Source organism: Hyphomicrobium sp. NDB2Meth4 (genome assembly GCF_900117445.1).
GTDB lineage: Bacteria > Pseudomonadota > Alphaproteobacteria > Rhizobiales > Hyphomicrobiaceae > Hyphomicrobium_A.
In genome coordinates, this window is the sequence record NZ_FPEJ01000005.1 from 507,168 (window position 1) to 557,021 (window position 49,854).

Consider the following 49,854-nt stretch of genomic DNA (forward strand, 5'->3'; position numbering starts at 1 on the left):
CCCTCGCACCCGGTCAGGAAACGCTGGGCATCCATCTCGACGTCCAGCACATCGCCGCCACACCGGAAGGCCTGAAGGTCACCGCCACCGCAGAGCTGATCGAACGCGACGGTCGCAAACTCGTGTTCAACGTCGAAGCTCGTGACGAACGCGAACTGGTCGGCCGCGGACGCCACACCCGCATCATCGTCGACAGCTCCCGCTTTCGCAGCAAGGTCGCCTCCAAGCGCCCGGCCTGAGTACAGGCGCCACAACACCCGACAAAAATTCGCATGTCACACGCCCTGCGCGTGCGGCAAATTCCTTGCGCCTGTCGCGCAAATCTCCGCACAATGTAGGGGAATCAAGCAATAAGCCTGTGAGGCAACCTCCGGGAGGTTCGGATGCGCGCTATTCTCACGAAGTCGTTGATCGCTGCTGCCCTCGTAAGCCCGTTTGCATTCCACATCGCCAGCGCGCAAGCGCAGCAGATGGGCCCGACGATTCCACCCCCGCCCTCCCAGCAGGCGGCCCAAGAGCCGGCACCGGCACCAGCGCCCGCTCAGTCCGCAGCGCAAGCCAGCGAATGCCCCGGCAACCCCAATCCGCTCGGCGTCTCTCGCGTAGTTGAGATCGACACCACCGGCGGCCCTGGTTTCGGCTTCCAGCACTACAAGATGTACGACTTCCTCAACCCGAAAGAGGTCGTGCTGACGTTCGATGACGGCCCGCTGCCCAACCGCACCACCGCCATTTTGAAAGCGCTCAACGCCGAGTGCACGCGCGCCATCTTCTTCTCGGTCGGTAAGGTCGCTGCCGGCTACCCCGACATCCTTCACGACGTTGCCAAATCCGGCAACACGATCGGCGCCCACACGATGGATCACAAGGATCTGTCGAAGATGACGATCGATCAGGCCAAGGACGAGATCGAGAAAACCTTCAGCGTTCTCCATCGCGCTGTCGGCGGACCCACGGCTCCGTTCTTCCGCTTCCCGTTCCTGCGCCATTCTCCCGAGACGCTGAAATACCTCGCCGACCGCAACGTGGCCGTGTTCTCGACCGACATCGACAGCTTCGACTTCAAAGGCACCAAGCCAGCCGCACTGGTTAAGCGGATCATGACCAACCTCGACAAGCGCGGCAAAGGCATCATCCTGATGCACGACATCCAGCCGCACACGGCGGCGGCCATGCCCGAGCTTCTGAAGCAGCTTAAGGCTGGCGGATACAAGGTCGTGCAAATGGTCCCGAAGGCTCCTATCCAGACCTTGCCCGAGTACGATGAGATGATTGCCAAGGACATGAAGGGCATGCCCACGGCACTCAGCGATCGCCCGATGACCTCGGTCGTAAAGACGATTGGCGGCCAATAATCGGCCACATACGTCTGATCGACCTGCGCGGGTCAACCTTCAATCGGGCGCATTTTGCAACCGGATAGAAGTGCCTCAATGCGTCGATCGATCTCGTCCGTTCTCCTTGCCGTGGCGATATTCGCCCTCGTTCAGCAGTCCGCCCACGCGGACTGCAAGCCCGAGGATTTTGCCGCTGCGGTCGACAAGTCCGGTGCCCAGCTGCGCGCCTTCAATGCCGAAGCCCTGCCGAAGCTGCAGGACAAGCTGAAGCAGCTGAAGGACAAGAAGGGCTGGAGCGACTCCGACTACGAAGACAAGGCCATGGCCACCGTGCGCGACGATCGCACGACCAAGCTCGACGCCGATGCCGAAGACCTGATCATCAAGATCGATCAACTCGGACGTCCTCCCGAGAATGGCCCGATCGACTGTGCCAAGCTCACTGAACTGGAGGCGGCCGGCCTCGAGCTGCTGGCCGTTATGAAGGCGAAGTCGACCTACACACTTTCCAAGCTCGACGCCGCCATCGGAGGCAAGCAGGTCGCCGCACGCTCTGCGAAGGAGCCGGCCCCCGTCGCTCCGGCACCAACGCCGGCGTCAAAGCCAGATGCGGTTCCGCCCAAGCCAGTTTCCAAGTCCGCCACCCAGAAATGGGCCACCGAGACCACGCCCCAACGCGCGGCGCCAGTCGAACCAGGCGTCACGACGCTGGAGCCGGGACCTTCCGTCGCCATTCTCGAGCCCCTGCCGCCCGATGAGCCGGGCTACACCATCGACGAGATCCGCGAGATTTCGCGCGGCTTCTTCGGCACTATTTCGACTGAGCTCGGCAGCGTTATTGAGTATGCCTTCTCCAGTGCCGGCCGTCCTGATGGCTACGTGCTCGGCACCGAAGGCGGAGGCGCCTTCCTCGCCGGCGTCCGTTACGGCAGTGGCACGTTGTATTTGCGCTCGGGCGGCAGCGGTAAGGTCTACTGGCACGGCCCATCCATCGGCACCGACCTTGGCGCCTCTGGCTCACGCACCATGTTTCTCATCTATCGGCTGCGCGAACCCGAAGGCATCTACCGCCAGTTCACCGGCATCGACGGCTCGGCCTATTTCATCGGCGGCGTCGGCATCACCTTCTTGAAGGGCGGCCCAGTGATCATGGCGCCGATACGCACCGGCCTCGGCTTCCGCATCGGCGCCAACATCGGCTACATCCGCTTCACGCCCAAGCAGACCTGGAACCCCTTCTAAAGCAACCGGGCGCCACTCGGGCGCCCGGCAAGTGCTTCGCTGGGATCGGCGATCACCAGGTGTTGTAGCTTCCGCCGTACTGCTTCTTCTTCGCCTTCTTCGGTGGCTGGCTGTAGCCGAACAACCCACCGAATGGCTGGAACGTCGGCTGCGGCTTGGCAACCCGGCGACGCGGACGCTCGGCCACGGCCGGCGAATACGGCGGCGTCCCGACGACAGTCACGCGCGTCATCTGAGCCCCGTGCTTCTGCACCAGATCATAGAAGACCTTGGCGTTCTTCGGGTGTGAGCGCACGCAGCCATGCGAAGCCGGCCGGCCGAGATTGCGCAGGTCGTTGGTGCCGTGCACAGCGACGCCCCGGTTGAAGAACACCGAATAGGGCATCGGCGAATTGTGATACTGTTTGGAGTAGTGCATGCGCGCCGTGTAGTGCGGCGTATAGGTTCCCGTCGGCGTTTTGTAGCCGCCACGCGCCGATGAAATCTTCCAGCGTGCGATCTCGCCGTTTTTGTCCGAGACCGTCATCGTCTGGGTTGTAAGGTCGATACGGGCGAACAGCGTCGGCTCAGGTGGCTCGAGCGCCGCTCCTTCTTCAGGCTCGCTGACCGCCGCTTCTTCAGCAGCAGGTAGAGCCACATCGATCACCTGAGAGCTCGAGTGCGCCGGGGCTGCTACCCCGGGGTTTGCTGCTGCCACGACCATCGGCGTTTCAGCCTTCGCAGACGCAAAGCCAAAAGCGGAAATCGCCATAAACAACGCAACAAACCAACGCATCGCTCTTTACTCTCTCCTCAAACGCTGCCCGAACACCGCACCAAGGTAATTGGTGAACGATGCAGAAAGCTTAATATCGACGCCAGTTTAGCTATGTAAGCCGCAACAGCTTGGCAACGCCCGAGCTTCCCATTGAGGCGGGTAAGGAGCAACCCGCCAAAGCCATGCCTCGTACAGCGCCGGCATTTCTCGCCGCGCGTGTAGCCGAACGGCAGCACTGTCGGTTCAATTGAAAAGGAACTGGAAAAGCGTCTTGGGCTTCGAACGGCGCCGCTCGCGACGCTCCCCCTGCGCCGAGGAATCGAGCTGGCCCCACGGCGCCCAGAAGCCCGATTCCGAGCTGGAATAACGACGGTTGTCCGTCCCGCGCGCGACGTTGGCCCTGAGGATGAATTCATCGGTTGCGCCATCGACGCTCGCAACGACGACCCGGTCGTCCTGCCAGGTCCAGCTCGCCACCTTTTTACCTTCACGATGCGGCTCGATGCCGACCACCGTGTTGTTGGAAAGATCGAGGATGGCGACTTGCTCGACCTCTTGAGGTCCCGTCGGCCCAGGTACCGCTCCAGCCGCGAAACGCAGCGTCGCTATCCCGCGCAGCGGCGGTTGCTTCAGCTCCCACTCCAGAAGCTGCGGTTGCCCGTCACCGGCCATTTCCAATGGAATGCGCAACCGGCGAAACTTATCGCTGACCGCGTAATAGCGCGTCCCCTGCTGCACCACCTTCCAGCTGTCGACGCCCGCACCGGCGACCTCGCGATCCTCGGTGCTACCCGTATCCGCGCCGAGCCGCTGCAGACCATCGGCGGCCATCTTCAGGCGAGGCTTTAGCGCCACCGCCCGCTTGTAGTCCGCGACGGCCTGATCGGTCCGCCCCTGCGCTTCCTCGATTTCGGCGCGTGCCCATAGAACCTCCGGCCCATCCGGATCGAGCTTCTCCGCCGTCTCGGCATCTTTGATACCGACGTCCGTCTGCCCGCTCTTCTTGTAGGCTACAGCGCGGTAGGCGAACGCAATGCCCGACCGCGGGTCGAGCTCGATTGCGCGGTTGAGGTCCGTGAAGGCTTCCTCGTAGTTCTGTGCGATGGCGTTCGCCAGTCCGCGCGCCGCCAATGCGCGCGCCGAGCGCGGATCGAGCGTCGTCGCTTGCGTGAAGTCTTTCAGTGCGGCGCCCGCATTGTCCGATGCGAGGTAAGCCTGCCCCCTGATCACGTAGAGCTCAGCATTATTGGCATCGAAGGCAATCGCCCGCGACAGGTCCTCGACCGCATCCTGCAACCGCATGGTGTCGAACTTGGCTTCACCGCGACTGCGATAGGCCGCCGCAAAGCGCGGATCCGCCGTCACCGCACGCGAAAAATCTCGGATGGCTGCATGCGGCCGGCCAACGGCGAGATGCACTCTCCCCCGCCCCGCCAGCGGCGCAGCCGATTGCGGCATCAGCCGCACGGCCGCAGTGTAGTCGCGGATCGCCAGATCGCTCTGCCCCAGCTTCGCGTAGGCGCCAGCACGGTTCGACAGCGCCGCCGCATACCCCGGTGCCAGCACGATTGCGCGATTGAAATCCTTGATGGCTTCTTCCGGATAGCCAAGCGCCAGCAGCAGGTTGCCGCGATTGTTGTAGATCGCCGCGTATTCCGGGAACAGTTGGGCCGCGCGGTTGAAATCGTCGATCGCCAGTTTCGTCTGTCCGAGCCGGGCATAGGCGACAGCACGGTCGGTGAGAATCGTGGCGCGCCGGTCATTCGGCAGAGAGGTGTCTTTTAGTGCCTCGGTGTAGCCGGCGACTGCCTGTCCAGCGTCGCCCCGCACCAGAGCGGTCGCGGCATCCTGGGCTTTGACAGCCGCGTCCCCCGCGGCCGCCAGCAGGCCGCCACTGAAAAGCGGCATCACGGCAATGGCGAGGACTGCCCGTCTAAGCATTCGCAACCCGTCGGCTTCGATCGAAGCGGCGTCCCTTTCCGCCGCGAATCCAGCATAGGCCATTAGATGCCGATTGTGGCACCCAATAGTTATACGACTGCCGGTCCCACAAGCGCCCGCAGAACCAATGGGATCATCTCCGGGATGTCCTCGGCAATGAGCCCAGGCCCGAACGCCCCGGCCGCTGCCCCGTGCAGCCACACCCCGGCACACGCCGCCTCGAACCCCGGCATGCCCTGGGCCAGCAACCCGGTGATGACGCCGCCGAGCACGTCCCCCGCCCCCGCCGTCGCCAGCCATGGCGGCGCATTCTCGTTGATCGCCGCGCGGCCGTCGGGGCTCGCGATGACCGTATCAGCCCCCTTCAGCACCAAGATAGCCCCCGAGCGAAGCGCCGCGGCGCGCGCCCGGTCTAGCTTTCCCTCGCCGCTTATATCGCCGAAAAGCCGATGAAACTCGCCCTCGTGCGGGGTCAGCACCACCGAGCGATCGGCAGACGCACCGATCACCTCGAACAGCGCCGATGCATCCTCGGCAAACGAGGTCAGCGCATCGGCATCGAGCACCGTCGCAGCGCCTGACGCCAGTACAGCATCGACCAACTGACGCGTTCCCGCGCAGACGCCCAGCGCCGGCCCCAGCAGGACTGCGTTCTTGCGCTTGTCGGCGAGGATGGCGGAAAGGCCAGCAGCACCCTCGAACTCCAGCAGCATGATCGCCGTGAGGTGCGCAGCATTGATGGCTACGGCATCCGGCGGGCTCGCCACCGTCACCAGTCCGGCGCCAGCGCGCAGCGCCCCACGAGCGCCCATACGCGCCGCACCCGTATGCGCGGCAGGGCCTGACACCACCAACGCATGGCCTCGGCTGTACTTATGGCCCTCGAGCTTCGGCCACGGATAGCTCGCGCACCACAGCCCTGGTGCATTTGCCCACGTCTTGGCATCGATCTCGGCAAGCACTGCGTCAGGCGTCCCGATGTCGCCGACGGCGACAGGGCCACACAGCGCGCGCCCCGGCATCAAAAGGTGGCCGGGCTTACGCCTGAAGAACGTAACCGTTCGGGTTGCCTCAACCACCGGCCCAAGCGCCTCGCCCGTGCTGCCGTTGAGACCGCTCGGGACATCGACCGCAACAACTGGGACGGCGCTATCGTTCAGCGCCACGATGATCTCCGCCGCGATGCCAGTGATCGGCCGTGCAAGCCCGGCACCGAACAGTGCATCGATCACCAGGTCGGCGCCCTTGATGAGGTCCGGCGAGAGCCGCTCAATCTCACCGCTCCAGCGCTGCGCCATGGTGGCCGCATCGCCCTTCAGAGCGCCAACCTCGCACAGCAGACCAAGCCGCACATCGGCACCCCCCTCCTGCAGGTAGCGCGCAGCGACGAACCCGTCTCCGCCGTTGTTACCCGGCCCGCACAGAACAACCACCCGGCGCCCTGAGCCGAGTGCCGCCCGGGCTTCCCGCGCCACGAAGCGCCCGGCGTTGTCCATCAGCGTGAGGCTGGGCACGCCGGCTGCAACCGCAAGCTGATCCGCTCGCCCCATTTGCGCGTTTGTAAGCAGGACCAGGTCGTCGGAAGTGCCAATTAATTTAGCGAATTGCTTGTCCATCAGACGCCTGCCGATTGCGTGTGCTATCTTTATATGCAATCTGCCCAACTTCTAGGCAGACACTTTGCGGCTTAAACAGCCATGCCGCTCTCAGCGACAAATAAGATGCTGTATTTGCAGGACCTTATTTGCGCCCAAGAACTGGCATGCGCCATGCTAGCTACTCGCCGTTCGCGCAAGCCGCCCTTGCAGGAACCACATAAATTCGGAAGGCCAAGGGGTCATGAAGAAGATCGAAGCCATCATCAAGCCATTCAAACTGGACGAAGTGAAAGAAGCCCTTCAGGAAATAGGCTTGCAAGGCATCACCGTGCTCGAGGCAAAAGGCTTCGGTCGCCAGAAAGGACACACCGAACTCTATCGCGGCGCCGAGTACGTCGTCGATTTCCTCCCCAAAGTTAAGATCGAAGTCGTTCTCCCTGATGAGATGCTGGACAAGGCAGTCGAAGCCATCCAGAAGGCGGCCAAGACTGGTCGCATCGGCGATGGCAAGATATTCATATCCGCGATCGATAACGCCATCCGGATCCGCACCGGCGAAACCGGTTCCGACGCGATCTGAAGCATCTGAGGGGGCCGCGATCCGGCCCCTTTTTCCCGCAAGAAGAATGCCGCTCAGGCTTACACAATGGGGAGTCTCATGAAGAGCGCCAGCGATGTCCTCAAGCTTTTGAAGGACAAGGACGTCAAGTTCGTCGATTTCCGCTTCACCGATACCAAGGGCAAGATGCAGCACGTGACCGCGCATTCGAGCACGGTCACCGAAGACGTGTTCACCGATGGCTACGCCTTCGACGGCTCATCCATCGCCGGTTGGAAGGGCATCGAAGCCTCCGACATGCTGCTGATGCCGGACCCTTCCTCGGTCCACTTTGATCCCTTCTTCGCTCAGTCGACCGTCGCCATTTTCTGCGACGTCCTCGAGCCTTCCACCGGCCAGTTCTACGAGCGCGACCCGCGCGGCATCGCCAAGAAGGCCGAGGCCTACCTGAAGTCCACCGGCATCGGCGACACCATCTTCGTCGGCCCCGAAGCCGAGTTCTTCATCTTCGACGACGTCCGCTTCTCGACCGAGCCTTACAACACCGGCTTCCGCGTCGACTCCACCGAGCTGCCGACGAACTCGAACACCGAATACGAGATGGGCAACCTCGCCCACCGTCCGCGCGTCAAGGGCGGCTACTTCCCCGTTCCTCCGATCGACAGCTGCCAGGACATTCGCTCGGAGATGATCTCCGTGATGGCCGAGATGGGCGTCGTCGTCGAAAAGCACCACCACGAGGTGGCCGCCGCTCAGCATGAGCTCGGCATCAAGTTCGGCCCGATGGTTTCGATGGCCGACCACATGCAGATCTACAAGTACGTCACGCACATGGTCTCTCAGGCCTATGGCAAGACGGCTACGTTCATGCCCAAGCCAGTCTTCGGCGACAACGGCTCTGGCATGCACGTGCATCAGTCGATCTGGAAGGACGGCAACCCGACCTTCGCCGGCAACAAGTACGCCGACCTGTCGGAGACCGCGCTGAGCTACATCGCCGGCATCCTGAAGCATGCCAAGGCGCTCAACGCCTTCACCAACCCGACGACGAACTCCTATAAGCGTCTCGTCCCGGGCTATGAAGCTCCGGTGCTGCTCGCCTACTCAGCGCGCAACCGCTCTGCCTCGTGCCGCATCCCGCACGTGTCGAGCCCCAAGGCCAAGCGCTTCGAGGTTCGCTTCCCCGATCCGGCGGCAAATCCTTATCTCGCCTTCACCGCCATGCTCATGGCCGGCATCGACGGCATCGTGAACAAGCTCCATCCGGGCGACCCGATGGATAAGAACCTCTATGACCTGCCGCCTGCCGAACTCGCCAGCATCCCCACCGTTTCGGGCTCGCTGCGCGAGGCTCTCGACAGCCTCGACAAGGACCGCGCGTTCCTCAAGGCCGGCGGCGTCATGACCGACGACATGATCGATGCCTACATCGAGCTGAAGATGGCCGAGAACATGCGCTACGAGATGACCCCGCATCCGGTCGAGTACGACATGTACTACTCTGTCTAACCGGCGCACGACGGTTGACGAGAAAAGGCCCGGGCATCGCTCGGGCCTTTTTGATTCTGCGATACGGCATGATGCGGCGCGCTAGATGCCCCGCAGCGCGGGACGTCAGAAATAGAACAGAATGGCGAGGAACACGCCGGCCCAGCTGATCAGCCAAAGGCGCTTGGCTTGGCTCGCTGTCCAGGTCCCAGCTTTGCGCGCCGTTTCGACCCACGAGATCCGCGCGAACAGCGCGATGCACAGCCCGATGCCGAGCCCCGCGATCACGGAGCGATAGTCGAGCGCCGGGGCCGCTATATCGAAGCCCTCTAGAACTGCCGAGCCCGCACCATTACCCGACGGCGCCACCAGAACGACGGCGGCGATCATCAAGCCGAGAGCGAGCATCGAGAAGAAATTGAGGACGGTGCGCATGGCCGCATCGAGAATGGACGACGACGAACGGAAGCTAAGGGGTCTGCTTTCAATATTGTGTTAACCCTGGTCACATCGATCGCGCCGCGCGGGCATAGATGTCGCGCACACCGCGCCCTCCGTTGACAGAAACATCTTCCGGGCGCACGGTTGTATGACCTCTTCCGCAACCAGGGAGGTCTATGAAAATGTTTCCGCCGGACTACGCAGGGCCGCTGGGTTGACGATTTCGCGAGATCGCCTCCGCAACGGCTAGCCGACAATCCGTATATCAGCGGGTGCTGGTTCCGCGCCCCGAAGCGCTTCGGGCAACGTCAGATCGGCTACCCGCAGAACCAAATCGATTGGCATCAGATCGCTTCCGAGGACGCATAGCGCCAGAGCTTCGCCTCGAACAACGCGATCCCAAAGAAGCCCGAGCGGTCGCCCGTTCGGGCTTTATGCTTATGTGGCGCATATACAGCCCGCCAAGAACAGCCGTTCAGAACCTGAGAATATTTGTAGAAAATTCACTATGTGCGTGTCAGTTTTTGATCAGTCTTTCAATGAGCTGCACACCCTGGCTCAAGCAGCGTTCAAAGCTTGGTCCGTGTGCGGCAAGCGGCAAGCCTGCCGCAGCATTTGCGCCCTGAATTTGGAGTAAGCGCCATGCGCGCTGCGTCTTCACATTTCGAGAGCTTCGACCCGACGGAAAGCTTCCTCGGGGTGCTCGATCAGTTCGCCGCCGTGCGCAGCTATTCGAGCGCGCCAGCGGTCGGCGGATTTCGACTGCTCTCTCCCAAATCGACAATCGCTCACAGAGCAAAGCGCGCGCTGGCACCGACCCCCGCGGCCATTGCCGCCCTCGCACGCGCCCGCATGCGCCTCACGGGCTTTTTGTCCGTCCTTTTCGTCGGCGGACTTGGCCTCGCCGTTCTCGCTGGTCCCGCTACGTGCTCATGCACGATCGGCGCGATGACAGCACAAGCCACCTCACTCACCCGGCTCGGCTACATCGAGAACGCACACTTCATTGCCGCGCGCGAGCAACTCGCGCCGGAGACGGCAGTCCCCACCCTGTCGCTCGCCAAAGCTATCGACAGCCCCGAGACAACAAAGGGTGTTTCCCCGATCACCACTTCGGCGCTGCTGCCCGCCGCGGAGGTGACCAGCACCCGCAGCGACAGCCAGACGCCGCCGTCTAGCAACGCCGCGCTACCTGCACATATTGAATCTCTCGCCGACGCCGGCCCCACCGTCAAGCTGGCCGCCCTCTCTGAGAGCGACCTACCCGAGATCTCACCCAACGCTCCCAAGACCAGCGTTGCCGCGCGCGAGCAAGACGCAGACGCCTCCGATGAAGACCGACCGCGCAAGCACCATAAGCGCGCCATCCGCGCCTACCGAACGCCCGTAGCTGCGCGCCCGGCCACGCGTTCGAAGTCATCGGGCGACGCCATGACCGTGAAGCGTGCGCCGAAGTGGGCTCAGCAGATGTACGTCACGCCCTGGCAAATGCAGGCGTTCTCTTACACGCGCTGAGCAATGCTCGGCATGCCTCGGTCACGGGGTGGCCATCGCCGCGTCACACGCAGCGCGCACGATCGCAGCATGCGATATGCGTTTATCATCGTTCTTGCGTCAGCCTGCGTCCTGGCCAGCGCTTCGTCCGCGCAGGTAGCCCCCGACCGCAGTTACAGCTGGCCCTCCGCAACGGCCGCGGTGCAAGCGCAGACTCTCGAACAGCGTATCCCGCCGCCACAAGGTTTCACACGCGTCCCCGTAGCCCCCGGAAGCTGGGGCGCCTGGCTGCGCGGTCTGCCAATGAAGCCGCAAGGTGCGCCCGTGCTCACTTTCACCGGCACGCCGAAATGGCGCCAGGACGTGCACGTCGCTGTGGTCGACATCGATGTCGGCAAGCGCGATCTGCAGCAGTGCGCCGACGCGATCATGCGCCTGCGCGGCGAATGGCTGTTTGCGGCCGGCCTACTACGCGACATCGCCTTCAACGACACTGACGGCAAGCGGCTGCGCTTCTCGGCACGGCGTGACCAGAGCTATGCGTCGTTTCGCAAGTACATGGACTACGTGTTTGCCTATGCCGGCACTTATTCGCTCGAACGCGAGCTGAAGCCAGTCGCGCTCGCCGACATCTCGATTGGCGACGTGTTCATCAAAGGCGGCTTTCCCGGCCACGCAGTGCTCGTTGCCGACATAGTCGAGAACGCGGCAACCGGCGAGAAGCGCTTTCTGCTCCTGCAAAGCTACATGCCCGCGCAGGACATGCACGTTTTGCGCAATCCTACCTCGGCCGAACGCTCCCCCTGGTACGCGGCGAGCTTCGACGGCGATCTCGTCACCCCAGAATGGACTTTCCCGTCGCGCGCCCTGCGGCGTTGGCCCGACTGAGAGCTGCCTCAGCGAATTACGGCCAGCGATACGAATGTAGCCACGACGAATGTTGCGAGGCCCGCTACCGCCTTGAGAGCGGCGTCAGGATCTGCGTGCGTCATCATCAGAGACAACGCATACCCGAGCCCCGCAAGTCCCACGGTCATCACCAAAAGTCCGACAAGCATTCCGACAGTCCCGCGCATGACGTGATCTCCCTATTGCTCTTGTTGGTCGGCTCAGATGTCGTCCCGCTCTACTGCGCGGGAGCCGGCGGCGGCGCCTCCTCGGGCTTCGAAGTCCGGTACTGCTCCCAGTCGTGGTTCTTGATGTAGCCCTCGACCGCGTGCGGACCATCCGGTTGCATGTGCGTATAGACGATCACGCCGACCGCAAGTCCGATCGCCAGCAGCACACCGAGAATCGAACGCAGCACCACAGTGCCGCGCCCGCTGGCTGCCGCCCACGCAGGACTGATCAGCCCCACCAGCAGATAGATGATCGCCAGGCCGAAAATGATGGTCGCGATGAGGTGCGTGTTCTGAATGAGACTGTCGTACATCGCGCCCGTCCCCGTTGCCCGAGGCTTTATCTGCAGCGTGCACTGATGACACCTGCCCGTGCGCGCATGATGACGCCGGATCCGGCCCGGTCAACGGCTATCGAGCAAGTGCTTGGAACGTCAAGGTTGTGTTGGAGCCGTCTGCTGAATATCGGCATCGATTTGCGCCGGCGTGTCCGTCCCGCCCGGCAGCTTGCTGGCGACGAAATAGAAAGCCGTCGAGGCCGCAATCAGGACGATGGCTGCGACGATTGCCACTGTGCTGCGCCGGGTCGCCTTCACCAGCGACGGCTTAGTCAGGCCCAGCGCCAGATAGATGATGGCAAGCACGCACACGGCCTGGAACAGCCAGGAGGAATAATCGAGAGTGGTGCTCGTCATCTTCGCCTCAGTTCAAAAGCATCGCGCGCGATCTTTGCACTGAGGAGCTTAATGGAATGCGACCACGGAGTAAGTTGCACCAGCAGTCAGCCTGCGGACACGAGCGCCTGCGGCAGCGTCTCGGCAAAAATCGCGAGGTCTTCATCGCTGCCACAGCTGACGCGGATGCAGCGATCTAGCGGCGCGACGCCCGGCATACGCGCAAAGACGCCACGCTCGAGTAGACCATCGAGCACGCGCCGCGCATAGGCACCATCCCGCCCGCAATCCATAGTGACGAAATTCGCCCCCGAGGGCAGCGGCACCAAGCCATTGCTTCGACCAATCGCACCAATCATCTCGCGTGCACGCGAAATCTTCGCCACGACCTCATTGAGATAGGGCTGATCCTCCACAGCGGCTAAGGCACCGATCTGGCCGACGCGATTGATGCCGTAGTGATTGCGGATCTTCTCGAACTGGCGAATGAGGCCGCTCTCACCCAGGCAATAGCCAATGCGCGCGCCTGCGAGCCCATAGGCCTTCGAGAAGGTACGGAAGCGCAGCACCTGCGGATTGGAGACGTCGATCGCCAGCATCTGGCTCTGATCGGCAGTATCGCAATAGGCTTCATCGAGACAGAGCAGCACGCCATCCGGCAGCGCGCCGATCAATTCGCGCAGGCCATCAGCGCCCCAGAACGCCCCCATCGGGTTATCCGGATTGCACACGTAGAGAATGCGCGCGTCCTCGCGATTGGCCGCATCCACAAGGGCACCCAGATCCTGCCGGTCATTGCGGTAAGCAACGTTGACTAACCGGCCGCCGCCACCTGCAACGTGAAAGTTGAAAGTCGGATACGTTCCATTCGACGTGACGACCGCTGAACCCGGCTCCACCACCAGTTTCACCGACAGGCCCAACAGCCCATCGATACCTTCGCCGATCACGACATTATCGATCCCGACGCCGTGCAAGCGCGCGATCGCGGTGCGCAGCTCGTAGCTCTCGGGGTCCGAATACATCCAGTTGCCGGCCGCCGCTTCGCGCATGGCGGCAACCGCCTTGGGCGAGGGTCCGAACACGCTTTCGTTTGCGCCGAGCCGCGCACGGAAGGCATGGCCACGTGCACGCTCCTGCGCCTCCGGACCGACGAACGGAACGAACGCGGGCAGGCCTTCGACGAGGTTGGTGAGACGAGGACGAGACATTGAGACGGCATGGCACCCCGAGGGCTCGCCCGTCAACTGGCAGCGTCGCGCCCACAAGACCAGCGATCGCTAAATGAGACAAAGCTCTGCCAGCTCGCGCCGCAACTTGGCCGGAAGCTCGGACAGGGCGGGATCGCCTCCGCCGATATCAGCCGGCGCATCATCGGCGCTGAGATAGCGCCACCCCTGAAACGCCCGCCGCGGCACCGGCCGCACCGGCACCAGCACCGGATCGAGCAGGATGCGGCAGCCCTTGCTGCCGTCGGATCTTTCACCCTGTTCAAAGCCGATGAGGCGCTGGCGGGCCTGCACCGCGCCTTTGATCACCCAGTAGATCGAGCCGCCGTCGAGCAACTCAGCTTCACGCTTCGGCGTCTGGAATGTCATGTGCCAAAGGCGTGGCTCTTTCTTCGCCTTGCGCTGCTCGGCAATGCGCGCACTCTGCCAGCTGGCGAGATCCTCGATGCTCTCGACCCCCACGCACAGCTTGATGAGATGAAGCGGCATTATCCTCCCTCACTCACGCGCGAAGATGGACCTTCCGCGGGCCCGCCGCCAGCGCTTGCGGACGGCATCCACAGCGCCGGATTATTTCTCCGTGCATGACCCCACATACTGCGCCACCACCGGCTGCCCCAACACTCCGAAGTGGCGCGAGTGCACGGCCGGATACGTGCCGCTCGAAGCATCCTTGTCGTAGACGGTCGTAAGGTTGAGGAAGCCCTCGTTGACCACCTCGAGGAAATGGTTCGCGTTGATCGCGCGCACCACCTTCAGCGGCGTCGGCGGCGCAGTCTTGTCGAGGATGAGGTTCGCCTTCTGCCCTTCCAGATCGATGTCCGCGATCGTGAACGCAATCGGCTTTGGCTGCTCGCTCTTGAACGCACCGTTATCGAAGGTCCAAGTCGTGCCACTGGTGAAGTTGCACTGAAAACCTTTCGGTTCTTCCTGTGCTCGCGCGGGTGAAACGCACGCGACAGCCAGAACCGCACTCAAAACAACATTCGCCTTGATTTGCATATACTCTCTACCAGGACACTGAGCAGCAGGCCTATACCTACCGGACCTGAAGCGAGACCCGCAAGCAACAGCTGCGAAAAGGCTTCTTGTCGCCCCCCACCGGCACTCCTCATGCCTTCAATCCGCCCCGTTTCGAAGCTCGATAGCTGTAAAGGCGGGGAGATTCGATGTACGCACTGCGAACCCACATGGTCGTTGCGCTGGCGTGCGCCCTCGCAGGTGGCTGCTCTACCGCGCCCGCCGATATGCGCCCGAACCTCGTCGGCGACATGAAGGCCCCGAGCAGTGAAGTCACCACCGGTTCACTCCCCGCATCCGGCTACCAGCTCAGCGATAACGAGCTGAAATACGACTGCCGCAAGCTCACCGGCATGATGCAGATCCGCATTCTTCAGGTGCGCGGCTACGACTCGAACAAACAGGCTTCTGCTGCCGCCCGTGGTCTCCAATCCTTCGCCACCCCGATCTGGGGCGGCACCAAGGAAGGGCTCGACCCCGAGGCCCAGCATCGCAAGGACCTTGCGATGCTCGAGGCCTACAACCGCCGCCTCGCCGGGAAGAACTGCAAGACATTCGACCTGAATGCGGAACTGGCGGCCTCGAAGGACACCACACCCACCCCGCGCTAGGGTGGGTTAACGGAGGGGCGCGTTTCTGGTGTAAACGTCAATTTCCGGACGAGCATCAGGAAGCGGAAATGGCCTCCGACGACAGGAATAGCGATATCGCCGAGCGGCCGAGCACCGTTCCATGGCCGCCGATCATCCTGGCCGGCGTGGTCATCGCCGCTATCGCGTTGCGCTACATCGCTCCGCTGCCCTGGCCTGGCATCGACGATCAGCCAGCACATCTCGTCGGTCTCGGCATCGGCGCCGCCGGCATCGTGCTCCTGATCTGGGCGCTGCTCACCCTGCGCGGCCATGGGACGACGTTCCTGCCGGACGCAGGCGCCACGACGCTGGTGACCACCGGCCCCTATCGCCGCTTCCGTAATCCCATCTATCTCGCGGACACGATGATCCTCCTCGGTGCCGCCGAGGTCACGAAAAACATCTGGCTGGTCATCGCCGCCGCCGGCTTCGCAGCTCTCGTCACCTGGCTTGCGATCCTCCCCGAGGAGCGCCACCTCGAGCACCGCTTCGGTGACGCCTATCGCGCTTACAAGTCGAAGTCGCGCCGCTGGATCTGAGCTAGGGAACGGGCATGGCCATCGACTTCGGCGAAAAGGAGCGCGAGTTCATCGAAGGCCTCAAGGAGAACACCGGCCGCGACCTCGCCGAGTGGATGCAGGCCATCACCGATGCGCAGCTCCCCCATCGCAACGACATCATCGACTGGCTGCGCCATAAAGGACTGATGTTCTCCAAGGCCTCGTGGCTGGAACGCATCCACCACAACGGCGGCCGCCCGATTTATGCCGGTGTACCGAGCGGCGCAGCGCCACGGCGTCCAGCGCGCCGTCGCAACGAGCCGCGCTTGGCGCCAACGACGCTATTACGACCAGTGCAGGCGATCCAACCTGCAGCAATCGCCGCATCACCGGCGCCGCCACCCGCCGCGCCGGCGAAACCTGCGCCGATGCCCGCCCCAAGCTCGGTTCCCGCCGACATCGAAGCCCTGCTCGGCAAGGCAAAGGCCTACCGGCCGCTAGCGCAGCTCATCCTCGCCAAAGTTCGGCAGGCAGCCCCCGCCGCGGCACTTTCCCTGCGTGAAAGCGCAGTAGCGATCGGGCAACCCTCGCCTTTCGCCCTCCTCGGCGTCTCACCCAAGGAGGTTCGCCTCCACCTGGCGCTCGGAGATCATCCCTTTGATGAAACCTTGAAGAAAGGACAAGCAGGCGGCGGACTTGGCAAAGGCGAGGTGCTGTCCCACATGCTGGTGCTGAACGATGCGCGCCAGGTCGATGCACGCCTGACGGAACTCATCGCACAGGCGGCGTCGCGCACAGGCAACTGAAGCCGAACCATCGAATAGCCCGAATTTTGCGCCCCAGTCCGCCGTGAAAGTTTGCGTATATTGAAGTGCGGCACATGTTTGGAGGCTTTGTAATGTCCGCCGACGCCCGTTGGGCCCGTACCGCACTTATCATTGCGACGCTCAGCGCTTCGACTGCCGGACTGCATGCGCAGTCAGCACAGCGCGACGGCATCGCCGACTTGCTCTCCCGCTCAACGCCCCAAGCGAAACCCGAGCGCGTCGCCGAAACGACAGTCGCGCCACCCGCAATTGCCACTGCTCCGGCCGCACCCGCCGTCCCGAAGGACCCGCGCGAAGGGGATGAAGCCTTCGAGCAGGCACGCCAGTTGATGCGTGCCGTCGATGCTATCTTGCGCGATGCAGCCGACCAGCGCTCCGAAGCCCAGAAGCTTCCCGGTCGTGACGAGTTCATCCTGACGCCCTTGTGGACCGAGACACGCGAGGACCGCGAAGCCCGCATTCGCGGCATGCTCGATTCCGCGCTCGGCATCGTCACCGACGTGCCCATCGTCGACATGCAGAAGAAGGTGGAAGGGCTTCGCCAGAACATCCGCGATATCGAAGCCCAGATATCGACGCTGAAGGAAAAGCAGATCACCGCGCCCAAGGACGCGCTCCTTCCCGGCGTGCTCACCGACACCGTCTCCAGCCTCGATTCAAACATCAAGGATGCCTACGCGCGCATCGACAAGAACAAGGACGAGATCGCCAAGACAAAGGCGGAGATCGCCGGAGCACTTTCGAAGACCGGCGTGGAGCTGACGCCCGATCAGGTCGATCTGCTGCTCGACAGCGTTCTCTCCGGCGACCTCGTACGCCTCGTCGCCGTATTCAACGCCGCAAAGATCATCGACAGCCAGCTCGGCAAGCTGCTCAACGCTGCCGGCGACAACATGAACTCGGCGCGCAAGTATTTCGCCATGCACGCTGCGTTGTTCGCCATGCTGGTGCACGCGCAGGGTACCGCGATCGAGAAGATCGACACCAACTACATGCCGAAGCTGAACGCCATCCTGAAGGACATCCAGTCGGCACAGGCAAAGACGACGAAGCTGTTGCAGGCCGAGAACCGGCCCGACCAGAAGCGCGCGCTCGAAGCCAACCGCGACGCCCAGAAGGTCGCCGCCGAAGCCGCCAAGGGCTATCGCCGCTATCTGCAGCAGCAGCGCGAGCAGATCGCCAGCGCGCGCACCCGTGCGGTCCACGACCTGCGCATCGCCGACAACACCTATGAGACAGTCGAAGCAAGCTTCCAGCTCAAGAACCTGATGCGCGATAGCGCCGCTTCGTTCGAGGCGATCCAGAAGCTCGAGGCCCCAACGTTCGACCAGATCTTCAAGAACGAGGAACTGCGCCAGGAGTTCGAGAACCTGACCCGCCGCCTCGACGCGCCTTCGAGCTGACGCGGCGCCAACTTCCGGAACAGACAACGCCGCCCGACAGGGCGGCGTTTTGCCATTTCGATGTCAATCGTCGTTGAGGCTTACCCCCAGGAGGTCACGATGGCCGTCGTCCGCGAGCCGACGCTAAAGCCGGTGAAGATCGAAGACCTGCGCCCCACTCAAATAACTGTCGGCATGCGCGAGGTCGAAGCCAAGCGCAAGCGATGGCGCGAGAAGGGCGAAAAGGAAGAGCTCAAGTTTCTGGCCGAGCACATGATGCCGACGATCCTCGGTCCGAAGCGACGCCACTACATCATCGACCATCATCATCTGGCCCGCGCGCTGCACGACGAAGGGCGCAAGGACGTTCTCGTCACCGTCGTCGCCGACCTGAGCAGGATCGAGATGGACGCGTTCTGGGTCTTTCTCGACAACCGCAACTGGCTTCACCCGTTCGATGCCCAGGGCCGTCGCCGCGAGTACCACTCAATCCCAAAGTCCGTCACCGGCCTCGAAGACGACCCCTACCGCAGCCTTGCCGGGGAGTTGCGGCGTATCGGCGGCTTCGCGAAGGATACAACCCCGTTCAGCGAGTTTTTGTGGGCTGATTTCCTGCGCCGGCGCATCAAGCGCAAGCTGGTCGAAGAAAACTTCGCCGATGCGTTGGAAAAAGCACTGCGGCTGGCCAAGAGCTCCGACGCCGATTTCCTGCCCGGCTGGTGCGGCCCCCTCGACCCGAGATGATTGGCTTTTCGCTTCCGGTTTGGCGTCCCATGCGCTAGCACCCCCGCAGCCAATCTTCAGGGAATGCCAATGACCACGCTACCGCCGTGCCCGAAATGCAACTGCGAATACACCTACGAGGATCGCGGTCTCTACATCTGCCCCGAGTGCGCTCACGAGTGGGACCCGCAAGCCGCTACTGCCCCCGCTGAGGCAGAAGGCAAGGTCTACCGCGACGCCGCCGGCAACACGCTCCAGGATGGCGACAGCGTGGTCCTCATCAAGGACCTGAAGCTCAAAGGCTCCTCGAAGGTTCTCAAGATGGGCACCAAGGTGAAGAACATCCGCCTTGTCGACAGCGACCACGACATCGATTGCAAGATCGACGGTATCGGCGCCATGAGCCTCAAATCGGAATTCGTCAAAAAGGCCTGACACGCATCGGGAAGGGATGACACACCGCCGCGTCGCTCGAATGCAACGCGAAATTTGGCTTAGATCATTGAACGCATCCTGCGCTGCAACAAAACTGTCATGACCGCGCGTTCGCAACGAGCATCGCGGCCATGAGCCTTGCACACATGAGCCTTGCAGACAGGAGAGCCACGATGTCCGCCGTTGCCGAGCTTGCCGTAGCCGAGAAGACCGAAACCAAGGTGACGCCACAGATCAAGGCAGAGCCCGAAGCGAAGTCGCAGGACGTCCTCCTGCACGTGCGCTATTCGCCCGACTCTTCGATCTTCTTTATCGACTCTTGCCCCTCTTGCCTCAGCTCCGATGCTTGGCTGAAGCTGCTGCTCACCGAGGCATCCGATTGCTATCGCGCGCTCGCCGGCGGCCGCGGCTTCTTCCGCATCCCTTCGGAACGCTTCTCCGCCATCCTCGTCAAAGCCGCGAAATAGCGGTGGCGCCAGTACCGCCGCGGTGATCTCGATCAGCGGCGGTACTGCACGAACGGACTGAGCGTCGCCACGCGATCGTACAGCCGCCGCGCCTGGCTGTTGTCCAGCTTCGTTGCCCAATAGGTGCGGCTCGCCCCGCGCCTATCGGCTTCCTCGTACACCGCTTTGATGAGCGCGCGCCCCACGCCGTGCCGGCGCGCGTCGCGGTCTACGTAGAGATCTTCCAGATAGCAGTAGCTCGTCGACGACCACGTCGAGGGGTGAAACACGACGTGCGCGAGCCCGATGGGACGGTCATGCTCGTCCACCGCGACGGCACCCCAGAAGCCATCCTTCTCGCCGATGAGGCGCTCCCAGGTCAGGTCGATCACGTCGGCCGGAACCTTCGCCTCGTAGAAATTGATGTAGCCGTGGAACAGCCGATCCCACGCCTCGCGATCTGAAGCGCGCAGCGGCCGAATGCTGACGTCACTCTCAACGCTCATCTTTGCCTCATCCAAGCCAAAGCGTCGCTAGCCCCAGGAACGAGAAAAACCCTATGACGTCTGTCACTGTTGTGACGAACACCGTGGACGCCACGGCGGGGTCAAACCCTAGCCTGTCGAGTGCTAGCGGAATGAAGATGCCTGCCAGCGCTGCCGCGATCATGTTGATGATGATGGCGACGGCAATCACAACGCCGAGCTGATCGGCACCGAACCAATACACAGCAAGAAGTGACAGGAACACCGCGAACGTCAAGCCGTTGATTAGTCCAACAGCGGCCTCGCGTGCCACAACGCGTGGGATATTCGCCGGGTTGAGCTGACGCGTCGCCAGTGCACGCACACTGACAGTCATGGTCTGAGTTCCCGCGTTGCCACCCATCGAAGCAACCATCGGCATCAGCACCGCGAGCGCCACCATCTGCTGGATGCTGGCGCCGAACATCTTGATCACCGACGCCGAGACGACCGCGGTGCCCAGATTGACGAACAGCCACGCGAGACGCGGCGGCGCGATCTGGCGCACGCTGTCCGTCAGCCGTTCGTCGCCGACGCCGGCCAGCAGCTTTGCGTCCTCGTCCGCCTCCTGCTCGATGACCTCGACGACGTCGTCTACGGTGACGACACCGACGAGTCGGTCGTTACTGTCGACGACGGGCGCCGCCATCAGGCCATAGCGCTCGAACTGCCGCGCCACCTCTTCCTGGTCGGCGGTCGCGAACACGATGTGGCGATCGGTGTCCATGATCTTCGCGATCGGCAGGTCGCGCTTCGAGCGCAGCAGGCGCGAGATGTCGACGCTGCCGAGAAGGTGGTATCCGGGATCGACGACGAAGATCTCCGAAAAGGTATCCGGCAGATCCTCGGTCTCCCGCGCGAAATCTATGACCTGCCCCACGGTCCAGAACGGCGGCACCGCGACGAAGTCTGCCTGCATGAGGCGGCCGGCGGTTTCCTCCGGATAGAGCAGGTTACGCTGCAAGGCAGCGCGGTCGCCCTGCGGCAGCTGATCCAGGATCTCCTTCTGGTCGTCCTCTTCGAGGCCTTCGAGGAGATAGGCGGCATCGTCGGTATCGAGGTCGCTGACGGCCTTGGCCAGCACGTCGTTCGGCAGCGCCTCGGACAGCTGATCGCGCACCTTCTCGTCGACGCCGACAAGCGCTTCGAAGTCGAAGTCCGGTCCCAGCGCCTCGATCAGTGCGACGCGCTGTTCGGGCCCGAGCCATTGGATAAGGTCAGTAAGGTCGGGCCCCTTGACGTCTGCAACCAGTGACCGCAGCGCCGCAGTGTCCTGGGCTTCCAGCGCCTCGTCGACCGCATGGAACAGATCGGCACTCGGCTTCACTTCCTGCTCACGGCCGGCGCTGGTGCCGTTCTGCGTATTTTCCAAGCGCACACTCCGTCTGCGTCGGGTCGCGCCGCGGCGCCCAGCAAGTGACTCTCAATCGACCGAATGATGCCCGGCTTAGCACGTTGCTGCGCGCTGCGCAGTCTGGTGCGCAGATGCAACAACACACTCAAAGATGAACGCAATTGCAAAACTTTTACAGAAAATCTTAGTGGTTGCGGACTAGTTAAGCCCCTTGAGCAGCGCGCGGTGACCATCCTCACCGCATGATCGACAACGGGCGAAATGTACCGATGCGGTGGTTGAGTACATTGTGCTTGGGGAGCGTTTGCCTTCTGTCGTGCGGCGATATCTCGAAGCCCAGCGCCCAGGAAGCTCCGCCTCATCCAGCTGCCCAGGTCGCCAACTGCGCCACCCGCGCCGACGTGCTCGGCCTCTCCCGCATCGTCGAAGTCGACACGTCTGAAGGTCCGCTGTTCGGGCGCGGCCAGAAAGGCGGATTTGATTTCCTCAAGGACGGCGAAATCGTCCTCACCTTCGACGACGGCCCCTCTCGCTCACACACGCGCAACATCTTGAAGGCGCTGGCCCAGCACTGCACCAAAGCGACGTTCTTCATGGTCGGACGCATGGCAGCATCCGATCCGGCCATGGTGCGCGAGGTCGCAACCGCCGGGCACACGATCGGCAGCCACACCTGGTCGCACGCCAAGCTCTCCAGCCTCACCGCCGACAAGGCCGAGGAAGAGGTCGAACTCGGCCTCAGCGCCGTCGCCACAGCGCTTGGAGCGCCGGTCGCCCCATTTTTCCGCTTCCCGTATCTGCGGCCCAATGCAGCGGCGGTCGAGTATCTGAAGGCGCGCCACATCGCCAGTTTCATGATCGACGTGGATTCGCGCGATTTCCGCACCCGCGATCCAGCAGAGGTGCAGAAGAACGTCCTCACGCAGCTTGCCGGACGTCACAGAGGAATCCTCCTCTTCCACGATATCCAGCCATCGACCGCGAACGCCCTGCCGGCGCTGCTCACTGAGCTCAAAAAGCGCGGCTTCAAGGTCGTTCACATGGTGCCGAAGCAGACTGCCGAGACGCTGCCCGAATATGATGCGCGCGCCGCCAAGCTGATCGCCCACAAGATGCAGGCGGCCAGCAAGGAGCCTCTGGCGCCCCGCTCGCTCACTTGGCAGCAATCGCAGCAGAGCGCGGGCGATGATGGCACCGAGGTGCTCCCTTGGGCGCATCAGCGCAACACATCGTCCCAACTGTCCACCGGCTCGACCGCCTCGCCTACCAACGAACCGGCAACCGTGCCATGGTATAAAAAGTGGTTCACGCCATGAGCGCGTGTCGAAACGAGTACGAGTTGCGTATCCCTCTGCCCACGCGGGCGCCTAACCGATTGAGGTGTACTTTGAACCGTCGTTTCTCCCTTGCGTGCGCCATGGCCACTTTTGCATCGGCACTCGCACTACCTGCACTGGCCGATGAAGCCTGCAAGGACCCCAAGAACGCTCTTGGCGTCTCGAGCATCGTCGAGATCGACGCAAAGTCGGGCCCCCTCTACGGCGCCTTCACCAAATACGAGAAGGAGCCGCGCTTTCTCGGACCCAAGGAGGTCGTGCTGACCTTCGACGATGGCCCGATGCCCAAGTACACCAAACCGATCCTCGCAGCCCTCGACAAGTTCTGCACCAAGGCGACGTTCTTCTACGTCGGCCAGATGGCCCAGGCTTATCCTGACATGGTCAGAGAGGTGATGGGCCGCGGCCACACGATGGGCACGCACACCTGGTCGCATCCTCTCAACCTCCGCTCCCTTTCCCTCGAGCGCGCAACCGACCAGATCGAGCGCGGCTTCGCCGCCGTGGCGCTCGCTGCCGATCAGCCCATCGCGCCGTTTTTCCGGTTCCCGGGCCTGAGTGACTCCGGCCCGCTCCTCGCACACCTGCAGGAGCGCGGCATCGCCGCTTTCACCGTCGATGTAGTCTCCAACGATAGCTACATCGGCAGCCCTTCCCGCCTGGCCGCGCGCACCATCCAGCAGGTCGAGCGTCAGAACGGCGGCATCATCCTGTTCCACGACATCAAGGCATCGACCGCCGCCGCATTGCCGACCATCCTCGCCGAGCTGAAGAAGCGCGGCTACAAGGTCGTGCATATGCGCGCAAAGGCCAACTTCGAGCCGCTCCCCGCGCTCACCGCCGAGCTTGAGACCAAGCGCGCCGCGGCCGAGGCCAAGAAGTCGGGCGGCGAGACGGCGGAAGCCGCCGCCACCGAAAAGAAGCTCGTGCCCTTCTATGCACCGATCATGGTCTCGACACTTGAAGAGAAGAACGAGCCGGAAGTCACCGTGCTGGAGCCTGAAGCGAAGGAGCGCGTCCACGCCGGCGGCACCCACGCCACTGCCAGCGCCCCTGTCGCCTCCGCCGAAGCCAGCACCGGAGACGTCACGCAGCCCGTAACGCAAACGCGTAGCAAGAAGCACGCACGCAAGCGGCACAAGCCGGACGCAGATCCGTTGAGCCTCAGCAATGCGATCAGCGGCCGCTGGTAGCCCTCTCTCATTGATGAACTAGGTCGAGGTGCGCTAGGCGGACGAAGCGCCGCTCGCCACCTCGACAACCCGCCGCGCTTCTTCAAGCCCCTGCTCCGGCGTGCCCGAAGCATCGACCTCGTACCAGGTGATCTCACCGAGATCATAACCGAGCTGCTCGCGCACGACGCGCTTGTCGGCGTCCGAGGCGTCCCCTTGCCGCCGCTCGACTCTCGCGATCAGAGTCTCGGCCGGCGCCTGCAGCCACAGCCCGATGAACGGACAACCCGCATCGCGCGCAATCGTCTCGATATTCGCCCGCTCCTCTTCGTTGGCGAATACCGCATCGACGATCACTGCATGGCCAGCAGACAGCGCCCGCCGCGCCTTGTCCTCGACGATGCTGTAGACGCGCTGCGCCGTACCGACGCGATAGTGCTGCCGGTCGAGCCGCTGCGTCTCCGGAATGCCGAACAGACGCTTGCGCTCGACATCGCTGCGCAGATGCAGCGCACCCGGCGCACATCCGACAAAGGGGGCGAGCTGAGCCGCTAGCGTCGACTTCCCCGTTCCCGACAATCCCCCTACCGCAATCAACACCGGCGGAGGCGGAGCCAGATAGCTGCGCGCCAGCAGCGCGTTGCGATGGATCTCCGCCCGCAACGCCGTCTGCGCTTCGGGTTCGAGCTGCTCCGTGCGCGCCATCGCCACCACCGCACGCACACCCGCACGGCACGCGAGGAACAGCGGCAGGCAAGCCAATCCCTCGATCTCGCCACCAATGGGCTCGAACGCAACGTAAGCGTTCAGCACCGCGTTCGCCGCGTGGCGGTCTCCGCGCGCATCGAGATCCATCAGCAGAAAGGCGAGATCGTACAGCACATCGATCGTTGCCAGCGCCTCACTGAATTCAAGCGCGTCGAATGGCACCGGCTTGTTGTCGATCAGCACGATGTTGCCAAGGTGCAGATCGCCATGGCAGCGGCGTACGCAACCCGCGTTGCCGCGCTCCGTCAGCAGCGGCTTCACGCTGTCGAACATCTCGATCAGCCGCTGCGCCACGTCTGGATAGCCAAACTCGAGGGCACTGGAGAGCTGATCGACCACGGGCGCCAGAATGCGCTCGCCGTTGCAAGCGCTCGCAATCGGGCTGTCCTGATGGTAGCGCGCAACCATGTCGGCAAGAGACTTCGCCAGGTCTTCCGCGATCGGGCCCTGCTCCTCCCGATGGCTCAGCACCGCATCCTGCGAAAAGCGGCGCATGCGCACCGCCCATTCGATGATGTCGCCGCGTTCGTCGAGCCCCAAGCTGCCGTCGTCCCTGCGTACGATCGGCACCAGCCCGAGATAGATGTTCGGCGCATGCGGGCGGTTGATCTCCATCTCGCGCACGGCAGCGGCATGCCGCGCATGTAGCGTGGAGAAATCGACAAAGCGCAAGTGCACGCGCTTGCGCAGCTTGTAGGCGTGCTCGCCGACCAGATAGACGCGCGCGATGTGCGTCTCCACCACCTCGACCGGACCGCTATCGCCGTAGCTTGCCGCATCGCGCAGGAACGCATCGATCTGGCGCTCCTCGTCATCGGCGAACGTAAACATCGATTGTCCTCATCGGCTGGAGCGCGCACGCGTCGATAGCAGACCACGCAACGGTGTTGCCGCCCGTGATCTTACGCAAGCGTTTTGCCGATGCGAACGCTACCTTGCAAGACCACGATAGCTTCGGACCCAAAAGGTCCGAAGCATCGGTCATTCAGGCACGCCCAGAAGCCGCTAGACGTCGCTCCGACGTGAGAATTCGGTCTGGCCGCCGGTCGCGAGGATGCGCGCCTGCTCAACCCAGTTCTCGCGCTCGATCCGCCCCTTGAAGTCGAGGATCTGGCTAATGCGCTCGATGTCCGCACCAGTCCAGTTCGCTACCTGCTCGAAGTGCACGATGCCCAGCGAGTTGAGCTTCTTCTCAATCAGCACGCCGATGCCGCGAATGCGCTTCAGGTCGTCACCGTCACGCGATGGGTGGACACCCCAGGCGCCATCAGATCCGACGAGCGCTTCAGAACGTACCGAGCGCAGCGGCGCAACGCTTCCGCCGGTCGGTTCCGCCGCCGGCGTCTCGGCAGCACTGGAAGCGGCGACTGGCTCCGAAGCAATCGCAGGCGGCTCTACGGCGGCAGCAATCTCGGACACCGCGACAGGTGCCACCGCAGCGACAGCCGGGGCAACCACGGGCCCCGCTTCGGGTGCCGGTTCTGGAGCTGGAGCTGGCGCGGCAGCGGCCGGTTGCGCCTCATCGAGCCGCAGCGCGTAGTAAGTCTTGCCACCCTCGGCCAGAACCCGCGCCTGTCCAACCCAGTTCTCTTTGTCGACACGGCCCGGCGAGCCCAGGGCGTCGTCGATGAGTTTGATATCCGCAGCGTTGAGCAACGCAAAATCGGCATAGCGCTGCACGCCGAGTTCCTTGAGCTTGCGCTCATTCAGGATGCCGACACCGCGAATGCGCTTAAGGTCATCGCCCGGGCCGGACGCAGCCAGTGGCAGCTGCGGTACCACGGCGGCCGCAGCCACGGCGGGAGCTGCAGCCACCACTGCGGCCGCGGGCTCTGTAAACTGAGGCACCGGCATACCGCGGTCGACGCGCCGCGAGTAATACGTCTCGCCACCCGTCGCCAGAATGTGAGCCTGCCCGACCCAATTCTCCTGCTCGATGCGACCCGAGGCTCCAATGCGCTCGCCGAGACCTTTGACGTCGGCCGACGTCAGTCCGGCAATATCGGCAAAGCGGCGAATGCCGGCGTCCTTGAGCTGCTTCTGCACCACGCTATCGATGCCGCGGATGCGAGTGAGGTCATCGCTTGGCGCAGCGCCGCCGTCCTGCGGCTGCACCGGCGCGCCAGAACCCGACGTCACCGAAATCGACGAAATAGGCTTTGCCTCCGGGGGCGGGGCTGACGCAGCGGGTTCGGGCGCTTGAGGCGCCACCGCCGGAGCGGTCGTTACCGGTGCCGGCGCCGCAGCGGCAGGAGCAGGTGCTGCTGCAGCAGGAGCGGGGGCCGGGGTCGGCGCGGCGGCCGGCTCAGGAGGCGGCGCCGGCTTTGCGGCGACCGTGGCTGCAGCAGCGGCTGTCGCAACTGCCGCCGCACCCGTCGCGGCCTGCCCGCTGATGGCGCGATCGAAGCGGCCTTCCTCAGCGCTAGCGCGCGGGGTCACCTCAATCTTCGGCTCCCCGGGAGCCGGTTGGTGCGGAATGCTGCTGACCGCCACGTCCGGGCTCTTGGCCGCCCGGCTGTAATAGAAGCGCCGCTTCAGGCTGCACGCCAGCAGGCCACCGAAAAAGAACGCGGCCGCGAGCAGCAGCCACGCCTGCCAAAGCAGCTCCGACATAACTTCACTCCCCAAATTTCATTAGCGCGCGTTTCCCCGCGCGTCAGTCTTCCACCCTGGCACACGCAATCCACGCCACAATGAATCCGGCAGCGAACGCCGCCGCGGCGTACCAAACAAGATTAGCGAGCAGATAGTCCATTGCGCGTCCCCTGCTTTCGTACGGGCATCGGCGGCAGTGGCGCAGCGCGCGCCGCGACCGTCAACTCGATGCGCCGGTTCCTCGCCCGGTTCGCCTTGCTGTCATTCGGCGCCACCGGCTTCTGGTCCCCGTATCCGACGGCAACCAGACGCCCATCGTCAATGCCCTTATGGATCATATAGCTCGCAACCCCCCGTGCCCGGTGTCGCGATAGCACCTTATTATGTCGGGACTTCCCCGAAGAATCGGCGTGGCCGGCGATGTGCAGCGTCGCCTCCGGACAAACGTTCAGAGCGCCGACAAGCCCGTCCAGAACGGCTTTTCCTGACGTGTCGATCCGGGCATCGCCCCGGGCGAAATGCACTTCTGCAAGCCGAGCCGCCTCCTTCACACGCTCGATGCATGAGCCCGGTTCTGCAATGTTGCCCGGCGGCAACGCAGCAGTATCAAAGCGCGGAGGCTTCGCCGGCGCGGGCGCTATCACCCCCGACAGCCAGCTGGATACCGCGGAAGCCCCCTGATCGCGCGTCGAAGCGCCATCGGCCTTTGCCGACGCCACAACAGGCTTTCGCTCTGGAGCGATGGGCGCAGGATCACCCCCAGGGTGCGCATCGCCCGCCCCGTTCGCTGGCGAGGTTGAAACGGGCTCCGGCGCGGCGGCCGCCACCTCGGCAGGCTTTCGCTCGGGCGGAGTGACACTCTCCTGCGGCGCCTGCTCCGCCTTCTGCTCAAGCGCGGCCACATCGCCCGGTTTGCGCAATGGCAGCTCCGTTGGGGCCGCGTCAGTGGCCGTTGCCTCGCCGTGCGCCTGATCTACAGCAGGCACAGGTTCGGCGTGAGCAGCGGCACCAGCTGCAACGTTCTCTCCGGTTGGTAGCGCCGCGACCTTCTGATCAGGAAGCACGTCGGCCGCCGTGACCGCATCGGCCTTGGCTTCTGCCGCCTCACTCACAGTAGAGGCAGCCGGTGCGTTGTCAGCAGCAGCCGGGGTTGCATCCGGCCCGAGCGAAGCGGGCGACACCTCATGCGTTGCGACGGTTACCTCGGGCGTGCCATCGGCTTCCCGAATATGCCCCAACACCGCCTCGGACTGATGCGCCTCTGACCACACGCCACCCTCAGGGGACGCATCCGCGACCATCTTGTCGTGCTCGCCGACGGCATCGGCGCTGGCAACGGGCACGGCGTCACCTAGCGGTAAGGGCTCGCTGTCACGCAGCACTCGCCCCGGCGCCCCTCCGTCGGTCGCCGGCGTGATCGGCACGTCCCTGATCGCCGGAGCAATCGAGCGCGTACGCACGATCCGCACACCCCAGACGTTGCGCACGACATTCGCGGCCTCCGCCAGCTGCATGCGGTCGGCTGGCTGCCCGGCAAGAAGGCCGTCGCGGCCATCGAATGCCACCACGGCCCAGTCGTGCCCCGCCGCGCGCAGGGCGTCGGTGCTGCGCCGCTCCAGATCCTGTTCTATGTGAGAATGTTGGGCCTGCACCGCCAGCCAAGCCAGCATAGCGATGGGGATAAGTCCCCACAGCCAGCGCATTGGATGGCATCTCATGCGCGCCGGAGTCTCCGCATTCGGTGCAACTGACACAATGCTACCGAGACCCCGCGTCCCGCCTTCGATGCAATAATACCCCGGCGCCGGACCAGCCGGCTTATTGCCTCATGGCGCATGCCATCCGGCAAGGAGGACTATAGACAAGCCCAATCGGCTTTCCAAGCCGAGCCGACGCACCCCGCACCCGGTCCCTTAGAAAAAAGTCAATTAATGGCGTTGCTTGCGCAAGGGCACCGGCTCGGACGCAGGAGTCTGAGCGGGCCTCTCTGGAGCCATTTCTCGGATTGCGTCGGCCTCGCGCATCGCCTCCCGCATCCTCAGGTCCTCGTAGCGCTCCGCGATATACGAACGGGTCAGCGGCACGGCATAGGCGCTGCGCGCACACTGGACCTGGAACACCGCCACGTTCTGGAACCGGAACGCCGCCTCGCAGCAGGCGAGATAATATTCCCACATGCGGCAGAAGCGTTCGTCGTAGAGAGCCATCGCCTCGTCCCTGCGCGCCATGAAGCGGCGGCGCCAGGCCAGAAGCGTTTCGGCGTAGTGCATCCGAAGGCACTCGACATCGGTAACGATCATGCCCGCGCGCTCGATTGCCGGAATGATCTCCGACAGCGCCGGAAGCTGCCCGCCGGGAAAAATATACTTGTCGATCCACGGATTGGGATACCACGGGCCATCCATCAGCCCGATCGTGTGCATCACCATCACGCCATCGGGCTTGAGCAATTCGCGGCACTTGTTGAAATAGGTGCCGTAAAAGCGCGGCCCCACGTGCTCGAACATCCCGACCGATACGATGCGATCGAAGCTGCCCTCAACCTCGCGATAATCCTGCAGCACGAAGCGCACGCTATCGGCAACGCCGGCCTTCTCGGCACGCCCGCGCGCAATCTCCAGCTGCTCGGTCGACAAGGTGATGCCCTGCACCTGCCGCGCGCCACCCATCTGCTTGATATACAGCCCGAGCCCGCCCCAGCCGCTGCCGATATCGAGAACGCGGCTGTCAGGCTCGACCAGCAGCTTCGCGGTCACGAGCCGCTTTTTCGCCAGCTGCGCCTCTTCCAGTGTGCAATCGGGGCGCTCGAAATATGCGCAGCTGTATTGCCGGTCCGGATCGAGGAACAGCTCATACAGCCGATGGTCGAGATCGTAGTGATGCGCAACGTTGCGACGGGAGCGCCAACGATTGTTGCGGCTGACGAAATTGCGCGTCAGGAAGCGCATCCGGCCGAGCAGGCGCGCCGGCAGCGAACGGTCTTCGACCGTCGCATCGCGCAGCACCAGCGCAAGAAAATCGTAGATCGTGCCGCGTTCGACGACCACTCGGCCGTCCATGAACATCTCGCCCAGCCGCAATTCCGGATTGAGGACCACGCCGCGCTCTGCGCCCTTGTCGAGGAAGCGTATTTTCACTTCCTCGCCGGTGCCATCGCCGAAGGTGAACTCTCGGCCACTCGCAGTCACCAGCGTCAGGGAGCCGCGCTTCACATACTGCGAGAGGATTGTCGTCAGAATTTTTTCCATGACGCGACAACCGGGCAATTGAGCGACCAGCCTAACGCCGAGCCGAGGCCCGACGCAAGTTGAAGCAACAGCTCAAGGCTACTCGCATAATCTTATGAGGAGCTAAATGCTGCGGCAATAATGCCGTGATCAAACTATAGGCAAAAGAAATGCGCGGCTCTCTCGGTGCGCGCGCAATTCGTCCAGGTCCAAGCGCATCGTCGCGCTGACACTTCTCACGCGATCATCGCGCGGCCGGCCCTGATCCTGGCCTCTGCTTCGGCCACCATGCGCCCGATGATCTCGCCGGCGGGCTCCACCGAGTAAATGAGCCCGGCACCTTCGCCGACGAACGTATTGGAGTTCTCTGCATCGCCCGCGCTCCATGCGGCGCGATATTTCGCGGCCTCCTCGTCAGCGACGGTGGCCAGCGCTTCTTCTCGCCCATGCCAGCGCGAAATGAACGAATTGCGCAGCACCCGCGCCGTATAGCGCGACGGCCAGTCCAGCTTGCGCGCCAGATCCATCACCTGCGACCTGATCGTATCATCGCCCGTTGCCGCCAGCGCCGCAGCGTGCATGGCCGGCGCCACATTGGCTTCCCGCGACGCCCACAGCCGCGATCCGACGAGAACGCCGTCGGCGCCGAGCATCAATGCGGCGGCAAGCGCGCGCCCATCGGCTATGCCGCCCGCGGCGCAAAGCAGCGTTTCGGGCGATCGCGCAGCGATGAGATCCGCCACCTCAGGCACCAGCGTCATCGTCGCGCGCTTCTCACCGTGTCCGCCGGCCTCCGTCCCCTGTGCCGCAATAATGTCTGCGCCGCACGCGATCGCATGCTCAGCGTCCCGGCGCGTCTGCACTTGGCAGATCAGTTTGGCCCCGCTCTCCTTTATACGTGCCGCAAACGGCTCCGGATTGCCGAACGAGAGGCAGATGGCTTTCGGCCTGTGCGCCAGAACAAGCGCGAGCAGATGCGGCTGCTTCTTCAATGACCAGGTGATGAACCCGCAGCCGACGGCAGCATTGCCGGCGTTGCGCCACTCCGCCTCCAACCAGTCGGCATCGCCATACCCGCCGCCGATGAGACCGAGCCCGCCGGCCTCCGACACCGCCGCAGCGAGCTTGCCGCCGGCTGCGAAAGCCATGGGTGCAGAGATGATCGGATGGCGAATACCGAGCGCTTCAGTCAGGCGGGTGGTGAGAGTCACGTCGAAGCTCCTTTTTGTTATTGTTGCTCTTCCAACGACGCGTGGAGCTGGCTACGGCGCGTTCACCGCTGCCAGCCGTCCGCGACCGAGGTGCAGATCGATTCCGTGCTTCAGCGACTCGGCAATCCGCTGCGCGCGATCGACGAACAGCGCCGCCGCATCGGGCGGACAAACAGCGTGGGCCGTCTCCGCGAACAGCGCCAGCCAGCGTGCAAAGTGCTCGCCTTCGATTGCCGGCAGCGCCGCATGCACCGCCATCGGCCGCCCCTCGTACGTGCCCGTCATCAGTGTCACCGAAGACCAGAAGCGGCACAGCTTCGCCAGATGCGCGTCCCAGTCATCTATCTGTGCATCGAAGATCGGCCCGAGCATCTCATCGCGCCGCACGCTGGCGTAGAAGGCGTGGACGAGCGCTTCGATCATCGGCTCGGTAATGCCAACCGCAACTCCGGGTGCCTTGGTGTGTCGATCGTGCATGACTCGTCTCCATCGAGACCGATGCCATAGCATGCCCCGATGCCGCCGCACCGCTGGCAGGCCATTCAAACCGACGTGAAGTTCAAACGATCAATCGACTGATTGATCAGCCCTATCGTGCGGACGCCTCCATCGCCGACATCGGCGGAGGACGGCGAGGTCGTCAAACCACGCACAAAAGTGAACGCCGCCGAGAGCGCGGCAAATAAAAAAAGGGGCCAGAGGTCTTCACCTCCGGCCCAGCGCACAGGGAACAGCCAAGGGAGTGTGCGCTCAGTTCTTCGCCAAATCCCGCTGGGTCGCTCTCACGCGCGGGGGAGGGTCGCGGGTGAGAGGCCGATCGCAGCGGTCCGAAGGCTTCAGTCCTTCGGATGTGTACGCAGACGCAACGGGTCGTAGAACGGCATCTGCACGACGACAGCGCGCAACTCGCCCTTGTCGTGCACCACCACTTCCGTGCCGAGCGCCGTAAACGCCGGTTCGATCTGCGCCATCGCCAGAGACTTCATCAGATGCTGGCTGTAGACGGTGCTGGTGACGACGCCGACTTCCTTGCCGCCGACGGTAATCTTCGCACCCGGCTCGACGACGCGGTCGCTCGCCACCTCGAGTCCGGAGATGAACGAGCGCTCCTTGCCCTTGCGCTCGATCAGCGCCTGCTTGCCGACGAAGTCCGGCTTGGACAGATCAACCGTCCAATCGGCGCGGACTTCCCACGGCGTCGTATCGCCATGCGGCATGTCGAATGGGAAGAACAACAGGCTGCTTTCCACGCGAACGGTATCGAGGCACGCCCACGAGACAGGGATGATGCCCTTCGACTTGCCGATCTCGAGGATCGTGTCCCACAGATAGGGCGCATTCGCCGCCGAGCAGAACACTTCATATCCGCGCTCGCCGGAATAGCCGCCGCGCGCCAGGCGCACCTTCTTGCCGAACAGCGTGGTCGGCTCGTGGCGGAAATAGCCGAGGCCCGCAAGGTTCATCGGCGTGTGCGGTGCCAGCGTCTCGAGCGCCAGCGGACCCTGCAGCGACAGAATATGCACGTCGTTGTCGCGCTCGATCTTGACGTCGTACTTCGAGGCAACCGCGATCATTGCGTCTTCGAACGCGCCGCCGCCGTGCGAGATGCGGAACTCTTCGGGACCATCGACATAGACGATCACGTCGTCGACCAGCGCGCCCATCTCGTTGACGATGTTGCTGATGTGGGAATCGCCCGGCTTCGCCTTCGACACATCGGACGTCAGCAGATGATTGAGGAACGCCAGCGAACCGCTGCCCGTGACATTCAACATCTTCAGCATGGAAACGTCGAACAGGCCCGCGCGATAGCGCACCGCCGCTGTCTCTTCGTACGGGTCCGTGTTGTAGTTCTGCGGGATCGGCATGTCGTTCCAGGCCGTCGACAGATCCGCGCCCAGCGCTCTGTGCCGGTCATTCAAGACCGACTGTCGGGGAAATTTTGCTACCGTCATTGGCATCTCACTCCGGTTGTTTTCTTGAGGTTTGATTTGCGGGGCGCCAGGAAAATCATCGGGCCAACCGCCCGGGCTCGTCGCTGCACCGTCGTCGAACTGCGACAGCCACTCGACAGTCGTTGCCTGATACCGGGTGATGCCCTTGTAATCGACCAGCTCCGGCGGCAGCGACTTCAGCACGCGATGGAACCGCCGCGCCCACTTCGGCACGGTCACCAGCTCCTTCATCTTGATCAGGTAGCAGCGGATCGAGAACATGATCGCGTTCGAACGCGGCAGCCGCCATAGACCCTGCAGCTCGACGCGCAAGTGCACCTTGTCGCCGACGTTCTCAGGCGTCACCGTCGTGCGATCGACGCCCCATTTGTGGTAGTTCTCCGGGCTCGTATCGAGCCGCGGGTTGATCGTCATCGTCCAGTTGAGCCGCCGCACCGGATGCCCGTTCTGAAGGTTCAGCAGGAACTTCAGCGCCCGGTCGAACACACGCGCCTTGTGCGCCAGCGGTACCGGCCCGTGCCATTCGGTGAAGTTCATGCCGACGTCGAAATCGAGCGACCAATCCGCCTGCGTGGTGATGATCCCGGCATCCATCCACAACTGGCCGTCACGCTGATCCTGCAGCGAGAAGTCGCCCTGGCACTGGCGGCCGATGTATTCCATCGGCCCGTACGGCAGCGTCGTTTCATCGCCGAACGTGAACCGCTGCTCAATGCCGAGCGGACGATTGATCCAGTGCCACTTGTCTCCGTCCTTGTTGAGCGTGAAGTGCTCCGGATACTTGTCCGCCATTGACGTCATCAACAGCTCGAGCATGTCCCACTGCGCCGGCATCATGTGCGGCAGCGCCTGGCAGCGCTTGGGATCCTTGTCGAGCACCAGCGCCCGGTCGCGCATCTCCGAGACATAATGCTCGTCGATGTCGATCGGGAACTCGAAGACAGATCCCTTGGGACCGGGCACATGCGGCTCGATGTTGACCGAGTACATGTACTGATCCTCGACGAACGGAAACGGGAACCGCTTGATCGCCGTGGGACTGTTGGAAAACGTGAAATCGTCGCGGAACGTCTCGTCCTTGAAGACTAGGCCCATGCTCTTCCTCCGAGCTTTGATTAAAGATCCAGCGTCAGCGTGCCCGAGGCGCGCGAGACGCAGATCATGATTTTGCCGCCGGAAGCCTTTTCTTCCGCGGTGAGGTAGTGGTCCTGGTGCTGCAGGGAACCGCTGCACGCTTCAACGCGCGTTTCACACTGCCCGCAAGCGCCACCGCGACACAGCGACGGAGCGTCGACGCCATTCGCCTCCAACGCTTCGAGGATGCTCTGCTGCGGCCCCACGATGATGTCACGGCCCGACCGCGCCAGTTTCACGGTGAACGACGAACCGACCGGCGGTGCAGCAAACTTCTCCGAGTGCAGGTTTTCGCGAGGCCAGCCCGCGGTGCGTCCGGTCTCCAATGCCCACTCGATCATCGCCGCAGGTCCGCAAACGTACATGTGCGTCCCGAGCGGTTGCCCCGACAGCACGTGAGCCAGAGGCATTCTCTCCCCCAGGTCATCCCGGTAAAGATGTGCCCGCTTCCCATATGTCGTCTGCAAGTAGTCGCAGAATGCGCCGCTCGAAGCTGATCGCATTGCATAGTGCAGCTCGAAATCGGCTCCAGCTGCGCTGAGCTCCCGCATCATGGCGATGAACGGCGTGATGCCGATGCCTCCGGCTACGAGAATGTGCCGGCGCGCCATGCGTGCGACCGGGAAGAGATTTACCGGATCGCTAATGTCGAGTTCGCTTCCGCGCTCGACTTGCTCATGCATAAACTGTGAGCCACCACGAGATTCAGGCGCTCGCAGCACGCTAATCTCATATCCGCTCGTGTCGCCAGGCGCACTGATCAGCGAATAGGGATTGCGCCACGTGTGTCCGTTGCCGTGCATTGACACGATGACGTGCGAGCCCGCTGAGAACGCCGGCAGGGGACGTCCGCTGATTTCTTCGAACCGGAACCGCTTGATTCCTTCGGCGACGCGCTCGACCTGCGAGACGCGCACGCGATGCGATGCAGTTTTTGTCATTGGAATGGCACCTGCTCAGGAACCTCGCCCGCGACTTCCGCATCGACGCACACGCCGATGAACGCGGCGTGCCTGCGCGAATAGTGATCGCGCACGACCAGCGTCAGACCGCAATTGGTGCATGTAACGGGGCTAGCCATCACGTTCTCGATCAGTCCCTTGCAATGCACGCATTGCACGCGGCGCTTAAGCGAACCGCGATGCTCGGCGCGAACCGAAAGATGATCGACACCAAACCGCATGGCCCGCTGCACGGCTGAACCGATCAGCGGCTCCGAACCCGCAGCGTATATGCGCGTACCCATCTTCGCGCGGAAAAGACGCTCTCCGAGCGCCGCCGCGGCCGCGTTGATGTTCGGCAGCACTGTTGTGCGAGCCGGTTGCAGCCGCGCGACGTCGAGATCGATGCTGCCTGCATCCGGATAGTCGTCCGCGCACAGCAACACGGTTGTCTTGTTCGCGAACTCGGCACCGCCCTTGCCGAGCATATCGATGACGGCAACCGCTCCAGCGCGGTCACAAACGACGATATTGCTTGCGGCGTGGAGGTCTGGCTCCAAAACCGCATATACGGGTCGGCTTTTGACTTCGCTTGCTAGCAAAGCTCTGTCTCCTGTTATCTCTAGCAGCGCATACCGCGCCAATTGAAATGGCCGGAGTGGCGCCGACCGCCGCTCCGGCCGGAGGATCAACCCGGCAGCTGGAAGAACCAGTTGGCCGCGAGCACGATCGCAATACCGACGATCAGCGCGACGTAGGGAAGGATGCCGGCGCGCTTCTTAGCCAGATCTCCCTGCGTGAGCCCAAGGTCGGCGAGCATGTGATCAGGGAACTTGCCCTTGTCCTGCACGTAGTGACGGAACCAGAACACCGGCACGATGAGAGCGGCGGCGATGAAGCCCGCCCACAGCGCCCACGGGTTCCACACCTTGGCGCCTGCGCCGAGGAACACGGCGTTGACGTAGGCAAACACCACGCCGATGCCGAGCAGGAACGTCGGTGCCTTCCACGGCCGCACCACATCGCCGTTGTCAACGCGATGGATCCAGCCGGCATTGAGATTGAGGAAGTTGAAGATGATGTAGCCGACGTTCGACACCGCCAAGATGAAGAAGAAGCTGGTGGCATCGGCACAAGCGATCGCAAGTACGACCAGGTTGAAGCCGAGGTCAGTCCACATAGCGCGCGTCGGCGCACCATGCTCGTTGACGTGGCTGAGGTAGCGCGGCAGCCAGCCATCGACGGACCCCTGGTATAGAGTGCGCGACGAGCCTGCCATAGCCGTCATGATCGACAGCAGCAGCGCCATGATCATCAGCATCACCAGGATATTGGTGACGAAGCCCGATCCCCCGACCATCGACGCCATGGCTTCGGCAACGCCCGAGCCATCGACGATGGGCGTCGCCAGCATGCCTTCGAGACCGAGCACACCCTGGAACGTGAATGGCACCAGCGTGTACAACAGCAGGCACAGAAGACCCGAGTAGAAGATGGCCTTGAACGTGTCGGTCTTCGGGTTGCGGAACTCGCTCGTGTAGCAGATCGCCGTCTCGAACGCGTACGTCGACCACGCCGCGATGAACATGCCGCCCAGCACCAGCGTCCATCCACCGATGTTCCAAGAACCCGGCTCCGGCGCATAGGCCGCAGCGAGCGGAGTGATCGGAGAGTAGTTCGACCAGTTGATCTGCCCGGTGATGATCGGAACGATGCCGACGATCAGCATCGGAATGATCACCACGAGAGCGATATATTTCTGCACGTTCGCGGTGCCCATGATGCCGCGATGCTGGATCGAGAACACCAGCAGCATCAGGATCGCGCCGATGAAGAACGCTGCGTTGAGCGAGAACGAGACGGGGCCCAGCGCATGCGAGAACAGCGTCCATTCACGGATCGCCGGCGTCAGCGCGGCAACCGCATCCTGGCTCAGCAGCGCACTGATGGCGTCCTGCGCCGTTTTGCCGGCGTTTGCGCCGAGCCATTCGACGACACGCGGTGAATCCGCGGTGATCGAACCGGCGTGCGCCTTGATCCACGCAAGAGCCGGCGCGGAATCCGCAGCAGGAATCGGTGCCAAGGCGTTCAGGATGTAGGCGGCGGCGATTGAACAGCCCAGCGACAGCACCGGCGTCCAGGCGAGCCAGTTACACCACACCGACAGCGGCGCGATGAGCTTCGAATATCGAACCCAGGCCGCAGCACCGTAAACCGACGCGCCGCCCGACTTGTTGGGGAAGAGACCCGCGATCTCTGCGTAAGTGAAGGACTGAATGAACCCCATGAGCATGGAGCAGATCCAGACCAGGAACGCGACCTTGCCGGCCGTGCCTGCGATGCCGCCGATTGAGAACAGCACCAGCGCAGGAACGCCGCTTGCCACCCAAAACGCACCTCTCCAGTCGATGGCCCTGATCAACTCTCTGGAAGAGGTCGATGAGCCCGCGACGGGTGTCTGAAGGACCCCCGTAGTCATCTGCGTCACTCCTTGTTGCTGATACTTCTATGAGCATCCGAGCGCTTGGTGATCTGGCAGCCACGCACCCGCGCCCGCCCGCAACCGGAGGGGCGACGGCGAAGTCCCGAGCCTAAACCAAAACCAACCATTTTGAACCAATTAGCACCATAAAGCGCTTGACGGGGTGAGCTTAGATCATCGAAAATTGCGAGCAAGAGAAAAAGTTGCCTGCAGGGAAAGTAATTCGGGCACGCGCTGCGCAGCGTTTGGGCAGCGTTTTTTCGACGGAGTGATCACAAGTATTCGATTGAAAAGGACAAAAATACTGTTTGGTTGATTTTGGTTTGATATGGCACAGTGCCTAGCAAACGAGCGTCAGATTTCGTTGTGTCAAGGGCGGCAAGACGCCTCAACAATGGCCCGCATATCGCAAATGCGAACACAGCCGACGCTGAGAATTTTGCTAATGGTTGCCGAATGAAAGCGACGGTCGATGGTCTCATTGCCCTGGCCGATGGGCACCGGGATGCTGCTGCGCACACATGGCTTCGATCGACGCCCGCGACGGGCGCAAAGGGCCCGATTGACGCTGCCGCGAACAACAATGTGGGTATCGCCGCACTTATTGCAGGCACGCCACAGTTGGCCGCTTCGCGATTGGAGACAGCAACGCAATTGTGGGCCGACTCGCGTGCGCACATCGAACGCACAGACGTACCGCTCGCCGGTCGCGGCTCCGTCTTCCACCTCCGCCTGGCGATGCAGCACCAAGACGCCTTCACGCAGTTGAAGCGACAGCCGCTGCTGGATCTGTGCGCCGCGGGCAGCGCGATTTCGAGGTGCAATTCGGACCTGGCTCGCGCGCGACCACAACAGGCCGCGACCCATCAAGATCTTATCGCACTGCTCACCGCAACGATCGGTCCCGGCTGCGCCGACATACGGCTCCTGGAACTATGGACCGCGCCCGATTGCGAAGCCGTTCGTGCCGCATACCGCGCCAAGGCCGAGGCGCTGGCGCAAAGCGCCGCCAGTTTCAATGTTGATAGCTGCGACGCACGCAGCGAGCTCAAATGCGCTGTGCAGATGACGGTGCTACTGCATCCAAGTCTGCTGCCCGCCCCAACGGCACTCAAATGAGGTGGACCCGACCGACATGACCGATCACGGATTTGGCATCCCTATCGAACCCGCACCGTGGGACCGCGATCTCTCGCCCCTGCCGATGGTCAAGCAAAGCGTCAAGGCCATCGCCACCGACATCTTCAATCGCATCTCCACTGGCGAATATCCTTTCGGAACGCGCCTTCCCGCGGAACGCGATCTTGCGGAGACCTTCCGAGAATCGCGCGCCACGATCCGCCAAGCGCTCGAGTTCCTCGAAACCTATGGAGCCGTGGCGCGCCGCGCCGGCAGCGGAACTTTCGTTTCCTATCGCTCCGACAACGTCCGGCGCTCCAGCGCCGAGGCGGCGGGATACCTCAACGTATCCTCGATTGCCGAGACCATCTCGCCCTTCGAGATGAACGTCGCCGAGTCGATCCTCGAACCCGAAATCGTACGCCTCGCATCGATCTACATGTCGGTCCGCGACCTCACCAAACTCGGCCAGCAGCTCGCGCGATTGGAAGCCATCGTCACCGACGCCGCCGAGTTCGCCGAGGTCGAGAAGCAGTTCATGATGACGATCTGCGAAGGAACTCACAATTCTCTCATCGTCGCCATGTACCGCATCATGCACGAGGTGCGCCGCCAGCCCCAGTGGTGCGCCAACAAGAACCGCACGCTCACCCCGGTTCGCATCCGCGAGGCGCAGCGCGCCCTGCGCTCGCTCTATAACGCGCTCGAACGGCGTGACGTCGACACGGCCGTCGAATGCATGCGCCTCTATATAGCGAGCACGCATGAGGACATGATCTACGCCTCGTCCTGAGAAGCGCGCAGCGCGCCTAAACCCGCTGCTGTGCCAGCGCGGCAGCAGCGGCGGCGTCCGCCTCCTCGCGCTGATCCCACATCAGCTTCATTTCGCGCATGTGCCGCAGCAGAACCGGCCGGTTTTCCGACCACCACCGCACGATCGACGAGAACTCCTGGATGCGTGCGCGACCGTTTTCGATGACGACCACCGGCCAGTCCCCGACCAGCGCGTTGTCGATGCCAAACAGCTCCCGGCCCCACCAGTGCGCTTCGCCGAACGCGTGATGGCCGACCCCGCCGAACTTCATCATCGACAATACCGAGAACGGTTCGAACGTGCGCGCCCGCTGCACGGCGTTCTTCCATAGCTCCAGCGTCGAAACGTATTCCCACGACACCGCGCTCCAGGTGCCCGGATAGCGCGCGCAGAACTCGGCATAGAATTCGTTCGGGTTCTCGAAGTTCACCTGCGAGTCATTGAGGCGCGGGTCGTCGAAGTCGGGAAACTGGAAGACGAACCCTTCCATGAACTCCTGGCTCGTGGCGGCGATCAGCTCCTGATAGTTGTCGCACGTGCATGAGATCATCCGCCCCTTGAAGCCGCGCTTGTAGGCCTCCTTGGTCAGCGCATGCAGGAACGGCTCGTACACCGTATCCCAGCACAAGACGTCCGGGTTCTTCGCCATCAGCTTTTCGACGATCGCACCGAAGTCCGTCGTCTCGATGGGGAACAGGTGCTCCTCCACCAGATCCCAGCCCGCCACCTCGAATGCGGCGCGGTAGGTCGCGATCGAAGGCAGGCCGTGCAGATCGTCCTGAGCACACATGGCAACGGTCTTGCGGCCGGGCTCCTGCCGCGCCAGCCAGTCGACCCCGGTCACGTTGTAGATCGGATGCACCTCGCTCGGTGCCACCAGCGTGGGCGCATCCGGCGTAAGGTCGCTTGGCAGCAGCGTCGCCACCAGCATGCGGTGCTGGTTGATCAAGCGGCGAACATCGTCGGTGAAGTCGTTACCGCCGACCATCAGGATGAACTTCACGCCATCCTCGTTGATCAGCTTTTTGACACCCGCCAGAGCCAGGTCCGGCTCGAAGTTGCTGTCGAATGGCACGAGGTCGACCATGAACCGGCGCATGCCGACCTTGATCCCGCCCGCCGCATTGATGCGGTCCCGCCAGATCAGGCAGCCGTTGAGGCCCGGCTCGGCCCAGGATTTCAGCTTGCCCGTCAGCGGGGCAAGAAAGCCCACCTTCAGCACCGTCCGCGACCCGAGACCATGGTCGGCCATGGCGATCGAGAGCGCCGATGCGAGCGAGCTTTTCGTGCGTGCAGCCATGCGTCCGCCCGGTTGATGTCGCCCCTGAAGCGGATCGACCCGGACCCATCGTGTCAAGGATGTTCGCCCGCCGGCGACAAATGGCCAGCCGCCCCCGCGATCGGGGACGGCACTCAATGCCTCCTAGCATGATTGCACAAACGGGCGCCCTGCGCCCGATCAACGCGAAGGAACCAGGTGGCCGCGCTACGAAGCGCGCCCTGCCTCGATTGCATCCTCGACCGGGATAAGCGCCCCGCTCTTCACGTCGTAGATATAGCCGTAGATCGGGATATGCCTTGGGACCAGTGGATGCTGCCGGATGCGCCTCACGTCCTGCAGCACGCTCTGCGCCTGATCCTTTATCGTGTGCCATTTGATGAACTGACCGGCCGGATTGCCACCGCCGTGCTTTGGGTTCGACCACGCTTTCCCATCGAAGCTCGCGGTCTCGAGGTTGTCCTCCAGCAGATCGCCGATAATGACATCGGTGAACAGCTCCATGCCGCAGTCGGTATGATGAATGACAAACCACTCATTGGTGCCGAGCAGCTTGTGTGAGATCACGAGCGAGCGGATCGCATCATCGCTCGCCCGTCCCCCCGCATTCCGGATCACGTGCGCATCGCCTTCGGAGAGACCGGCATATTTCGCCGGATCGAGCCGCGCATCCATGCAGGTGAGAATCGCAAAGCGTCGCGCTGGCGGAAGGGCAAGATCGCGCTTGTCGCCGAACGTCTTCACATACGCCCCGTTAGCGGCCAACACCTCTTCGACAATTTTCGAGCTTTGCGCTTGAGACAAGGCAGCGTCCTTTCTGGATTTGGGGGGGCGGCGGAGACAACCGCCGCGAAAGTACTGCAGCACGCCAGGTGTTCCGGCCGAACTATTTTGAAACGCTATGCAATTCACATCCGCAGATAATAGACCGAAATCGAGGCGCCGCCCGCGCTTATCCCGTCAGAAAACTGTCATCGGCGATCAATAGACTTGGCCCTGAGGTGTGAACCTCGGCCCAGCATCTGCAGACGGGGAAAGCATGGCCAACGACGAAAGCGCGCCGGCCACGATGACGCTTGCGCGGCGCCAGACCGAAGATGCAGGTAGGGTTGCCCGGCACTTCCGCCAGATTGTCCTCTGGCCCATTGAACTGATTGCGAGCGGCAAGACGGCCGAAAGCCGCGAAGCGCCCGACGTCCTGTTCGAGCGCCTCGGCGCAGGCCACTGGGAACTCGTCGACGACGAGTTCGGCGTCGAAGGCGATGCCTTCCAAGAGCGCCACTATCGCGAGTTTGTCGCCTTCCTCCCCCACGTCCAGCGCTTCCTCTACGGCGATGCGCCAGGCTCGCTTCGCACCCTCGGCAAGGGCGATGCACCGCTGCGCGTTTACCGCCGCACCGATGTTGCCGCCGTCCGAATGGTTCTGTCCGAAGGCGCCGAACCCATCACCTGCCAGATCGCCCACATTGACCTGCACTTCTTCCACGACGTCGATGCTGTGATCCTCGCCTTCGAATTCTACGCGTCAAACGTGCCGCTCAATGTCGTCAACGAGATCATGTATCGCTTCGGCCGTGCTTATCCACCGGGCTGGACTGAGACTGGCGAGCCGCTGCACTGCCCGCATCGGGTTGAGTGGCTGGCCAAGGATGGAACCGTTCTTGCGGCCTCGGATTATCAGAAGCGCGAACGTTATCTCTCGTTCGTGGGACACCAGCGCACGCCTTGCTTCGCCGCCCACTGGGAATTCCTGCTGAAGCCGCTCACCGCGGAGAAAGCCGACAGCAACAGCCCGCTGTCGTTCCGGCAGATCGAATACTACCGCATGCCCGTCATGACCTACCTGACGCTCGAGCGCATGCGCGAGGTCCAGCGCGCCGAATACATGCGATTGGCGTTCGCCACCGGCCCCAACGCCAATGGCGATGGTCCCTTCTCCGATCGCTTCCTGCACGATTTCGAACCGCGCCACTGCTACGATCGCTACTATCACGAAGGCACCGAGGCGACCGGCCTCAGCGCCCGCTTCCTCCTCTCCGGCCACGCGTTCACGATTGTAGCCGACGGAGACTCGCCGCGCCTCGATGACAACGAACGCGGCCTGCTCGGCCAGTTCCGTCATCAGTACTTCCTGCTCTTCCTCATCAGCCACTTCCACAAGGCCGCGCTGTTGATGCTGTCCGACCGCCTCGTCGCAGCGATCAAGCATTTGGAAGTGCGTAGCGCACGCTCATCCACCGCCTTTCGGCGTGAGACTTTTCGGCTGCAAGAAGCCTTCATGCGCTTCACCCAGCGCTACTGGTTCACCGAGATTTCCGACCAGGCGCAGACGCGCGACCTTTACCGCATGCAGCGCACCCATCTGGGCAACGACGAACTCTATAAGGAGCTGCGCGGCGAGATCTTCGACATGGTCCAATACCTCGATAGCGACGTTCTGCGCCGCCAGAGTGGAACCATTCACCGCCTCACCGCCGTTACCATCGTTGGCCTTATCGGCACCATCGCCACCGGGTTCCTCGGCATGAACCTCATCGATGAAACGGGCGCACCACTGCAACTGAAGCTCGTACTTTTCGGCGCTGTTGCCGGCATCGTCACTGCATTGACCGTCGGCGTCGTTGCCTTCTCGCGCCCACTGACAGCCTTGCTCGATCGCATGTCGGGCGAGCGTTCATGAACATCCAACCGCTCTGAGTGCAGGAGACACCGTCGTGACCAAAGACACGCGCAACAAGAACTTTGACACGCGTGCACGCGCCGACCTTCAAGACAGCTTCGACGAGGAGCTGGAGATGGAGCTCGACGATCAGCGTCTGAGCACGCTGCTCGACGACATGGCCGAGCACCCCGAACCGGAAGGCATGGACCGCCAGCTCTATTTCAAGGAGCTGTTCCGCCTCCAGGGCGAACTGGTCAAGCTGCAGGACTGGGTCGTCGACCAGAAGCTCAAGGTCGTGGTGATCTTTGAAGGTCGCGACGCTGCTGGCAAAGGCGGCGTCATCAAGCGGATCACCCAGCGCCTCAACCCGCGCGTCTGCCGCGTAGCGGCGCTCCCCGCACCGAGCGAGCGCGAGCGCACGCAATGGTATTTCCAGCGCTACGTGAGTCACCTGCCCGCCGCCGGCGAAATCGTCCTGTTTGACCGCTCCTGGTACAATCGTGCTGGTGTCGAGCGCGTCATGGGCTTCTGCACGCACGAGGAGTGCGATGAGTTCCTGCGCACCGTGCCCGAGTTCGAACGCATGCTGGTTCGCTCCGGCACAATTCTCATCAAGTATTGGTTCTCAATCACCGACGAGGAGCAGCACTTCCGCTTCTCCATGCGCATCCACGATCCGCTGAAACAGTGGAAGCTCTCCCCCATGGACCTGCAATCGCGCGTCCGCTGGGAGGCCTATACGCGCGCCAAGGAGATCATGCTCGAGCGCACGCACATCCCCGAAGCGCCGTGGTGGGTTATCGAGGCAGTCGACAAGAAGCGCGCCCGCCTCAACTGCATCCATCACCTGCTCAGCCAGATTCCGTACGAGGAGGTAAAGCGCCCGCCGATCGTCCTGCCTGAGCGGACCTATCACCCCGATTATGAGCGTCACCCCATCCCGCGCGAAATGTACGTGCCGGCTGTCTACTGACGGCTGGCAATCACGCCAACGTCCGCGTTAACGCCAGCCCCCGTACACGTTGCGCGTGCATACGCCGTTTTGCTGTCTGCACCAGCCCTAGCGGCGGCCCTACCATCGGCAAAAAAGCCGAAAGGAGGCAGGCATCCGCCATGTCGAGCAATGTGCAACGCCACGATGCGCCGATGAACGACCAGGTCGCGTTCTGGAACCAATGGAACACCGAAACGCGCGAGCAGAACATTGAGCGCGTGTCTCTCGATCAGCGCGATGCGGTATGCGCCTGGCTCGATGAGATCGGTCGACACGATCTCGAAATCCTTGAGGTCGGCTGCGGCGCAGGTTGGCTTTGTCAGAGCCTCACCGCTTATGGCTCCGTAACCGGAACGGATCTTTCGCACCAATGCCTCGAGCGTGCATCGCAGCGATTGCCAAGCGTGCGCTTCGTCGCCGGCGACTTCATGGCTCTAAAGTTCAACGAGGCCCGATACGACGTGATCGTCTCCCTCGAAGTTCTTTCTCACGTCGCAGACCAGAAAGCCTTCATCGCCAAAATGGCGTCTCTATTGAAACCGGGCGGCTATCTCATGCTCGCCACCCAGAACCGTCCGCAACTCGAACGCAACGCCATCGCTGCGCCAAAGCCCGGTCAGATCCGCCATTGGGTCGACCGCTACCAGCTCTCCGACCTTCTGAGCCCCGACTTTCGCATTCGCTCGATGTTTTCACTGACGCCCAAATGCAATCGCGGCGTCCTGCGCGCGCTCAACGCCGGCAAAGTGCACACCACTCTGAACAAGTTGGGACTGGGCGCCGTTAGTCGCGCGATAACGCGCGGCCAGGAGCGGCTCTGGTTTGGCTGGACGCTGATGTGTCTTGCTCAGACACCCGCCTCCGAACTCATCCAGACCCTAGCAGAAGCGGCAAAAATGGCGCCCTAGCAAACGCTCCTGCCAAGCTGCGCATGACCAAGAACCGCGCCCCGCCTCCAGCCCGAAGGGCTCGGGGGGGAAGGCGACCCGGCGCTGAGCGCCGCCGTCATGGCGAAGCCGTGCCCTGCATCGACGCGGAGCGCCCATCGGCGCGTGAGCTGATTGATCCACTTCAGCCCGTCAGGGCTCAGGCCGCAAGCGGCCCGGCGCTAAGCGCCGCCCATGCGGAGCGCCCCGCGGGCGCGTGAGCTGAATTGAATGGCGGAGCCGGAGGACGTCGAACTACAGCCTCTAACGCATTGCAGCTAAATGATGTTTTTACGCCGACCGAAATTTCATGTCCAAGAATATGTCCAATATTCGGCTGGCAAATCCGCCACACCTCCCAGACGCCAAAGAACATCGCGGTGTCCGTCACTTAGAAGCAAGCGATGTTCGTTTATCTCACACAGTACACGCGCCCTGCAACACCTATGGGCTTTGCCTAACGCCGCTTTGCTCGCGATCAGCGTGGATCTGTGACCCGCACCGGCGATTTCTTTCCAGCCAATGTTGGATCTCTACGAGACTGTAGCGGACCGGAGATTTACCGGCGTGTCCCCACCGATAATAAGGTGGACCGCGCCGCTGTGCGCGCATACTCGCCAGCGTACGTTCAGTCAATTGCAGTATATCAGCCGCCTCCCGCGTCGTCAGAAGCGTGGGACCGCCAAATAAACTATGCGGGCTTGATACATCCGAGGCCCCAGCAGACTTCATAATGGGTCCATTTTTGGGCAGCTCTATTGCATGATGGTTATCGCCAAGTACTCTTGTGTTTGAGGCTACGTGGGTGAGCAGTTTGGCTCGATAATGCAGCTTTAGAAAAGGACCCCTTTTGGTATCTCCGACGCACCAGAACTGTGGAAAACCCCATCGGGCAGCGGGGTACGCGGATGAGGCCAAATGAAGTCGATCGGTTACGCTCGAGTATCGACTGACGAGCAGAACCCCGCTCTCCAATTCGATGCACTGAATAAGGCCGGCTGCCAAAGGATCTTTAGCGATAGCGCATCCGGGGCAACAGCATCTCGACCGGCACTTGAGCACGCGCTGTCCTCGTTAAAGTTCGGCGATACGCTCGTAGTCTGGAAGCTTGATCGGCTGGGCCGGAGCCTCTCGCATCTAATGGACCTCGTGGCGGAGTTGGAGCGCAAAGGCGTCATGTTCCGTAGCCTCTCCGAAGCGATCGACACCAGCACCGCGAGCGGCCGTCTGCTGTTTCACGTGATGGGGGCTCTGGCGGAGTTCGAGCGCGCTCTGATCAGCGAGCGCACCCGTGCCGGAATGGCAGCCGCTCGAGCACGAGGCGCAGCCATCGGACGCCCACCCAAGGCACGTCGGCTTGGATAAGCCACCGGCAACTGGCGACTAGAAAGAGCTTTTGAGCTACGTTTTGCCATCCGGCGTTTGCCGAAAGACCGCCTCCGTCAGCGAGAAGCACGGCAATGAGTTCACAACAACCCCTCCCAGTGTTCCTCACGCCCGGCCAAGTTGGCCTCATACTCCAAATCAAGGAGCGCACATTAGAGAAGTGGCGAGACGTGGGATTTGGTCCACCGTACCGTCGTCTCGGCAACGGTCCGCGCGAGAAGGCAATTTATGAGCTGCACGCCCTTGGCACTTGGCTAGAGCAGTATGCTCGGCCCGGCTCGTGATGGTTTTGCCGAGGTTCTGCTTTCGCACGGTCGCTTCGTCCCAATAACCGACATCAAGGAATACTTGGTCGGCACCGCCTCGGCCATCGCAGACCAGGCCCGCTGGTGAAGGAAAAGCAGCCCCCAGGGTCGGCCGGTCTTCGTTAGCCGGATGGTCGCCCGATCCATGGCGTATCCGCGCGGCGCGACGTCGCCGACACGCATGGCGACACCGTCACAGCCGCGTAGCTTGCTGTCTAGGGCAAGGTTGAACAGAGCCAGATCCCGCTTGCGATCTGCCATCGGCATTTCGTTCGGATCGACCAGATGAGGCTTGGCCGGAGGGGTGGATTTGCGTGATTTTGACCCGGGCAGACATTCCAGATGCTCGGCTTAGGACATCAGATTGCACCAGGTGCTCCTGAAAGTTTTTCAAGATATATTTCCCGAATGCGATCCAGATCATCGGGTGGCAGTTCGGCAGAGGCAGCTGGAACACGAAATTCTGCTTGCATCACCCGGTTGGACCACACCGTGACGACGATCTCAGATCCTAGGTGACGCATCTCGAAACCCAGCATAATTTGAGCGCGCGTGTTGCGCGAATAGAGGAAGCCGGTATCAAAGCTGAGATAGCCCTGACTCATGTCCACATGGGCGATGGGTCCGCCGAGGCTGCTAACTACTCCTCCCAGCTCCCCGAGCATACGATCGCGCAGTCTGTGAATTTGGCCATTTATCGCGTGCAACCTCTCCATCATGGCCTTGCTATGAAGAACATCAGCGCTGCTCGCGTGCTCCAAAATCCTGTTCTGGAGGACATCTGCCTTTTGGCCCGGACCTTCGCGCTCGAGGCAGGCGAGAAGCGCATCCTTCAACGATTCAGCAGACTGGAAGCGGCGGTCGAGATCGTGCTGGAAGCCCTGATCAAAAATCCGCATTAGGCGATCTGAGCGCGGCACATCGAGTGGTCGGAGGTGAGCGGCAACATCGCCTCTTTGGTGCGGAAAGCGTCCCTGCTCATCCACGAGCACGCGGGGATTTGTGCGAGTGAGCAGGAAGAAGAGAATGCCCACTGCCAACGTCAAATCTGTGCGCGGATCGTCTCTGTTCGCGCTCTCAGGGCGGAACTCCGGCACTCGAAGAAACCGGTTGCCGATCTCTTGACCAACCGAAGTTTCGAATCCTTCCTGTTCGTTGACGTCCGAAGCCAGGCCGAAATCAACCAGATACAGCTTGCCGTCCTCGCTGAGGATGCAGTTCTCCGGCTTGATATCGCGGTGACGGATACCGGCTTCCCTGCAGGCTCGCAGAATTTCGCAAAGGTCGGCGGTCCACCCGATCGCTTGCTCAGCGGTGTAAGAGCTTTCACGAAGCTCGCGAAGCGTCGTGCCGGGTACGAGGGTTGACACGGCGTACAGGTTGAACGCGTGGTTCTCATAATGGCGCGCATTGGTTTCTATCAGCTTGGGAACGCCATCGATGTCGAGACTCTCCAAAATGGCCGCCTCGCGATAGAAGCGGGCACGTCGCTCCGTGTCGTCCTGCCTCGTGAGGATCTTGACGAATCCAAGCTCCACGCCGCCGTCGCGACGCCTCGCTACTTTGGAGGTCGCCTGACCACCAGAGGGCCCCGCCTTCACCACTTCCCACAGATCGTCCCACAATCGTGCATCGCTATGGACGGTCATGAATTACCTGTCGCTTTCCGCCCCATAGGCAGGCGCAGCCGCGCATAATCTGTCAATCGGCGTCGAACTTTGACCCCTTATCGGCGTGCAATGTTGACCCCGTCTGAGTGTGGTGATGGCGCCGGCCAGGACCGGAGCTGCGGAGCGTAGCGAAGCAAGCGGAGGGCGTGGCCGGCG

General features: G+C 62.7%; 46 protein-coding genes and 2 pseudogenes (1 of these 48 cut by a window edge). 22 read left to right on the top strand and 26 right to left on the bottom strand.

Features of this window, described 5'->3' with window-relative positions; translation table 11 throughout:
* The 3 genes from NDB2M4_RS11405 to NDB2M4_RS19805 form a co-directional block, all read left to right on the top strand.
* On the top strand, positions 1–239 hold the 3' portion of the coding sequence (locus NDB2M4_RS11405; RefSeq protein ID WP_072374809.1) for a thioesterase family protein. Its footprint begins 178 nt before the window's first position; 239 of the gene's 417 nt are visible here — the last part of the coding sequence; its start codon lies off the left edge, out of view; the stop codon is at positions 237–239.
* 144 nt (positions 240–383) lie between these two features.
* Positions 384–1,355, top strand: a complete 972-nt coding sequence (locus tag NDB2M4_RS11410) for a polysaccharide deacetylase family protein (RefSeq protein ID WP_072374811.1) — start codon at positions 384–386, stop codon at positions 1,353–1,355.
* A gap of 78 nt (positions 1,356–1,433) precedes the next feature.
* Positions 1,434–2,579: an EipA family protein gene (locus NDB2M4_RS19805; protein ID WP_083556179.1), complete on the top strand. Its 1,146-nt coding sequence runs from the start codon at positions 1,434–1,436 to the stop codon at positions 2,577–2,579.
* A gap of 52 nt (positions 2,580–2,631) precedes the next feature.
* Here NDB2M4_RS19805 and NDB2M4_RS11420 read toward each other — a convergent pair whose 3' ends face one another.
* From NDB2M4_RS11420 to NDB2M4_RS11430, 3 genes are all read right to left on the bottom strand, one after another.
* Positions 2,632–3,354 (bottom strand): L,D-transpeptidase, encoded by a 723-nt coding sequence (locus tag NDB2M4_RS11420; protein WP_244536142.1) that lies wholly within the window; start codon positions 3,352–3,354, stop codon positions 2,632–2,634.
* Positions 3,355–3,579: 225 nt separating this feature from the next.
* A complete protein-coding gene (locus NDB2M4_RS11425; protein WP_072375096.1) occupies positions 3,580–5,277 on the bottom strand; it encodes a tetratricopeptide repeat protein in 1,698 nt (565 codons plus the stop codon).
* 89 nt (positions 5,278–5,366) lie between these two features.
* Positions 5,367–6,893, bottom strand: a complete 1,527-nt coding sequence (locus NDB2M4_RS11430; protein ID WP_072374817.1) for a bifunctional ADP-dependent NAD(P)H-hydrate dehydratase/NAD(P)H-hydrate epimerase — start codon at positions 6,891–6,893, stop codon at positions 5,367–5,369.
* Between the two features lie 223 nt (positions 6,894–7,116).
* Here NDB2M4_RS11430 and NDB2M4_RS11435 point away from each other — a divergent pair, with 223 nt between their 5' ends.
* A complete protein-coding gene (locus NDB2M4_RS11435; protein WP_072374820.1) occupies positions 7,117–7,455 on the top strand; it encodes a P-II family nitrogen regulator in 339 nt (112 codons plus the stop codon).
* A 78-nt stretch (positions 7,456–7,533) separates the two neighbouring features.
* Complete coding sequence (gene glnA / locus NDB2M4_RS11440; RefSeq protein ID WP_072374822.1) at positions 7,534–8,943, top strand: type I glutamate--ammonia ligase; 1,410 nt, start codon at positions 7,534–7,536, stop codon at positions 8,941–8,943.
* A gap of 105 nt (positions 8,944–9,048) precedes the next feature.
* Here the strand turns inward: glnA and NDB2M4_RS11445 are convergent, their stop codons facing one another.
* Positions 9,049–9,357, bottom strand: a complete 309-nt coding sequence (locus NDB2M4_RS11445; RefSeq protein ID WP_072374824.1) for a hypothetical protein — start codon at positions 9,355–9,357, stop codon at positions 9,049–9,051.
* Positions 9,358–10,005: 648 nt separating this feature from the next.
* On the opposite strand from NDB2M4_RS11445, the gene NDB2M4_RS11450 reads away from it, so the two are divergent.
* Positions 10,006–10,878 carry a hypothetical protein gene (locus tag NDB2M4_RS11450; RefSeq protein ID WP_072374827.1) on the top strand — a complete coding sequence of 291 codons (873 nt, stop codon included), beginning with the start codon at positions 10,006–10,008 and terminating at the stop codon, positions 10,876–10,878.
* Positions 10,879–10,947: 69 nt separating this feature from the next.
* Complete coding sequence (locus NDB2M4_RS11455) at positions 10,948–11,745, top strand: DUF4846 domain-containing protein (RefSeq protein WP_072375098.1); 798 nt, start codon at positions 10,948–10,950, stop codon at positions 11,743–11,745.
* Between the two features lie 8 nt (positions 11,746–11,753).
* Here NDB2M4_RS11455 and NDB2M4_RS19975 read toward each other — a convergent pair whose 3' ends face one another.
* The 6 genes from NDB2M4_RS19975 to NDB2M4_RS11480 form a co-directional block, all read right to left on the bottom strand.
* Positions 11,754–11,933, bottom strand: a complete 180-nt coding sequence (locus tag NDB2M4_RS19975; protein ID WP_139247211.1) for a hypothetical protein — start codon at positions 11,931–11,933, stop codon at positions 11,754–11,756.
* A 50-nt stretch (positions 11,934–11,983) separates the two neighbouring features.
* Positions 11,984–12,289 (bottom strand): hypothetical protein, encoded by a 306-nt coding sequence (locus NDB2M4_RS11460; protein WP_072374830.1) that lies wholly within the window; start codon positions 12,287–12,289, stop codon positions 11,984–11,986.
* 120 nt (positions 12,290–12,409) lie between these two features.
* Positions 12,410–12,670, bottom strand: coding sequence for a hypothetical protein (locus NDB2M4_RS11465; protein ID WP_072374833.1), 261 nt, complete (start codon positions 12,668–12,670; stop codon positions 12,410–12,412).
* 86 nt (positions 12,671–12,756) lie between these two features.
* Positions 12,757–13,860 (bottom strand): pyridoxal phosphate-dependent aminotransferase, encoded by a 1,104-nt coding sequence (locus NDB2M4_RS11470; protein WP_072374836.1) that lies wholly within the window; start codon positions 13,858–13,860, stop codon positions 12,757–12,759.
* Between the two features lie 69 nt (positions 13,861–13,929).
* Positions 13,930–14,367: a DUF1489 family protein gene (locus NDB2M4_RS11475; protein WP_072374839.1), complete on the bottom strand. Its 438-nt coding sequence runs from the start codon at positions 14,365–14,367 to the stop codon at positions 13,930–13,932.
* Positions 14,368–14,448: 81 nt separating this feature from the next.
* Positions 14,449–14,880 (bottom strand): hypothetical protein, encoded by a 432-nt coding sequence (locus NDB2M4_RS11480; RefSeq protein WP_072374842.1) that lies wholly within the window; start codon positions 14,878–14,880, stop codon positions 14,449–14,451.
* 167 nt (positions 14,881–15,047) lie between these two features.
* Here NDB2M4_RS11480 and NDB2M4_RS11485 point away from each other — a divergent pair, with 167 nt between their 5' ends.
* The 7 genes from NDB2M4_RS11485 (at position 15,048) to NDB2M4_RS11515 (ending at position 19,864) form a co-directional block, all read left to right on the top strand.
* Positions 15,048–15,509 carry a hypothetical protein gene (locus NDB2M4_RS11485; RefSeq protein ID WP_139247212.1) on the top strand — a complete coding sequence of 154 codons (462 nt, stop codon included), beginning with the start codon at positions 15,048–15,050 and terminating at the stop codon, positions 15,507–15,509.
* A gap of 68 nt (positions 15,510–15,577) precedes the next feature.
* On the top strand, positions 15,578–16,069 hold the full coding sequence (locus tag NDB2M4_RS11490) for a methyltransferase family protein (protein ID WP_072374848.1): 492 nt from the start codon (positions 15,578–15,580) through the stop codon (positions 16,067–16,069).
* A 14-nt stretch (positions 16,070–16,083) separates the two neighbouring features.
* The gene (locus tag NDB2M4_RS11495; protein ID WP_072374851.1) at positions 16,084–16,836 is read left to right on the top strand and encodes a DUF5655 domain-containing protein; all 753 of its coding nucleotides are present in this window, start codon (positions 16,084–16,086) and stop codon (positions 16,834–16,836) included.
* Between the two features lie 92 nt (positions 16,837–16,928).
* Positions 16,929–18,260: a hypothetical protein gene (locus NDB2M4_RS11500; RefSeq protein ID WP_072374854.1), complete on the top strand. Its 1,332-nt coding sequence runs from the start codon at positions 16,929–16,931 to the stop codon at positions 18,258–18,260.
* A 99-nt stretch (positions 18,261–18,359) separates the two neighbouring features.
* Entirely contained in the window at positions 18,360–18,983 is a 624-nt protein-coding gene (locus NDB2M4_RS11505; RefSeq protein WP_072375100.1) for a ParB-like protein, read from the top strand.
* A gap of 69 nt (positions 18,984–19,052) precedes the next feature.
* On the top strand, positions 19,053–19,397 hold the full coding sequence (locus NDB2M4_RS11510; protein WP_072374857.1) for a zinc ribbon domain-containing protein YjdM: 345 nt from the start codon (positions 19,053–19,055) through the stop codon (positions 19,395–19,397).
* A gap of 173 nt (positions 19,398–19,570) precedes the next feature.
* Complete coding sequence (locus NDB2M4_RS11515) at positions 19,571–19,864, top strand: hypothetical protein (protein ID WP_083556181.1); 294 nt, start codon at positions 19,571–19,573, stop codon at positions 19,862–19,864.
* A 32-nt stretch (positions 19,865–19,896) separates the two neighbouring features.
* On the opposite strand, the gene NDB2M4_RS11520 is transcribed toward NDB2M4_RS11515, so the two are convergent.
* Complete coding sequence (locus NDB2M4_RS11520) at positions 19,897–20,349, bottom strand: GNAT family N-acetyltransferase (RefSeq protein ID WP_072375104.1); 453 nt, start codon at positions 20,347–20,349, stop codon at positions 19,897–19,899.
* Positions 20,350–20,356: 7 nt separating this feature from the next.
* Positions 20,357–21,739, bottom strand: a complete 1,383-nt coding sequence (mgtE, locus tag NDB2M4_RS11525) for a magnesium transporter (protein WP_244536143.1) — start codon at positions 21,737–21,739, stop codon at positions 20,357–20,359.
* A gap of 275 nt (positions 21,740–22,014) precedes the next feature.
* Here mgtE and NDB2M4_RS11530 point away from each other — a divergent pair, with 275 nt between their 5' ends.
* Positions 22,015–23,037: a polysaccharide deacetylase family protein gene (locus tag NDB2M4_RS11530; protein ID WP_072374863.1), complete on the top strand. Its 1,023-nt coding sequence runs from the start codon at positions 22,015–22,017 to the stop codon at positions 23,035–23,037.
* A 101-nt stretch (positions 23,038–23,138) separates the two neighbouring features.
* Positions 23,139–24,251: a polysaccharide deacetylase family protein gene (locus NDB2M4_RS11535; RefSeq protein ID WP_072374866.1), complete on the top strand. Its 1,113-nt coding sequence runs from the start codon at positions 23,139–23,141 to the stop codon at positions 24,249–24,251.
* Between the two features lie 33 nt (positions 24,252–24,284).
* Here NDB2M4_RS11535 and NDB2M4_RS11540 read toward each other — a convergent pair whose 3' ends face one another.
* The 11 genes and pseudogenes from NDB2M4_RS11540 to NDB2M4_RS11590 all read right to left on the bottom strand — a co-directional run bounded on the left by NDB2M4_RS11540 (position 24,285) and on the right by NDB2M4_RS11590 (position 38,540).
* Positions 24,285–25,829, bottom strand: coding sequence for a bifunctional aminoglycoside phosphotransferase/ATP-binding protein (locus NDB2M4_RS11540; RefSeq protein WP_072374869.1), 1,545 nt, complete (start codon positions 25,827–25,829; stop codon positions 24,285–24,287).
* A gap of 174 nt (positions 25,830–26,003) precedes the next feature.
* Complete coding sequence (locus NDB2M4_RS11545) at positions 26,004–27,611, bottom strand: hypothetical protein (protein WP_072374872.1); 1,608 nt, start codon at positions 27,609–27,611, stop codon at positions 26,004–26,006.
* Positions 27,612–27,733: 122 nt separating this feature from the next.
* The gene (locus NDB2M4_RS11550; protein WP_072374875.1) at positions 27,734–29,296 is read right to left on the bottom strand and encodes an OmpA family protein; all 1,563 of its coding nucleotides are present in this window, start codon (positions 29,294–29,296) and stop codon (positions 27,734–27,736) included.
* A 225-nt stretch (positions 29,297–29,521) separates the two neighbouring features.
* The gene (locus NDB2M4_RS11555) at positions 29,522–30,841 is read right to left on the bottom strand and encodes an SAM-dependent methyltransferase (RefSeq protein ID WP_072374878.1); all 1,320 of its coding nucleotides are present in this window, start codon (positions 30,839–30,841) and stop codon (positions 29,522–29,524) included.
* Positions 30,842–31,056: 215 nt separating this feature from the next.
* Positions 31,057–32,031, bottom strand: a complete 975-nt coding sequence (locus NDB2M4_RS11560; protein WP_072374880.1) for an NAD(P)H-dependent flavin oxidoreductase — start codon at positions 32,029–32,031, stop codon at positions 31,057–31,059.
* A gap of 51 nt (positions 32,032–32,082) precedes the next feature.
* Entirely contained in the window at positions 32,083–32,508 is a 426-nt protein-coding gene (locus NDB2M4_RS11565; RefSeq protein WP_072374883.1) for a group III truncated hemoglobin, read from the bottom strand.
* A gap of 359 nt (positions 32,509–32,867) precedes the next feature.
* Positions 32,868–33,986, bottom strand: coding sequence for an aminomethyl transferase family protein (locus NDB2M4_RS11570; RefSeq protein WP_072375105.1), 1,119 nt, complete (start codon positions 33,984–33,986; stop codon positions 32,868–32,870).
* A 57-nt stretch (positions 33,987–34,043) separates the two neighbouring features.
* Positions 34,044–35,081: pseudogene (locus NDB2M4_RS11575) on the bottom strand (DUF3445 domain-containing protein); the annotation flags it as partial.
* Between the two features lie 20 nt (positions 35,082–35,101).
* The gene (locus NDB2M4_RS11580; protein WP_072374886.1) at positions 35,102–36,061 is read right to left on the bottom strand and encodes a PDR/VanB family oxidoreductase; all 960 of its coding nucleotides are present in this window, start codon (positions 36,059–36,061) and stop codon (positions 35,102–35,104) included.
* Positions 36,058–36,663, bottom strand: coding sequence for a dimethylamine monooxygenase subunit DmmA family protein (locus tag NDB2M4_RS11585; protein ID WP_072374889.1), 606 nt, complete (start codon positions 36,661–36,663; stop codon positions 36,058–36,060). Before NDB2M4_RS11585 ends, NDB2M4_RS11580 begins: the two co-directional genes overlap by 4 nt.
* Positions 36,664–36,749: 86 nt before the next feature.
* On the bottom strand, positions 36,750–38,540 hold the full coding sequence (locus tag NDB2M4_RS11590) for an APC family permease (protein ID WP_139247213.1): 1,791 nt from the start codon (positions 38,538–38,540) through the stop codon (positions 36,750–36,752).
* A gap of 459 nt (positions 38,541–38,999) precedes the next feature.
* Between NDB2M4_RS11590 and NDB2M4_RS11595 the strand changes: the two genes are divergently transcribed.
* Complete coding sequence (locus tag NDB2M4_RS11595; RefSeq protein ID WP_072374895.1) at positions 39,000–39,662, top strand: hypothetical protein; 663 nt, start codon at positions 39,000–39,002, stop codon at positions 39,660–39,662.
* A gap of 16 nt (positions 39,663–39,678) precedes the next feature.
* The gene (locus NDB2M4_RS11600; RefSeq protein WP_083556216.1) at positions 39,679–40,455 is read left to right on the top strand and encodes a FadR/GntR family transcriptional regulator; all 777 of its coding nucleotides are present in this window, start codon (positions 39,679–39,681) and stop codon (positions 40,453–40,455) included.
* A gap of 16 nt (positions 40,456–40,471) precedes the next feature.
* Here the strand turns inward: NDB2M4_RS11600 and NDB2M4_RS11605 are convergent, their stop codons facing one another.
* Positions 40,472–41,776: an ABC transporter substrate-binding protein gene (locus tag NDB2M4_RS11605; RefSeq protein ID WP_072374897.1), complete on the bottom strand. Its 1,305-nt coding sequence runs from the start codon at positions 41,774–41,776 to the stop codon at positions 40,472–40,474.
* Positions 41,777–41,962: 186 nt separating this feature from the next.
* The gene (locus NDB2M4_RS11610) at positions 41,963–42,559 is read right to left on the bottom strand and encodes a beta-class carbonic anhydrase (RefSeq protein WP_072374900.1); all 597 of its coding nucleotides are present in this window, start codon (positions 42,557–42,559) and stop codon (positions 41,963–41,965) included.
* Positions 42,560–42,794: 235 nt separating this feature from the next.
* Here NDB2M4_RS11610 and NDB2M4_RS11615 point away from each other — a divergent pair, with 235 nt between their 5' ends.
* The 4 genes and pseudogenes from NDB2M4_RS11615 to NDB2M4_RS11635 all read left to right on the top strand — a co-directional run.
* Complete coding sequence (locus NDB2M4_RS11615) at positions 42,795–44,435, top strand: magnesium transporter CorA family protein (RefSeq protein ID WP_083556189.1); 1,641 nt, start codon at positions 42,795–42,797, stop codon at positions 44,433–44,435.
* Positions 44,436–44,469: 34 nt separating this feature from the next.
* Positions 44,470–45,390, top strand: coding sequence for a polyphosphate kinase 2 (gene ppk2 / locus NDB2M4_RS11620; protein ID WP_072374903.1), 921 nt, complete (start codon positions 44,470–44,472; stop codon positions 45,388–45,390).
* A 140-nt stretch (positions 45,391–45,530) separates the two neighbouring features.
* On the top strand, positions 45,531–46,319 hold the full coding sequence (locus NDB2M4_RS11625) for a class I SAM-dependent methyltransferase (protein WP_244536144.1): 789 nt from the start codon (positions 45,531–45,533) through the stop codon (positions 46,317–46,319).
* A gap of 936 nt (positions 46,320–47,255) precedes the next feature.
* A pseudogene (locus tag NDB2M4_RS11635) lies at positions 47,256–47,660 on the top strand (recombinase family protein); the annotation flags it as partial.
* Between the two features lie 727 nt (positions 47,661–48,387).
* On the opposite strand, the gene NDB2M4_RS11645 reads toward NDB2M4_RS11635, so the two are convergent.
* Positions 48,388–49,677, bottom strand: coding sequence for a serine/threonine protein kinase (locus NDB2M4_RS11645; protein WP_083556193.1), 1,290 nt, complete (start codon positions 49,675–49,677; stop codon positions 48,388–48,390).
* Positions 49,678–49,854: the final 177 nt, after the last annotated feature.

Coding starts and splice junctions, on each gene's coding strand:
- NDB2M4_RS11425 (WP_072375096.1), bottom strand. CDS start 5,277: ATGCTTAGACGGGCAGTCCTCGCCATTGCCGTGATGCCGCTTTTCAGT.
- NDB2M4_RS11515 (WP_083556181.1), top strand. CDS start 19,571: ATGTCCGCCGTTGCCGAGCTTGCCGTAGCCGAGAAGACCGAAACCAAG.
- NDB2M4_RS11495 (WP_072374851.1), top strand. CDS start 16,084: ATGGCCATCGACTTCGGCGAAAAGGAGCGCGAGTTCATCGAAGGCCTC.
- NDB2M4_RS11480 (WP_072374842.1), bottom strand. CDS start 14,880: ATGCAAATCAAGGCGAATGTTGTTTTGAGTGCGGTTCTGGCTGTCGCG.
- NDB2M4_RS11605 (WP_072374897.1), bottom strand. CDS start 41,776: ATGGCTGCACGCACGAAAAGCTCGCTCGCATCGGCGCTCTCGATCGCC.
- NDB2M4_RS11505 (WP_072375100.1), top strand. CDS start 18,360: ATGGCCGTCGTCCGCGAGCCGACGCTAAAGCCGGTGAAGATCGAAGAC.
- NDB2M4_RS11410 (WP_072374811.1), top strand. CDS start 384: ATGCGCGCTATTCTCACGAAGTCGTTGATCGCTGCTGCCCTCGTAAGC.
- NDB2M4_RS11430 (WP_072374817.1), bottom strand. CDS start 6,893: ATGGACAAGCAATTCGCTAAATTAATTGGCACTTCCGACGACCTGGTC.
- NDB2M4_RS11645 (WP_083556193.1), bottom strand. CDS start 49,677: ATGACCGTCCATAGCGATGCACGATTGTGGGACGATCTGTGGGAAGTG.
- NDB2M4_RS11600 (WP_083556216.1), top strand. CDS start 39,679: ATGACCGATCACGGATTTGGCATCCCTATCGAACCCGCACCGTGGGAC.
- NDB2M4_RS11570 (WP_072375105.1), bottom strand. CDS start 33,986: ATGACGGTAGCAAAATTTCCCCGACAGTCGGTCTTGAATGACCGGCAC.
- NDB2M4_RS11545 (WP_072374872.1), bottom strand. CDS start 27,611: ATGTCGGAGCTGCTTTGGCAGGCGTGGCTGCTGCTCGCGGCCGCGTTC.
- NDB2M4_RS11590 (WP_139247213.1), bottom strand. CDS start 38,540: ATGACTACGGGGGTCCTTCAGACACCCGTCGCGGGCTCATCGACCTCT.
- glnA (WP_072374822.1), top strand. CDS start 7,534: ATGAAGAGCGCCAGCGATGTCCTCAAGCTTTTGAAGGACAAGGACGTC.
- NDB2M4_RS11485 (WP_139247212.1), top strand. CDS start 15,048: ATGTACGCACTGCGAACCCACATGGTCGTTGCGCTGGCGTGCGCCCTC.
- NDB2M4_RS11565 (WP_072374883.1), bottom strand. CDS start 32,508: ATGCACGATCGACACACCAAGGCACCCGGAGTTGCGGTTGGCATTACC.
- NDB2M4_RS11460 (WP_072374830.1), bottom strand. CDS start 12,289: ATGTACGACAGTCTCATTCAGAACACGCACCTCATCGCGACCATCATT.
- NDB2M4_RS11540 (WP_072374869.1), bottom strand. CDS start 25,829: ATGTTTACGTTCGCCGATGACGAGGAGCGCCAGATCGATGCGTTCCTG.
- NDB2M4_RS11465 (WP_072374833.1), bottom strand. CDS start 12,670: ATGACGAGCACCACTCTCGATTATTCCTCCTGGCTGTTCCAGGCCGTG.
- NDB2M4_RS11490 (WP_072374848.1), top strand. CDS start 15,578: ATGGCCTCCGACGACAGGAATAGCGATATCGCCGAGCGGCCGAGCACC.
- NDB2M4_RS19975 (WP_139247211.1), bottom strand. CDS start 11,933: ATGCGCGGGACTGTCGGAATGCTTGTCGGACTTTTGGTGATGACCGTG.
- NDB2M4_RS11470 (WP_072374836.1), bottom strand. CDS start 13,860: ATGTCTCGTCCTCGTCTCACCAACCTCGTCGAAGGCCTGCCCGCGTTC.
- NDB2M4_RS11450 (WP_072374827.1), top strand. CDS start 10,006: ATGCGCGCTGCGTCTTCACATTTCGAGAGCTTCGACCCGACGGAAAGC.
- NDB2M4_RS11595 (WP_072374895.1), top strand. CDS start 39,000: ATGAAAGCGACGGTCGATGGTCTCATTGCCCTGGCCGATGGGCACCGG.
- NDB2M4_RS11555 (WP_072374878.1), bottom strand. CDS start 30,841: ATGGAAAAAATTCTGACGACAATCCTCTCGCAGTATGTGAAGCGCGGC.
- NDB2M4_RS11520 (WP_072375104.1), bottom strand. CDS start 20,349: ATGAGCGTTGAGAGTGACGTCAGCATTCGGCCGCTGCGCGCTTCAGAT.
- NDB2M4_RS11535 (WP_072374866.1), top strand. CDS start 23,139: ATGGCCACTTTTGCATCGGCACTCGCACTACCTGCACTGGCCGATGAA.
- NDB2M4_RS11615 (WP_083556189.1), top strand. CDS start 42,795: ATGGCCAACGACGAAAGCGCGCCGGCCACGATGACGCTTGCGCGGCGC.
- NDB2M4_RS11455 (WP_072375098.1), top strand. CDS start 10,948: ATGCGATATGCGTTTATCATCGTTCTTGCGTCAGCCTGCGTCCTGGCC.
- NDB2M4_RS11625 (WP_244536144.1), top strand. CDS start 45,531: ATGTCGAGCAATGTGCAACGCCACGATGCGCCGATGAACGACCAGGTC.
- NDB2M4_RS11435 (WP_072374820.1), top strand. CDS start 7,117: ATGAAGAAGATCGAAGCCATCATCAAGCCATTCAAACTGGACGAAGTG.
- NDB2M4_RS11550 (WP_072374875.1), bottom strand. CDS start 29,296: ATGCGCTGGCTGTGGGGACTTATCCCCATCGCTATGCTGGCTTGGCTG.
- NDB2M4_RS11475 (WP_072374839.1), bottom strand. CDS start 14,367: ATGCCGCTTCATCTCATCAAGCTGTGCGTGGGGGTCGAGAGCATCGAG.
- NDB2M4_RS11500 (WP_072374854.1), top strand. CDS start 16,929: ATGTCCGCCGACGCCCGTTGGGCCCGTACCGCACTTATCATTGCGACG.
- NDB2M4_RS11510 (WP_072374857.1), top strand. CDS start 19,053: ATGACCACGCTACCGCCGTGCCCGAAATGCAACTGCGAATACACCTAC.
- NDB2M4_RS11420 (WP_244536142.1), bottom strand. CDS start 3,354: ATGCGTTGGTTTGTTGCGTTGTTTATGGCGATTTCCGCTTTTGGCTTT.
- NDB2M4_RS11445 (WP_072374824.1), bottom strand. CDS start 9,357: ATGCGCACCGTCCTCAATTTCTTCTCGATGCTCGCTCTCGGCTTGATG.
- NDB2M4_RS19805 (WP_083556179.1), top strand. CDS start 1,434: ATGCGTCGATCGATCTCGTCCGTTCTCCTTGCCGTGGCGATATTCGCC.
- NDB2M4_RS11580 (WP_072374886.1), bottom strand. CDS start 36,061: ATGACAAAAACTGCATCGCATCGCGTGCGCGTCTCGCAGGTCGAGCGC.